This window comes from Streptomyces spirodelae (genome assembly GCF_017676385.1).
Lineage (GTDB): Bacteria > Actinomycetota > Actinomycetes > Streptomycetales > Streptomycetaceae > Streptomyces > Streptomyces spirodelae.
The window spans coordinates 115,343-170,095 of the sequence record NZ_JAFFZN010000017.1; the positions used below are offsets into that span (position 1 = coordinate 115,343).

Sequence of the window (54,753 nt, forward strand, 5' to 3'; positions counted from 1 at the left end):
CGCAGGCCAGCACGGTGCCCCAGAGCTGCTGCTTGGGCAGCTCCGAGTTGCCTATGACGGAGCCGAGGTTGAGCTTGAGGTCCTTCGCGTAGTCCGGAAGGGCCGACTTGAGGTCAGTGAGGGCCATGTCGCTCACTCACCAGCCAGCAGCGCGACCGGGTCGAGGGTCTCCTCGCCCTGGCTCCAGTTGCAGGGGCACAGCTCGTCGGTCTGGAGCGCGTCGAGGACCCGCAGGACCTCCTTGGGGTTACGGCCGACGGAGCCGGCGGTCACCATCGTGAACTGGATCTCGTTGTTCTGGTCCACGATGAAGACGGCGCGCTGCGCGAAGCCGTCCTCGCCCTCGATGCCGAGCGCGCGCATCAGCTCGTGCTTGGAGTCGGCCATCATCGGGAAGGGCAGGTCGGTCAGGTCCGGGTGGTCCTTGCGCCAGGCGTGGTGCACGAACTCCGAGTCACCGGAGAAGCCGAGGATCTGCGCGTCGCGGTCGGCGAACTCCTCGTTCAGCTTGCCGAACGCGGAGATTTCCGTCGGACAGACGAAGGTGAAGTCCTTGGGCCAAGCAAAAACGACCTTCCACTTGCCTTCGTAGGTCTTGTGGTTGATCGTCTCGAACTCCTTGCCCTTCTCCAGAGAGACACAGGCGGTCAGCTCGAACTCAGGGAACTTGTCACCGACAGTGAGCACGTACACACTCCTTGCACTTGCGGCCAGGATGCCCGTATTGCATGCATTCCTGGAGGTTGGTCACCACCACCTAACCACATACGCTATTGATCGCGGAAATAGCCCGCGTTGAGTCATTTGATCGACTGAAGTTATCAGCTGGTGAGGGGTCGTCCGATCCGGACGACGCCGCCGCGGGCCTCGTCATCCGTCCGCCGTCTTCATCGGATCACCCGTCAAGGACGCGGGCCGACCGTCCGTCCGGGAAGCGGGGAGTCTCGTGCGGGAGCCAGGGCTTCTCGAGTGGAGACAGGCGCGGGCGGCCCGGGCCGGCGTACGGTCCGAGCCGCCCGCGGGCTGCTCAGGCAGGGGCTGGGATCAGGACTCGTCGCCCTGGTCCTGCTCGGCACCCTCGACCTCGTTGGTGACGTTGGCCTGGCCGACCTTGCCGAAGATCTTGGTGACGATGTCGCCCGCCTTCACGGACTTGTCCAGCTGCGACAGGTCCACGCCGTAGGAGTCCTCGACGCTGGCGTAGCCGAGGTCGCCGGGGCCGCTTTCACTGAGCTCCTGCTGGTTGACCGAAGCAGCGAAGTTCAGGTTCATGTCGGCCATGGCGGCCGGAGCGGAGAGACCACCGAGTGCGACAGTGAGGCCGACCACGGCCGCGGCACGCGCGCATGTCTTCATTGCTGACTCCTCCTTGTGGATGCCCGTTTCGCAGGGTTTGTACGACATTAGTCTTATCGACTTTGTGCGTGCTTTACACACCCTATGACAGTTATTCACCTGTCAGGCGGCACGATCAGCCGCGGCGTCACCCGCACCCACGGGGCTTGATCGCGGAAATGGTTAGAGTGAGGAGGGTTGATTGGAGTGAGTTATCAGTGACCCCCGCCTCCGCCACCGATGTACCGGCACAGCCGACGCGTGGCCCCGCGCAGCCGGCGCGTGGAGCACGTGCGCGGCAGCCGAGCCTCTCGCAGCTGCGCGCCTTCGCCGCCGTGGCCGAGCACCTGCACTTCCGGGAAGCCGCGGCGGCGCTCGGTATGAGCCAGCCCGCGCTCTCCGGCGCCGTCGCGGCCCTGGAGGAGACGCTGGGGGTGCAACTGCTGGAGAGAACCACCCGTAAGGTGCTGCTCTCCCCGGCGGGTGAGCGCATGGCCGCCCGCACCAGGACAGTGCTGCACGCCGTGGGCGAGCTGATGGAGGAGGCGGAGGCCGCCCAGGCGCCGTTCACGGGGGTGCTGCGGCTGGGGGTCATCCCGACAGCCGCGCCGTATCTGCTGCCCACCGTGCTCGGTCTCGTCCACCAGCGCTATCCCGATCTGGACCTGCAGGTGCACGAGGAGCAGACCGCCTCGCTGCTGGAAGGGCTGGGGCAGGGGCGGCTGGATCTGCTGCTGTGCGCGGTGCCCACCCCGAAGACCGCGCCCATGGGATACACGCAGGCGCCCCGGATACTCGAGGTGCCGCTGTTCGACGAGGACTTCGTGCTGGTCACCCCGGACGACCACCCGGCTGCCGGGCGCTCGGACCTGCCCCGCTCCATGCTGCGGGAACTGGATCTGCTGCTGCTGGACGAGGGCCACTGCCTGCGCGACCAGGCGCTCGACATCTGCCGTGAGGCGGGGCGTGCCGAGGGGGCCAGTGTGACGACCACGGCCGCCGGACTCTCGACGCTGGTCCAACTGGTGGCCGGGGGCATGGGGGTCACCCTGCTGCCGCGTACGGCGGTCCGGGTGGAGGCGGGGCGCAACGAGTCGCTGCGCACGGCGTGCTTCGCCGACCCCGCGCCCTCCCGCCGGATCGCGCTGGCGATGCGGGAGGGCGCGGCACGCGAGGAGGAGTTCCGCGCGTTCGGCGACGCCCTGCGGGCCGCCATGCGCTCCCTGCCTGTCCGCCCTGTGCTGCCGCCGTAGACGGGCGTGCGCTGCCGTAGGCGTGTGCTGCCATGGACAAGCCCGGTACCGCCATACGGTGGACGGCATCCCGTCCGTACCGCGGCAGGGCGGCCGGTGACGTCGGCTCAGCCCTCGCGCGGTGGGCGGCCCCGGCGCGGGTGGGCGCGTGCCTCCTTGGGCAGCCGGCCCGCCTCCTTGAGCGCCTGGCGCAGCAGATAGTCGATCTGCGCGTTGGTGGAGCGCAGTTCGTCGGCGGCCCAGCGGGCGAGTGCGTCGTGCATCGCGGGGTCGAGCCGCAGCAGCACCTGTTTGCGCTGCTGCGACCTGCCCTTGCCCGCCGCACTTCCCTGGCCGCCCGCCGCGGACTGCCCGGAGGACGGCCGCTCGGGGTCCGGGGCGCCGCCCTCGCCCTCGCCGACGGCGCTCACTGGTAGAGCGACCCCGTGTTCAGCACGGGCTGCGGGGAACGGTCGCCGCACAGCACCACCAGCAGATTGCTGACCATGCTGGCCCTGCGCTCCTCGTCCAGCTCCACGAAGTCCTGGGCCGTGATCCTGGCCAGCGCGTCCTCGACCATCCCGCAGGCGCCCTCCACGATCTGCTTGCGGGCAGCGACCACCGCGCCCGCCTGCTGCCGCTGGAGCATCGCGGAGGCGATCTCGGGCGCGTAGGCCAGATGCGTGAAGCGGGACTCGATGACCGACACCCCGGCGGCGCGCACCCGGGCGGTGAGCTCGGAGGCCAGCTTCTCGGTGATCTCCTCGGCGTTGCCCCGCAGCGAGAGGCCCGCCTCGTCGTGCGCGTCGTACGGGTACTCGATGGCGATGTGCCGGACCGCCGCCTCCGTCTGGGTGGAGACGAACTCCACATAGTCGTCGACGGAGAAGGTGGCCTGCGCGGTGTCCCGGACCTGCCAGACGACGACGGCCGCGAGCTCGATCGGATTGCCGTAGGCGTCGTTGACCTTGAGGACAGCCGTCTCGTGGTTGCGGACCCTGGTGGAGATCTTGGTACGACTCGTCAGCGGGTTGACCCAGCGCAGCCCGTCGGCGCGGATGGTGCCGGTGTAGCGGCCGAAGAGCTGGACGACGCGGGCCTCGCCCGGCGCCACCATGTTCAGCCCCGCCATACCGAAGACGGAGGCGATCACCAGCACCACGCCGAGCACGATCAGCGCCCCGCCGACCGCGCCGCTGCCGTCCGAGGCGAGGCCGCCCCCCGCGATGACGGCGCCGACGCCGAGCAGGAAGCCGATCAGCCCCAGCAGCAGGGCGAGTCCACCCGGAATGCTGTGCGCTGTCGTCTCCCGCACTTCCGGCGTGGGCATTTCAGGCGCGTCGGTCGGCTGGTCAAGGCTCATCGCGATCCCCCCGTTCGGTCCGTGGTCCGGCGCGTACCCGTTCCGGGCAGCACCCCTATCAAAGTGATATCACATTAACACCTCCGCCAGCCGCCCGCCATCCCCGGCCCGCACCGACTGTGCGGCCCGCACGGAAGCAACCCGCCCGCCCGTCTCTGCGTCAGCCAACGGGACGGTCACAGCCGGACGGTCCTCGGGAGCGGGCGCGGACACCGAGCGGGAAAGTGGGCGATGGGACAGGCAGCGGACGACCGGCTCGCACCGCCACCCCCCGCGGAGCCGCTCGACACACCCGAGCCACCCGGCGAAGCGCGCTCACCCCGCCCCGGCAAGCCGCCGCGGCCCCGCGCCGCACCGCACCACCGCGCCCGGCCGCGCCGCGCCACCCGGCAGCGCCGCCGCTCCGGAAGCACCCGCCCGGCCGGTACGGGCGACGGCACCGGCGACGGCACCGGTGACGGCACCGGCGAGGACAGCCCGCCGAGCGGCACCCCGGCGCTGCGCCGGATACGCCGTCGGGCGCTCGGCCCGGCCCGGCGCCTGCTCCGCCACCCGTACTGGCAGGCGCCCAGCTCCGCGTACGTCATACGGCGCTGGCCAGGGCTGACGGCCATGTGCTGCGCCACCCTGTTCTTCTGGCTGTCGCTGACGCCGTCCCTGGTGCCCCGGCCCTGGCTGCTGCAGGGGGTGATCGGCGGGATAACCGCCGCCATCGGGTACGCGATAGGCGGGCTGGCCCAGTGGCTGCTCCGGCTCACACTCGGCCCGCTGTACCGCCGGTACCGGCAACCCCTCCTGCGCCGGCTGCCGGGCCGGCCGGGCCCGCACTGGCGGGCGCGCGCCTGGCTGGCGTACTACGTGCTCAGCACCGGGCTGACCATCGCCGCGCTCTCCTGGAGCGCCGACGCGCAACGGGAGCTGCGCCGGCTCCAGGAGATGCCGGAGACCCTCACCTGGCACTCCATGATGATCGCCCTGCTCGCCATGGGGATCTGCTTCGCGCTGGTGGCGATCGGCCGCGCCGTACGGCTCGGTACCCGTGTCCTCATCCGGCTGCTGGGCCGTTTCGTGCCGCGTCCGCTGGCGATCGGGGTGGGGCTGCTGGTCAGCGCTACCGTCGTGGTCTTCGGCACCCGCGACGTGGTCTTCGACCGCGGTGTGATCGACGTCGCCGCACGGCTGGCCGAGAAGACCGACCAGAGCACCAAGGACGGCATCTTCCAGCCCACCTCGCGGCTGGTCTCCGGCAGCCGGGCCTCACTCGTGCGCTGGGACGAACTCGGCTACGAGGGCCGGAACTTCACCGGGTCGTCCCTGACGCCGCACCAGATCAGCACCGTCACCGGCAAGCACGCCGTGCAGCCGATCCGCGTCTACATCGGCCAGGAGTCCGCACCCACCTTCGCCTCCCGCGCGAAGCTGGCGGTGCGGGAGCTGGAGCGTACCGGCGCCTTCGGCCGGGAGGTGCTGGCCATCGCCGGGACCACCGGGCGGGGCTGGGTCAACTCCACGGACGCCGAGCCGCTGGAGTACATCCACGGCGGCGACACCGCGATCGTCGCCGTGCAGTACTCCTACCTGCCCAGCTGGGCCTCGTTCCTGGTGGACAAGGAACAGGCGGGCCGCGCCACCCGGGCCCTGGTCGAGGCCGTACGCGCCCGCTGGCTGCGCGTCCCCGCCGCCGAACGGCCGAAGCTGGTCGTCTTCGGTGAGTCCCTGGGCGCCTACGGGATCGAGGCATCCTTCGACGGGCCCGACGACATGCTGGCCAAGGTGGACGGTGCGGTGCTGGCCGGGACGCCCAACTTCTCCCCCATCCGCCGTCGGCTGACCGCGCACCGCGACCGGGGCAGCCCCGTCTGGCGCCCCGAGTACGAGAAGGGGCGCCACTTCCGCTTCGCGCAGTGGCCGAAGAGGGATCTCGCACGACCGGGCCCGGCCTCCGGTTGGAAGGGGCCGCGCGTGGTCTATCTGCAGAACGCCTCGGACGCCATCGTGTGGTGGTCGCCCGAGCTGGCCTTCCAGCCGCCCCGCTGGCTGCGCGAGCCCCTCGGCCCCGACATCACGGACGAGGTCAACTGGTTTCCGCTGGTCACCTTCTGGCAGACGACGGTGGACATGGCCGTCTCCTACGGCGTCGGCGCCCCGCACGGCCACCGCTACGGCAACGGCTCCGTGGAGGCATGGGCGGCCGTCGCGCCCGACGAGGGCTGGACGAAGAAGGACACCGAGCAGCTACGGCGCTTCATGGACCAGCGCGAAGCGCCGTACTGAGGCGGACGTCGGAGGCTCCGGGCCCCGGCCCCCGGCCTCATTCCCCGGACGCGGACCCCGGCTGGTCGGCGGGGCCCTCCCCGGCGCCCGCACCGGCCTGCTGCGGCGCTGCCTCCCGCAGTCTGCGCAGGGTCTGTTCCTGCGCGTAGCCGCGCAGATAGCCGACGACGGTGTTGACGACGGCGACCAGCGGAACCGCCACCACCGCGCCGGGGATACCGGCGATCAGACTGCCGCCGGTCACCGCGAGCACCACGGCCAGCGGATGGACCCGCACCAGGCGGCCGAGGATGAACGGCTGCAGGATGTGGCTCTCGATCTGCTGGACGGCCAGGACGACGGCCAGCGCGAGCAGCGCCGTGACGATGCCGTCGGTCACCAGTGCCACGACGACGGCCAGCGCCCCGGAGACCACGGCACCGATGATCGGGATGAAGGCGAAGAGGAAGATGAAGACCGCGAGCGGCACCGCCATCGGGACATTGAGGAAATACAGCCCGATACCGATGAAAACGGCATCGATCAGCGCGACTATCACTGTTCCGCGCACATAGCCGGTCAGCGTCGCCCAGGCACGCGGGCCGGCGCCCGCCACACCGTCCCGTGCCGCCGCGGGCACGAACTTGAGCGTCCACTCCCAGATGCGGCGGCCGTCGTAGAGCAGGAAGAGCGTCACGAACATCGCCAGCAGCGCGCCGGAGAGGAATTCCAGGATGACGGTGACACCCTCGATGCCCGCCGAGGTCAGCTCCTTGCTGTTGTCGCCGATCCAGTCGCTGAGGTTCTGGGCGATCTCGTTGATCTGGTCCTCGGAGACATGGAAGGGGCCGTTGAGTGCCCAGTTCTTCAGCTCCTGGATACCGTCCTGGACCTTGTCGGTGAGCGTGTCCAGGTTCTCCATGACCTGCCACACCACGAACCAGCCGACCAGCCCCATGATGACGAAGCCACTGATGAAGGTGATGGCGGTGGCCAGGCCGCGCCCCAGGCCGAGCCTTCTGAGCCGGGCCACGGTGGGCTGGAGCAGCGCGGTGATCAGCAGGCCGGCGGAGAAGGCGATGATCACCAGGCTGATGGTGCTGACGACCTTCATCAGCACCCAGATGACTCCGGCGAGCACCAGCAGCCGCCAGCCCGCCTCGGCGGCGACCCGCACGCCCCACGGCACGGCGGCGGCCGGTTCCGGTTTGGCGGCTATGGCGGGCGCGTACTGCGGGGGCGGGGGTACGTAGCCGCTGCCCTGGGTTTCGCCGCCCGCCTCGGCCTCGGCCTGGGCGCGGCCCGCCTCGGTGTTGGAGAGCTCGGGGTCGATGCCGTCGGCCCTGCGGGCGGCCTCCCCGTTGCGTGCCGCCTCGGCACGCCGCTCGGCGGCCTTCGCGGCCCAGCGGCCCGCGGCCGCTCTGAGCCTGTCAATGCTGCTCGTCATTCCGCTTCCTCCGCCCCCGGGCGAGTGCCTTCGCCGTGTGAGGGACGACGTTACCCGTGCCGGGGGTTGCTTCCGAACCGGAAGCCGTGCGGAGGGCCGGGCGGGAAGGACTCGCTGTGGGTGGACCGGTGCGGAGGGTGTGTGCGGACATGAGGAAGCCCCCTGGGCTGATCGTCACGATCGCCGCAGGGGGCATCCCGTCCGGACGTTCAGGGTCCGGCAAGTCGCGGTGGGCCCGTCCGGCTCAGTACCAGTGGTTGGCCTGCCAGAAGTCCCATGCGCCACATGGGCTTCCGTACCGGTCGTTCATGTAGTTCAGGCCCCACTTTATCTGGGTGGCCGGGTTCGTCCGCCAGTCGGCGCCCGCCGAGGCCATCTTGGAGCCGGGCAGCGCCTGGACGAGGCCGTAGGCACCCGAGGAGGCGTTCGTCGCCTTGTAGTTCCAGCCCGACTCCCGCGAGACGATATTGGAGAAGCACTGGTACTGACCGGCGCCGACGATCTGCTTGGCCATCGACTGGACCTCAGCGGTCGAGTACGACGACTTCTGGGCGAAGTCCGTACGCTCGCTGGACCGGCTCGCGGCCGTCTTGAGCTTGTCGCGCTTCTCGGCCTTCTCGGCAGCAGCCTTGGCGGCGGCTTCCTTCTCGGCCTTCGCCTTCTTGGCCGCAGCGTCCTCGGCGGCCTGCTTACGGGCTGCCTCCTCGGCGGACTTCCTCGCCTCGGCGTCGGCTGCGGACGACGCGGCGTCCGCCTGCTGCGTGAGGGCTGCCGTCTGCGCCTGGGTCTGTGAACCGGCTGGTATGTCCTCTAGGAGCGTCGCCTCGGCGGCGGTGGCCTCGGCGTCACCGGACGCCTGGCCCTGGTCGGCGCCTGCGGCAACACCGACGACGGCGCCGACGGTGGTGACCGCGGTGGCGGACGCCACGGCGAATCCCCGGACCGAAATCCGAGCAGTCACACGGTTTCCTTCCAACATGCCCGCTGGGGTGACCTCGCGGACGCAATCGTGCCCCTGACACTGGCCTCCCTCGTTCTGGCCACGGGAGGCACGGGCCCGGTGGGTCTCCCGCGTGGGAGAGCCCGCGTGGTGCTTTCGGGCGGCATACGGCGCAACTGCTGTTCAGTTCTGTACTGCTCTGCGGTGTCGCACCGTTGGTGGTGCGGGTGTGCCGTATGCGGGGCCTGACAGGACCCACACCCTGCCGGAACCGGACGCGCCGAAGCAATTCTGCGCTGAGTGGGAAAGCTCACACGGCGTTTGGGGCACGGGAATCCCGGAAATAGGCGCGCGACCGGGCCCCGTGCGGCTAAGGTGCTGTGCCCTTTTCGCACGGGGCCCGGTCGAGAAAGCAGTTATGGCGCTCAGTTGAGCATTACGCCCGGGCGTTGCCGGTCAAACGCGGCCCTCCTCGAGCATTTCGGTCACCAGTGCGGCAATCGGAGAACGCTCGGAACGCGTCAGGGTGATGTGCGAGAAGAGCGGATGACCCTTCAACCGCTCGACCACGGCGACGACTCCGTCGTACCGCCCCACGCGCAGATTGTCCCGCTGCGCCACATCGTGGGTGAGCACCACCCGCGAGTCCGTACCGATCCGCGAGAGCACGGTCAGCAGCACGTTCCGCTCCAACGACTGCGCCTCGTCGACGATGACGAACGCGTCGTGCAGTGAACGGCCCCGGATGTGGGTGAGCGGCAGCACCTCCAGCATGCCCCGGGCCACCACCTCCTCGATCACCTCGCGGCTGGTGACCGCCGAGAGGGTGTCGAAGACGGCCTGCGCCCAGGGGCTCATCTTCTCCGCCTCGGTACCCGGCAGATACCCCAGGTCCTGGCCCCCGACGGCGTACAGCGGCCGGAAGACCATCACCTTGCTGTGCTGCCTGCGCTCCAGCACCGCCTCCAGCCCGGCACACAGCGCCAGCGCGCTCTTGCCCGTGCCCGCGCGGCCGCCCATCGACATGATGCCGACCTCCGGGTCGAGCAGCAGGTCGAGCGCGATCCGCTGTTCGGCGCTGCGGCCCTTGATGCCGAACGCCTCACGGTCGCCGCGCACCAGCTTGATCTTGCCGTCCGGTGTCACCCGGCCGAGCGCCTTGCCCTTCTCCGACTGGAGCACCAGCCCGGTGTGCACAGGCAGTTCGGGAGCGTCGTACGGCATGGCCACGCGCTCCGTGGCGAACAGCTCGTCGATGTCCTCGCCCGGCAGCGTGAGTTCCGCCATCCCCGTCCAGCCGGAGTCGGTGATGGCCAGCTCCGCGCGGTACTCCTCGGCCAGCAGCCCGACGGACGACGCCTTGATGCGCAGCGGCAGGTCCTTGGAGACCACCGTGACGTCGTACCCCTCGGCCTGGAGGTTCCGGGCGACGGCGAGAATCCGCGAGTCGTTGTCACCCGGCCGGCCGTGCTGGTTCAGGAAGGCGGCCGGGAGCACCGCCGGATCCGAGTGGTTCAGCTCGACGCGGAGCGTGCCGCCCGTCTCGCCGATCGGGATCGGCGCGTCGAGGCGGCCGTGCCGCACGCGGTACTCGTCGAGCCGACGGAGGGCCTGCCGGGCGAAGTAGCCCAGCTCTGGGTGGTTGCGCTTGGCCTCCAACTCGGTGACGACGACCACGGGAAGCACGATCTCGTGCTCGTCGAACCGGTCCATGGCGGCCGGATCCGCCAGCAGCACGCTCGTGTCGATGACGTACGTGCGTCGGTCGGACTCACTGCGCTTCTTGCTGATCACCACGGTGGGACGAACCCCCTCGGATGAGGTCGGGGAGCGACGGCGTCGCGGGGGAAGAGACCGGAGAAGACCCGCACCACACGGGCCGGACTCCGGCCCTCCGCGTCCTGCGTCCGGCCCGTGCGGGGTACTGCGCCGCGCGGTCCGGAGGCATCCGTGGTGTCCAAAGGGCCTCCCGGCGACCGCGACCCGTGGAAGGGGCACGGTCGTGAGGGATATTCCCTCTGGAGTGCTCCCCCATGCAATACCGCTGCGCTCCGCCCCGCCGCCCTGCATCTCGCGGGGCCCCTTTTCTGGCGACCCCGCGCTGTGCGGCTGCGCCCCGCTGTGCCGAGCTACGCTGCGCTCCGCCGAGTGCGCCGTGCTTGGGCAGCCCCCGCTGTGCTTGGGCAGCATTCCGCTGTGCTTGGGAGGTCTGCGCGTGGGGGTACCTCCCGGACGGAGTCCGGGGGAGCAGGGCCGGCAAGCGCAGCGCACCGGCCCACGCCCGGCGACGATGCGTCAGCCCACGACGGGCAGCCGCCGCTCGGGAGGGCGCACCGTTTCGTTGCCTTCTGCGGCCCGGTGGGCTGCGCTTGCCCACCCTGCGCCCCTGGCGCAGACTGCCCAAGCACTGCGCTGCGCAGCGCAAAGGTGCTGCGCCAAGTGCAGGGTGGCGTGGCGGCGTCAGCCGCCGTAGCGGCGGTGGCGGGCGGCGTAGTCGCGGAGGGCTCGCAAGAAGTCGACCTTGCGGAAGCCGGGCCACAGCACTTCGCAGAAGTAGTACTCGGAGTGCGCGCTCTGCCAGAGCATGAAGCCGGACAGCCGGGTCTCCCCGCTGGTACGGATGATCAGGTCGGGGTCGGGCTGCCCCCGGGTGTAGAGGTGCTCCGAGATGTCCTCGACGGTGAGCCGCTCCGCACACTCGTCGAGGCTTATCCCGCGCGAGGCGCGGTCCATCAGCAGCGAGCGGACGGCGTCGGTGATCTCCTGCCGGCCCCCGTAGCCGACGGCGACGTTCACCAGTATCCCGTCGACCTCGCCCGCCTGCTGCTCGGCTTCCTTGAGCACCTTCTGGGTGCCGGCGGGCAGCAGGTCGAGCTGGCCCACGTGGTGCACCCGCCAGCGGCCGTCGGCCGCCAGGTCCCGCACGGTGTCCTCGATGATCCCGACCAGCGGGAGCAGCTCGCTCTCGGGGCGGTTGAGGTTGTCCGTCGAGAGCAGCCACAGGGTGACGACCTCGACATCCGTCTCGGCGCACCACCCGAGCAGTTCCTGGATCTTGGAAGCGCCGGCCTTGTGCCCCTGTTCGGTCGTCCCCCCGGCCGCACGGGCCCACCGCCTGTTGCCGTCCAGGATGACGCCGATGTGCTTGGGCACCTGGTCGTGGTCGAGACGGTCCTCCACCCGGCGCGCATAGAGCTTGTACACCAGGTCGCGCAACTTCATGGGAACGGCCAGCCTCTCCGTGCCGAGTCGGGATTCCCAGCACCTTACTGCCGTTCGCCCGAGCGTACGAACCTGGCCGGTCACGGGTGCGAGGGGGCCGATGGCGGGGCGGTGATAGGAAAAGGTGTATGTCACACGGCACACATCGCACCACGACCCACGCGCCCGTCCCCACGGCCGTCCCGTCCGACACGCTCTACCGCGCGGAACCGACGCGGTACGACGGCATGGAGTACCGCCGCACCGGGCGCTCCGGCCTGAAGCTGCCCGCCATCTCGCTCGGCCTGTGGCACAACTTCGGCGACGACCGCCCGCCGGCCACCCAGCGGGCGATCCTGCGCCGCGCCTTCGACCTGGGTGTGACCCACTTCGACCTGGCCAACAACTACGGACCGCCGGCTGGCTCGGCCGAGCTGAACTTCGGCCGTATCTTCGCTCAGGATTTCCGGCCCTACCGTGATGAACTGGTCATTTCCACCAAGGCGGGCTACCTCATGCACCCGGGCCCGTACGGGGAGTGGGGCTCGCGCAAGTACCTGCTCTCCTCGCTCGACGCCTCACTGAGCCGGATGGGCCTGGAGTACGTCGACATCTTCTACTCGCACCGCTACGACCCCGATACCCCGCTCGAAGAGACCATGGGAGCGCTCGCCACCGCCGTCCACCAGGGCAAGGCGCTGTACGCCGGAATCTCCTCCTACAGTGCGGCACGCACCCGCCAGGCCGCCGCGCTGCTGCGCGAGATGGGGGTCCCCGCGCTCATCCACCAGCCCTCCTACTCGATGATCAACCGCTGGACCGAGGAGGACGGGCTGCTCGACACGCTGGAGAGCGAGGGCATGGGCTGCATCTCCTTCGCGCCGCTCGCCCAGGGGCTGCTCACCGACAAGTACCTCGACGGCATCCCCGAGGGCTCCCGTGCGAGCCAGGGCAAGTCCCTGGACCCGGCGCTGCTGACCGAGGAGGTCGTACGGCGGCTGCGCGGGCTGAACAGCCTCGCCGAGCGGCGCGGGCAGTCGCTGGCCCAGCTGGCGCTCCGCTGGGTGCTGCGCGACCCCCGGATGACCTCGGCGCTCATCGGGGCCAGCTCCGTGGCGCAGCTGGAGGCCAATGTGGCAGCCCTGCGCGGGGGGCAGCTCACCGAGGAGGAGCTGCGCGAGATCGACGAACTCGCCGTCTCGGAGCCCGGCACCAACATCTGGGCCGCCAGCAGCGACTCCTGAACCGGGGCCGAGGCAGGACGGAGGCAGGACGGAGACGGGGACCGGGGCGGGCGCGCGGCCCTCACCGGGAACGTAAAGCGGGCCGGTCCGTGGGGGGATACGGACCGGCCCGAGGGGGGGTCTCCACCATAGCCCCTCGGGCGCGATGTTCCGCACACCAACAACCGTGTCGCACAAGCGGATCCGGTGCCCCCGGCCACGCCGTCAGACGGCCGACCCGCCCAGGACGACACCCGCCAGCGCTCCGAGCACCATGAAGGGTCCGAAGGCCATGGCGCTGTTGCGGCGGGCGCGCCCGGTCGCCATCAGCGCGAAGCCATAGCCGGCTGCCGACAGAAAGCCCAGAAAGGCTCCGGCGAACAGCACCCCCCACCCGTACCACCCAAGGGCTACCCCGACCGACAGCGCCAGCTTGACGTCGCCGAAGGCCACTGCTCGCGGGCTGATCAGGAACAGCACGAAGAACGCCCCGGCCAGCGCCAGACCGCCCAGCAGCCCCCGGCCCCAGCTGCCGCCCGCTCCCGGCAGCAGCGCGGCGAGCCCCAGCAGCGCGGCGGTACCGGCCGCCAGCGGCAGGGTCAGCATGTCCGGCAGCCGCATCACCGCGAGGTCGACCGTCGCGAGCAGCAGCGCGACGGGGACGACGAGCAGCCAGACCGCCAGTTCGGGACGGAGGCCGACGGTGACCGTCAGGCCCGCGCAGATCAGTGCACCCAGCACCGCGGGGACGCGCCGCCCGCGCCCGTACGCCCCTGGCGGCTCCTGGCTTCCGGCGCACGGGCCGCACACGGCGGGCCCCAGAACGCCGCGCACTCCCCCGCCGAGCGGATGTCCCTGCGGACAGCCGCTGCGCCACGGCTGTCCGGGCTCCACCGAGAGGCGGTAGACGGCACGCGGCAGGAGGGAACCCGCCACGGCGCCGTAAGCGGCGGCGGCCACGATCGCTATCCACTCCAGCGGCACACCGCGAGCTTACGTCCGCCTTGCCCCGCCCTTGCCCCGGACTTACGGGACGGCTCCCTACTCACCCGTAGGGACGGGTTCGGGAGCGATTCATCTCACACCCGGTCGGAGCATCTCGGAGCGGGACAGCGCCGACACCTGCGACGCAGCACCAACCGGCCCTCTTCGGCGTCTCGTTAACCAGCTGTCGTTGTCAGAGGGGGGCCGTACTGTAGTGCGTATGACATCGACTTCCACCGGGCCCGGAGAGCCCGGACGGTCCCAGGCGGCCGGCGCGGGCCGGGCGCCCTCGCCCGAGGTATCCGCCACCGCGGCCAACGACGCCATCCGGCAGTTCGTCGCGGGCCGCACCCTCTGGTCGAAGGAAGCACTCGCCGAGCTGGACCGGCTGCGCGGGCAGTGGCAGCGCGCCGTTCGTGCCGAGGTGGTCAAGGCAGCGTGAGGGCCGCTGTCTTGACCACCTCCCCCCTCTCGCCTTTCTCCTCCCACTGTTGAACCGACTCCTGAACAGGGTCTCGCCACCCGCCTGTTGATCCGCAAGCATGTACGCGTGACACCAGACGACGACGGTTCGAAAGCGCGCGCCCGGCGCGGACGGCGGCGGCTGCTGATCGCAGGAGCGCTGTTCGCGACGCTGGTCCTGCCCAAGGTCACCGGCACCCCCGGATACGTGGACGCTTCGGACCGCACCGAGGCCGCCCGACCCTCCCGGTCCGGCAACCTCTCCCCCGGCCCGTCACCCGGCCATCCGGGCGACGGCTCCCTCCCCTCCCCCGCACCTTCCCGCCCCGGCTCCGGGCCCGGCAGCCCACTGCCGAGCCCGCCCGGTGGCGCACCCACGTCCGGCGCCCCGGGGCCGGTGACTGGGCCCGGTACCGACTCCCTCGCGGGCGCCTTCCGTTCAGTGCGTGCGGGACAGTGCCTGACCGTGCACGGGAACGGCTCCGGGTGGAGCCGGCCGGCGCCCGTCAAGGCCACTCACGTGGCGTGCGGTGCCGACCGCGCCTACACCCGGGTCACCGCTGTAGGCCGTACGGGCGCGGACGGCGGGCAGGGACGCGCCTGTCCTACGGGCAACGGGCGCGCCACGTGGACGCACGGCGACACCACACTGTGCGTCACCCGCCAGTTCCGCACCGGCCAGTGCCTGCTGGCCGAGTGGGGCGGCGGTGATATGCGCGCCGCGCTGATGTCGGCGCCCGCCTGCTCGAAGCAGGCGCCCTCGGGCCAGGGGCGGTACGACCGGCTGCTGACCATCACCGGCGTCCACGACGAGCCCACTCCCTGCCGGAAGGGCGACGACGGCGGGCACTCCCGCTACTGGTCGTGGAAGGTGGACGGCGGCAGCCGCACCCTGTGCACGGCCGACGCGACCGAATAGCGCGCCCTGACCCGGCGCCACGCCTCCGGGGCCGTGGTCGCCGACACGACGGCCAGTACGCCGACGAGCAGCGCGCCCGGCAGGGCAGCGCCCGCCAGGGCCAGGAACGGGATCGCGGACAGCGCGGCCACAAGGCAGTAGAAGGCGCCCGCCAGGGAGAGGAAGCACTGGGTGCGCGGCGGCCCGTCCCCGTTGAGTCTGACGACCAGCGCGGCGCAGACGGCCGCCCACAGCGCGGCGCGTGGCTCACCGAAGCTGACGGCGTCCCGTACCGCTTCGACCGCTCTGAACCACCACTGGCCGTCCAGCGTGTCGACCAAATGCGGGAAGCCGTCGGCGTAGCCGGGCAGCCGGGTGCCCTTCGGCACCTCGCCGTCCAGCGCTGCCACGTCCTGCCGTACGAACTCGGTGATCAGCAGCACCGCTACACCGAGTGCCTGCGCGAGACCCGTCACCCAGCCGACGCTCCAGGCCCGCAACCGGGAACCTCCGGGGCGCGTGGCGCCGTCGGGGTCGACGCCGTATGCGTCACCGTGCGCGTCGCCGCTCGGGGCGCCGCCGTCCGCCGCGGCCGGCTCGCCGGGCACCGGCTCCGCTTCCGCCGCCGCGCTCCCCACCCCTGCACCGCCCCCTCGGTCATCGCCCGGCCCGGCCCGGCTCGGCCCGCCTCACCCGGCTCCGCTCGGCTCGGCTCAACTCCCGTTCATGATCCGGGCCGGAAGACCGGCCCGCAAGAAGTCAGTCCTTCTTCGGGAACGAGACCTCGACACGGCGGTTCTTCGCCCGGCCCTCCTCGGTGCTGTTGTCGGCGACCGGGTAGTCCTCGCTGTAGCCCCGTACATGGAAGCTGACGTCGGACCCCAGCTGCTGGGCCAGTGCCGTCTGGACGGCCGTGGCCCGCTTCTTGGACAGCGTCCTGCCGTGCTCGTAGGAGCCGAGGTCGTCAGTGAAGCCGAAGACGTTGACCTCGGTGCTCCCCTGCTTCTCGATCTCGTCCGCGATCGTCTTGATGCGGGCCTTGGCCCCGCTGTTGAGCTTGGCGCTGTTCTTGGAGAAGAGCACCTCGGCCTGGAGGGTGAACTTCGTCTTGGCCGTGCTGTCCTCGCGGCGCTGCCCGCCGCCCAGGTCCTCGGTCACGAACTTGATGTCCAGCACCTTGGGCTCCGCCAGCTTCGCCCCGCTCGCGAGCCGCAGCCCGTCCGCCTCGGCGTCCACCTTCACCGGCGTCTCCGAGTCCCCGATGTTGTCCGGCGGCTCGCTGAACCCCGGGTCCCCAGGCCCCTTCTCCCCCGGCAGCGAGGGCGCCAGCCCGGTGGGAATCCCGGTGGGGTCGTCGGTGGGCAGAGGGGTCGGCGCACCCGGCGCCGAGAGCGTCGGCTGGGGGGTGGGGTCGTCAGCGGCGGCCGGAGCCCCACCGGCTGCCACGAGCAGGACGGCGCACACCGAGGTGGTCAGGGCGATACGGGAGGTGGGGGACCCAGGGGCGGCCATCTCGTCACTCTCCCGACAGCTCGACCGTGGCGCTGGGCAGGTCCGCCACCTGGAAGTCCACCTTGTCGGTGGACGGCGGCGGCGCGGGGAACTGGGCGTACCACTGGGTGGACTTGCCCTCGGGGAATCCGGACCGGAAACGGGTGCACAGGCAGCGGCCAGTGGTGTCGCGAAGCACCAGGTAGCGCTTCTTCTCCTTCTTGTCGACCATGGTGGCCCCCGCCATGGACAGCCCGTTCTTCTTCAGTTCCGTCTCGTCGCTCTGCCAGTCGGGGAGCGTCACCACGGACGGCCCGCTGTTGGTCACCGTGCCCTTGAGCGTGGCGAAACCGCCGTCGTCCCGTACGGCCGAGGTGATGGTGAGCGTAAGGGCGCCGTCCTTCCCTCCCTTCACCTGTGCGAGCGGCTCGCCCTCGGTCTCGTCCTTACCGCTGCCGCTGCCGGTGTCACCCTGCTCCTTCCCGGAAGAGGGTGCGGGCTTCTTGTCGTCCTCACCTCCGCCGTCGCCGCCCCCGCAGCCGGCCGCCGTGAGCGCGAGGCCGGTCACCAGCGCCGCAGCGGCCACGCCCCTACGCGCATTTCTGGTGCGCCGCATCGTCATGACTCGTTCTTCCCTCGTCGTCGGTGTCTTCTCAGTCGGCCAGGACGACCGAGAAGAGATCTGCGGGTTTCAGGTCCGGCTCTTCCCCGTCCGGGTCGACCTCGTCCGGATCGACGGTGATCTCGTCCCCGTCGCAGTTGAGCTCTATCTCCTCGGTGTCCGCTTCCGGGTCGAAGTCGCAGCGGGGCTTGATCACCGCGGTCGCCGTGGCCGTCGCCTTCTTGTCGCTCGCGCCGGGGATGATGCTCTTGCCCGTGTCGAACCGCGTTCTGATCCGCACGGTGTAGGCGCTGTCGCCGTTCCGCGCCGTCTGCTCGCAGCTCAGTACGTCGGACCGGTTGCGCCCTGCGAAGCGCTCCGCCTGACCACAGCCGTCCCCGGTGAGGGTCCCCGCCCCGTCCAGCCAGTCCTGCCACGCATCGTCGTCGTCGACGGCTTCGAGGAAGCCGTCGAACAATTCGTCCCTGTCGTCCATCGCGGCCGCCAGGGCTGCGGCGTCGGCCGCGGTCTGGCCCGAGTTCCGTACGGTTCCGGCCTGGGCCACCGCGAAGAAGGCGAAGGCGCAGAAGAGCAGTCCGGCGATCACCGCTCCGAAGAGGATGACGGTCGCGCCCCGGTCACCCGCGCGCGGGTGCGCCCTCAGCCGCCCAGGATGCTGTTCACGGCCCTCGAGATGGCGCCGGAGATCGCCTGGTCCAGTCCCAGGCCGCGAATGGCCAGGATGATGCCCGCGACGAGGATGACGATGCCGGCGTATTCGATGGAGTTGGCGCCCCGGTCCGAGAGGCGCCCTCGCATGAGAGCGAGGCGGGTGCGGATGCGCCCGCGCGCTGCGTTCGACATCGGGTTCTCCTCCGTTGCTGGCTGACTCGGAGCCGCCCCCTCGGGGGCCGCGGGGTTGTGACGTCACGTTCGCGTGCCCCCCTCCCGTTGCCACTCCGCGGTGTAGCTAACAGTCGTTACCCGAATGCAGACTGTGCCATATCTCTCAGCGGAGAGCGATGGGAAGGGGGAGAACCAGTTCGGCTGAACCGCTGTGCGCGGGCGGCGCGTTGGGCGGCCGCGCCGCAAGCGATCAGCCACCCAGCACCGCGCCGAAGTCCGTGTCGGAACCCAGGACGAAGGTGGCGACGATGAGGATGAGGGTGCCGGGGAGCAGGAAGGCGATGGTGGTCATGGTGGCTTTGGGCACCGTCTTGGCCGCCTTGCGCCGCGCGTTCTGGGCGTCGGTTCGGCGCATGTCGGTGGCGATCTGGATGAGTGTCTCGGCGATGGGCGCGCCGAGCTCCTCGCCCTGCTGGAGGGCCGTGACGAACTGGTCGACCTGGTCGCTGGCGTTGCGCCGGCGCAGCTCGTCGAATGCCTGCCTGCGGCTGACGCCCATGTCCATCTGCCGCAGGGTGATGCGCAACTCGTCGGCCCAGGGGCCCTGGTAGCGGTCGGCGACGCGTTCCAGGGCCTGCCGGAAGCCGAGTCCTGCGGAGACGACGACGGCCAGGACGTCGAGGAAGTCCGGCAGGGTGCGTTCGATGACGCGCCGCCGGTCCTTGATCGCCTGCCGGATGGCGAGGTCGGCCGCGAACCAGCCGAAGGCCAGCGCGAGCGCGGTGAAGAACAGGCTGCCGGCCGAGAGCCCCACCAGCGCCATGGCGCTGCCGAAGATGCCGTAGACGGCGCGCCGAGCCGCGTACCGCTGGAGCGTGAGGCCGCCCGGGTTGCCCGCCTGGTCGATCCTGCGGCGTTTGGCGGCGACCTGTCTCGGGCCCATCAGCCGCAGCACCAGCGGTGCGAGGCGCATGCCGAGCCGGTCGACGGCGGCCTCGCCCTTGGTGGTGCGGGTGGCGCCGACTTCCAGGGCCACGGCGAGGTCGGGGGGCAGCTTGGTCTCGGCGCGGTACATCCGCAGTCCTGCGAAGGCTCCGTAGACGGCGAGTGCGCTCAGCGCGGCGAGGGCGAGGGCGATCACGGCTTCACACCTCGATCCGGCCGAGGCGGCGGATGACGAGGAACCCGGCGGCGAACAGTGCGACGGCGACGACCATGGCGACCTGCCCTACCGGGCTGCCGGTGACCCGGACGAGGGCGCCCGGCATCATCGAGTTCATCATCAGCATCGCGCCGAGACCGAGCAGCGGAATGGTGAAGGCCGTCGCGTTGACCTCGGCGAGCATGGTGCGTACCTCGCGCCGGGTCTCCTTGCGCTCCTCCAGCGTGGTGGTGAGATTGCGCAGGGAGGCGACGATGGTGCCGCCCGCACGGTTGGCGAGGACCAGGGTGGTGACCAGGACGACGAGTTCGCGGGAGGGCAGCCGCTGGGCGAGTTCGCCGAGCGCGTCGTCGATGGAGCGGCCGACGGCGAGCTGGTTGGTGACGATCCGCAGCTCGTCACCGGCCGGGGCCTCCAGCTCCTCGGCTGCCATGCCCAGCGCCGTACGCAGCGCGAGCCCGGCGGAGGTGGCGTTGGCGAGGATACGGGCTAGTTCGGGCAGCTGGTTGATGAACTGCTCGGTACGGCGCTGCCGCTGGTGGTTCAGCAGCGCGTTGGCGGCCAATACGCCGACGAGCCCGGCTATCGGCCCGAAGAACGGGGCGAGGACCGACGAGGCCAGCATCCACAGGACGGCCACCAGGCCCGCCAGGTAGACGACGTACTCGCCGGGTGTGAGGTCGAGCCCTGTGGTGGCCAGTTTGGCCTGGAGGCGGCGGCCGGGTCCGGTGGCGCGGACCCGCCGGTCGACGCCGGTGAAGCGGCGCCGTCTGCCGCCGCTGCCGGACGGCAGTGCGGGCGGCGCGCCTTCGTGCCGCCCGAGCCGCTCGAGGAGCGCCTGGCGGCGGGCGCGGCCCGAGGCGAACAGGAGCACCCCGGCGGTGGCCAGCGCGCAGGCGGCCAGGGTGGCGCCGAGTGCGAACTGCGCCGCGGCGGTGGCCTCCAGCGCGACGGTCACGAGCGGTGTGTGCGGCAGGGGGTTCACACCGCCTCCCTGGTGGCGAGCTGGTCGTCGGAGCGGGCCACGCCGAAGGCTGCGGGTACCGGTTCGCCCGCCAGATAGAGCCGGTCGGCGGCGCGGCGGGGCAGCGGCAGGTGTTCGAACGTGCCGTGCACCCGGCCGTCGGGGCCCATGGGCCGGGGCGCGAACCGGGAGGCGGTCGTGAGCTGGAAGGTCTCGCGGCCGTGCGAGGCCAGCAGGGCGATCTCCACGATCTTGCGGGAGCCGTCGGCCAGCCGCGCGAGCTGGATGAGCACGTCGACCGCCGAGTTGATCTGGTCCTGGAGGGCCGCGAAGGGTACGTCGACCTCGGACATGGAGGCGAGGGTCTGCAGCCGCATCAGGGCGTCCTCGGCGCTGTTGGCGTGCACGGTGGCCAGCGAGCCGTCGTGCCCGGTGGACATGGCCTGGAGCATGTCGAGGGTCTCGCCGCCGCGCACCTCGCCGACGATGATCCGGTCGGGGCGCATCCGCAGCGAGTTGCGGACCAGGTCGCGCACGGTCACCTGGCCCTTGCCCTCGACGTTGGGCGGCCGGGTCTCCAGCCGGATGACGTGCTGCTGCTGGAGCTGGAGTTCGGCGGCGTCCTCGACGGTGATGATGCGCTCGTGCTCGGGGATGAGCGCGGACTGGGCGTTGAGGAGGGTCGTCTTGCCGCTGCCCGTACCGCCCGAGACGATCAGGTTGAAGCGGGCCCGCACGAACCCGGACAGCAGCGAGAGCATGTGCTCGTCCAGGGTTCCGAGTCCGATCAGCTCGCCGAGGGTGTAGGCGCGGGGAAAGCGGCGGATGGTGAGCGTCGCGCCGGTCAGCGAGAGCGGCGGGATGATGACGTTGACCCGCTCGCCGGACGGCAGCCGGGCGTCCACCATCGGATTGGACTCGTCCACGCGGCGGTTGACGGTGGAGACGATGCGCTCGATGGTCTGCATCAGCTGCTCTTCGGAGGCGAACCGTACCGGGACCTGTTCGACGCGGCCGCCGCGCTCGACGAAGATGTTGTCGGGCCCGTTGACCATGATCTCGGTGATGGAGCCGTCCTCCAGCAGCGGTTCGAGGACCCCGAGGCCGAGCGCCTCGTCCACCACCCGGCGGATCAGCAGCGTCCGGTCCCCGGTGGCCAGTACCGGGCCCTCGCGGCTGATGATGTGGCCCAGGACGCGTTCGAGGCGGGCGCGGCGCTCTGCGGGGCTGAGCGCCGACATCTCGGCGAGGTCGATCTCCTCCAGCAGCTTGGTGCGGTAGGCCGCCACCAGGTGGCCGGTGCTGTCCACGGAGGGCCCGGACGCGCGCGGGCCGCCGGCTGCCGCCGCGTTGCTCTCGTGCGTGGTGATACGGGAGCGCAGACTCATGGACCGACCTCGCTCATTCGTCTCCCCCTGGTTGGCGGCTGTCGCTCGGCATGGTCGCGGAGCGGGAGGCGGTGCCCATGCTGTCGATGCCGGGGAGGAGGGAGGGGATGGTCACGGTGGTGGTGACCTTCACCTCGTCCCCGCTGTCCGCGAGCGCGAAACTGCTGCGGCGCGCCGTCCAGTCGGACATCGCGGCGCGTCCGCTCGCCTCGTACCGGTCGGCGATCTCCTCCTGGGAGGCCACCCGGGCAGCGGCCCGGGCACCGGTGCCCGCCTGCTGCACCGCGTAGCCGACGATGCCGAGCTGGATGGCCGCCATCGCGACGAGCAGCAGCAGCGGCAGCATTCCGGCGAACTCCAGCGCGCTGGAGCCGCGGTCGCGCTCGCTCGCACGGGTACGCGCGGCAGCCATGTCCCCTCACCCCTCCTCCGCGGCGCCCGCCTTGCCGCCGACCGTGAACGGCAGGTCGGCGCCGCCCGGGAAGAGCAGTGGCGTCCGCAGGTCGACGTGTGCCTTCCAGACGGTGCCTCCGCGCGAGCAGTCGACTTCGGCGCCCGCGCGCCACTTGGCGGGCAGGTGCGCGCGCGCCGCCGCCTCGCACGCGCCCTGCGGGTCCCCGTAGGCGGCGGCCGCGGTGGCGGCGCGGGCGGCCTCGTCGGCGGAGTTGCCGGCGAGGGAGAAGGTGTAGCCGATCAGCACGCACTGCCACAGCAGCACCAGGGTCACCAGCACGATGGGGGCCATCCCGGCGAACTCCACGCTCAGCGCCCCCCGGTCACCGCCCTCCCGCAGGTGGGGCGGCACCCGGCGGCGCAGAAACCCGACGGCCCCCCGGTCCGCGCCGAGGGTGGAGGTGCCCTGACCCTGGCCCTGCCCGTGGCCTTGCCCCTGCCCCTGCCCCTGCCCCGGACCCGGACCCGTGGTCGTGCCGGGTGGCAGGGCGTGCTGCGGCTGCGGTGCGAGCACGGGTCTGTGCCCGGCTGCCCCGCCCGCACCGGGCCCACCGGAGCCCGCAACGCTGCCGGAGCCACCGGCACTGCCCGAGCCGCCGGCACCGGCGGCGCCGGCGCGCCCCTGGTGCCGTCCGCCGCCCTGCCGTCCGCTCCCGCGCCGCCGGGCGGGGAAGCGCTGCTGCTCCCCGTCCACACCCGCGGCCAGGCCGAGTTCGCCCGCCAGCCCCCACAGTGCCTGCCGTACGCTGCCCTTGGGGTCCAGGTCCTGCATCCGCCCGGCGTCCAGCGCCGACTGGAGCTCTTTGAAGCCCGCGGGCACGGCAGTGCGGGCCACCGGGCTGCCGGTGATTCGGGCGATGAGCTCCGGCTGGATCTCGCTGTGCCGGGAAGCCCGGTTGACGACGGTGACCGTCTCCTCCGCCTTGCGGATCTGGAGCCGCTCCCACAGCCGCACCATCCGCTTCGCACCGCGCACGGCGATCACATCCGGGGTGGCCAGCAGCAGCGCGAGGTCGGCCGCCTCGACGGCCGCGGCGTTGGCCGCGTGCATCTGGGTGCCGCAGTCCAGCACGACGAGCTCGTAGTGGGAGCGCAGCGCGGCCACCAGCTGGCGCGCTGCCCGCTCGTCCACGTCCTCGCCGCGCTCCCCCTCCTCCGGGGCAAGCAGCAGCGCCAGGCCGGTCTCGTGCACGTAGACGGCGTCCTGGAGGACCCGTGGAGTCAGGTCCTTGATCCCGGCCAGGTCGGCGACGGACCTGCGGAAGCGCACGTCCAAACAGGAGGCGACGTCCCCGGCCTGGAGGTCGAGGTCCACCAGCACCGTGGCCCGGCCGGAGGCCCGCGCGGCGAGGGCGAGCTGGACGGCGGCCAGGGTGGTGCCGACACCGCCCTTGGCACCCGCGACGGTGACGACGGTGCCGCCGCCCTGCGCGCCGGTGCCGTACGGTTCGCTCCCGTACCCGGTGCCCTCGTATCCGCCCAGGTGGCGGCGGACACCGGTGGCCCAGGCCGCGGCGGCGCCGACCCGCGCCGCCAGCTCGTCGTAGCCGAGCGGCAGCCCGGCGACTCCGCGTGCTCCGGCGTCCATGGCGGCCGCGTACAGCGCCGGGCTGGTGTCCTGGGTGACCAGGACGACGCCCACGGCGGGGAACTGGAGGGCCACCTGGCTGATCAGCTCCAGCGCGGGCACCGGACCGATCAGCTCGTGCACGAGGACCACCTCGGGCAGCTCGGCGGGTGCCTCGCCGGCCTGCTGGGCCAGGGAGTCCAGCAGCTGGGTCGAGTCGACGGCGGGCGGCACGGGCTCGGCGTCGGGGAGCTGGCTGAGCAGGGTGACCAGCGGGCGCGCCGCGTCCGGGTCGCTGACAGCCGGCTGGATGCGGATCACCATCGTGGCCTCACTTGTCTCCGGGGAGCGTGTAGATGCGGTCCTCCTCGGGGACCTCGGTGTCGTCACCCGGTGCGACCAGGGCGAGCCTGACGTGCTCGGCGAACGACTCCGCGTAGGCCACCCGCTGGGCGTCCTTGGCGGTGAGCGCGAAGGTGATGGGCACGCCGTCACGTTCCCGCTGCCGGGTGCGCTCGTCGCGGTCGCCGTCGTCGTCCAGCGGGGTCAGCTTGCCGACGTCGATGACCTTGGCGCGGCTGACGATGACGCGGGACTCGGACGGCGCCTTGGTCGCACCGTCGCCCTTGGCGCCGGGGCGCTGCTCGCCCTCGAAGGTGGCGTAGATGTTGACGCGGTTGCCGGGGTTGATCTTCCCGGCGACGCCGGTCTCCGCGTCGATCATGATGGCGAGCTCCTGCTCGCCCGCCTTCAGTTCGGGCCGCTCGGCCATCATGTCGGACTGGAGGAGCGAGCCCTTTTCGAGCGGGTTCACGGCGATCTTGCTGCGGATGTCGCTCAGATCGGTGACGGCGGTGCTGGGCAGCCACCGCCGGGGCATGGAGACCTCGGTGAACTGGGAGCTGTCCAGCGACCGGTAGGCGGGCACGTCCTCCTTCAGCTTGTAGGCCGTCGTCTCGTCGCCCACCTTGGACTCCACGTTCCTGACGACGGCGAGCACCCCGGCGAACGCGGCGAGGGCGCACAGGACCGAGAGGACCAGCAGGAGGACGCCGCGGCGCTGGCGTGAGTTCATGGACGGATACCTCTGGGGTCGGCGACGACGGGCTCGGACGTGGCGGGGGCCGAGGGGGCTGCGGGGGCCGCGGGGGCCACGGAGGGTGCGGGCGGCGGAGTGGAAGGCGCGCGAGGGGCAGGCGCGCGAGGGGCCGGTGGTACGGAGGACGCGGTCGGCGCGGGCGGCAGCGGGGTGGCACAGAAGGCGCACCGGTCGCCGATGAGTTCGAGACCGCAGCCGGGGCACTCGTCACGCCGTACCGAGGCGACGAGCTGGTAGAGGACCGAGACATCGGGGATGGCCGCCACGAACTCCGTCAGCTTGGCCGTCCCCCACCAGGCCGCCGAGTCGCGGGGCAGCGGGGCCTCGTGCACCCGCGCCACCCGCCAGCGGGCCGGCAGGGAGCGCAGGGCCCAGTCGGCGGAGAGCTGCCCTGGCGCGACGGTCAGCTCCGTGGCGAACCTCGGCCCGGTCAGCCCTTCTTCGGAGCCTGGCGTCCCCAGCCTGATCAGTTCGGGTGTGGGCGCGGCGAGGACGGCGAACTGGGTGCCGGGCAGCCAGGAGCGGGCGTGCGAGCCGACCGCGACCGGCACCCGGTCCAGCTTGGCGACCGAGCCGAGCACGGCGCCGGCGTACAGATAGTGCGTCAGCAGCCGCGCCGCCGCGCCCAGCACTCCGGGCGTGAAGTCGCACAGGGACAGCTGCCGCAGCTGCCGTACGAGCATCCCGCAGGCCAGCGGCGGCAGCTCCACCGGCAACAGCGCGATGCGCCGGCTCTCCAGCAGCGAGCGGACGGTGTGCAGCCGGTGCCGGAACGGGGTGGGCAGGGTCGCAGGGAAGACGGTGAGGAGATAACCGTGCTGCTCCAGCAGGGCCTGCGTCTGCGCGAGGGCTTCCGCCAGCGGCTGCTCGTCCGGCGGGGAGAACACATGGGCGTGCGGGGTGTGCCGGTCGGTGGCGGCGAGCAGGTGGTCGGGGCTGGTGACCGCTAACGCCGTAGACACATCCGCCTCCCCCGGGCCCGCCACCGGCCTACCACAGTAGCCATGGCCCCCTGCACCGTGAACCGTTCGCCGAAACGTGCGCCGTCCCCCGAAACCGGACCAGCGACACCACTACCCGCCCGACCCCGCACATCAATCCCCCAACACCGGCTCCGTACACCGACCCACGCCCCGAAAGGCGCCAGGGGACACCAGGGGTCACCAAAAAGGGGGCACCAGGAGGGATCACCAGGGGAGGTCGCGGACCTGTTCGACGCACAGGATGAGGAACAGCACGCAGGAGGCGGCCAGCAGGAGGTTGCTGAGCGGGCCGTTGCGCCACTCACGGGGAGTGCGGTCGCTGTTGAGGAGCCAGAGGAGAGTGGCGGCGAGGAAGGGCATGAAGAAGGCGCCCAGCACGCCGTAGGCGACGACGAGACCGAAGGGCTGGTCCAGCCAGAGCAGGGTCATCGGGGGAAAGGTCAGCCACAGCAGGTAGCCGCGGAAGGGTATCGAGCGCTCCCGCTCGCCACGGGTGAGCGGTGCGACACCGGCGTCGGCTGCCAGTCCGCGTGCGGCCTTCAACCGCTCCACGAAGTCCGCGAACATCAGGCTCACACCGTGCCAGACGCCCACCAGCGAGGAGAAGGAGGCGGCGAAGAAGCCGACCAGGAAGAGGGTGGCCGTGGAGCTGCCGAAGCGCTTCTCCAGGACGTCGTCCAGGTCCAGGAGGCCCTTGTCGCCGGAGGCGAGGGCCAGATTCGTGGAGTGCAGCAGCTCGGCGCCGATGATCAGCATGGCCACGACGAAGATGCCGGTGGTGAGGTAGGCGACGCGGTTGTCGAGCCGCATCATCTTCATCCAGCTGCTGTCGGCCCAGCCCTTGGCGTTGATCCAGTAGCCGTACGCGGCCATGGTGATGGTGCCGCCGACGCCGCCGATCAGGCCGAGGGTGTAGATCATGGAGCCGGACGGCAGGACGGGCAGCAGCCCGGCGAAGGCGTCGCCCAGGTCGGGGCCGACCCGGATCGCGACGTAGACCACGACCAGGAACATCACGCCGACGAAGAGCATCATGATCTTCTCGACGACGGCGTAGCGGTTGGTCCATACGAACAGCAGCCCTGTCAGCCCCGTGATGACGGCCCATGCCTTGAGCGGCAGCACATCGCCGAAGAGCGCCTGGAGCGGCAGCGCACTGGAGGACATGGCGGTTGCGCCGTAGACGAAGCCCCAGATGACGATGTAGACCGCGAAGTAGACCGTGGTCCAGGGACCGAGGCTGCGCCAGCCGTCGAAGATGGTGCGGCCGGTGGCCAGGTGCCAGCGGCCGGTCGCCTCGGCGAGGGCGATCTTGACGATGCAGCCGATGACGGCAGCCCACAGCAGGGTGTAGCCGAACTTGCTGCCCGCGATGAGCGTGGCGACCAGGTCCCCGGCGCCGACGCCGGTGGCCGCGACCACGATGCCGGGGCCGATCATCTTCCAACTGGGCTTGCGAACCGGGGGCGTGGCGCCGTCGGCCGTACCGGGTGTGATGTCCTCCGCTGCCATGCCGACCTCCGCCGTACGCGCGCTTCGAGGGTGGGCGACCGTACCGGCACCCGGGGGGTGACCGTGCAGGTCGCGTGCGATGTAACCGCCTGCGGACGATCAGCACAAGGGGGTGCGGGCCACGGAACGGGCCCGGTTCCCCGGTGCGCGACACCGGGCGATCACCGCCCGACACCTTGACATCCCTATTGGTCTGGACCAGGTTGTACGGCGCACGCGCACCACACCTCCCTTTCCCCCACACCGGAGGCAGTTGTGACACGTTCCCACTCCAGACGTATCCCGTTCCCCCGCGCACTCGTCGCTCTCGCCGCCTCGGCTCTGGCGGCGGGCGGCCTGTTCGCCTTCGGACCGGCCGCCGCGCACGCCGAGGACCCCACAGGCCCCGGACCCCGGGTGGGCGCCTCACAGGTGCCCGCGCACGCCGTCACCGGCTACTGGCAGAACTTCGACAACGGCGCCACCGTGCAGACCATCGCCGATGTGCAGGACGAGTACGACATCATCGCCGTCGCCTTCGCGGACGCGACCGGCACACCGGGCCAGGTCGACTTCCACCTCGACCCGGCGCTCGACTACTCCGAGCAGCAGTTCAAGGCGGACATCGCTGCCAAACGGGCCGCCGGCAAGTCCGTCATCATCTCGGTGGGCGGCGAGAAGGGCGCGGTCTCGGTCAACGACGGCGCCTCCGCTGACGCCTTCGCCAAGAGCATCGTCTCGCTGATGGACGAGTACGGCTTCGACGGCGTCGACATCGACTTGGAGAACGGCCTCAACGCGACCTATATGACCAAGGCCCTCGACGCGATCCACGCCGCCAAGAGCGAGGTGGTGGTGACGATGGCGCCGCAGACGGTCGATATGCAGTCGCCGGGCAACGAGTACTTCAAGACGGCGCTCAGCATCAAGAGCTATCTGACCGTCGTCAATATGCAGTACTACAACAGCGGCTCGATGAACGGCTGCGACGGCAAGGTCTACTCGGCCGGCACCGTCGACTTCCTCACCGCACTCGCCTGCGTACAGATCAAGGGCGGCCTCGACCCGTCGCAGGTCGGCATCGGCACCCCCGCCTCACCGCGGGCCGCGGGCTCGGGCTACGTCGACCCGGGCGTGGTCAACGACGCGCTCGACTGCCTCGCCAAGGGCACCGGCTGCGGCAGCTTCACGCCCGACGAGAAGTGGCCGGGCATCCGCGGCGCGATGACCTGGTCGACGGCGTGGGACGCGAGCAACGGCGACAAGTGGTCGGACACGGTGGGCCCGCACGTCCACGCCCTGCCGTAATCCACCCGCCGTTCCCCGCGCCCCCGCCAGGGGCGCGGGGAACGGCGCGAGCAAGCCCCCACAAGCCGCAGCCCGCAGACGGCCTCAAGGGGCAGCCCGTGCCCGGCGCGATTACTTCTTCGGCTCCGGCAGCGCGCAGCGCCGCGCGTCGAGGTTGAGCTGGTTGCCGCGGCCGAAGCAGGAGTTGATCAGATAGGTCTGCTGGCCATAGGCGTTGAGGTAGCGGACGGTGACGTTGCCGCTCTTGTCCACCTCACACGGGTTGTTGAGCGTGCACCGCTCCCCGTCCTCGTTGTGGGTGTTGTTGACCCCGACGACCTTGCCGGTGCGGTTGTCGATCACCGGGGAACCTGAGGTGCCGCCCTTCGTCTGGCAGGCCATGGTGTAGCGGATGGAGTCCTTCCAGGTCCAGTCGGCCTCCTTGAGCCGGTAGGCGAACCCGTCGACGGCGCAGCCGAACTTCTCCTTCCAGTAGCCCGAGACGACGGTGATGTCCCGGCCCTGGCGCGGGTGGCGGGCATCCAGCGTCAGCGCGTCGATGCCGTACTTCTTCTTGATCTCCTTGTACGTGGAGGTCGTCTCGTACAGGGAGATGTCTGTGTCCGTCATGGTCGCGTAGGCGATCTTGTCGGAGTGGATCTTCCCGGCGTCGCTGCCGTCCGCGTTGAGCAGCGTGAAGTCGCGGCTGGTCTTCTTGTCGACCACGACCTCGCCCGCGCCGGGCATGCCCTCCTGGAGGCAGTGGCCGTTGGACAGGACGAGCGCCGGGTCACTGGCCCTGGAGTGCTTGAGCTTGACGACGGAGCCGGAGCAGTTGCTGAGCGCCACGGTGCCCTCGAAGGAGGGGGTGCCACGGTGGGCCGCCGTCTGGCCGCTGTCGGCGGCCACCGCCGGTGCCGCGGCTATGCCCGTGAGCGCGGCGGCGCCGAACAGCGCCGCCGCGAGCGTACTGACGAGGGGCTTTCTCATGTACTCCTCATTCTTCCGGTTTGACGACAGGGACAGGAGGGCCCCAACGTCCGTACAGCGGTGTCGCGTTACGGCTTGGGGAGCGTGCAGCCCGTACGGTCGAGGTCGATCTTGTTCCCCGCTCCCACGCACGGCGCGATGATGTAGGTCTGCTGGCCGTAGCCGATCCCGTAGCGGACGGTGACCTGGCCGTTCTCGTCCACCTCACAGGGGTTGTTGAGCGTGCACCGCTCGCCGTCCTCGTTGCGGGTGTTGTTGACCCCGACGACCTTGCCGGTGGCGTTGTCGATGACGGGGGAGCCGGAGGTGCCGCCCTTGGTACGGCAGTCGGCGGTGTAGCGCAGGGAGTCCTTCATCGTCCAGCCGGCCTCCTTGAGCCGGTAGGCGAAGCCGTCGAGCGAGCAGCCGAACTTCTCGCGCCAGTACCCGGAGACGACGGTGATGTCCCTGCCCTGGGTGGGGTGGGCCGCCTCGACGTCGAGTGCCTTGATGCCGAACCGGGACTCGATCTGCCGGTAGGTGGACCCGACCTGGTACAGCGAGACGTCGGTGTCGGTCATCGTCGCGTAGGCGACCTTGGTGGCGCGGATGGTACCGGCGTAGCCGCCGTTCGCCCTCAGCAGGGTGAAGGAGCGCCTGGATGCCTGGTCCTTGACGACCTGCCCCGGCTGGGGCATGCCCGTCTCCAGGCAGTGGCCGTTGGAGAGGACCAGCGCGGGATCGTCGGGCTGCGAGGTGGGCATCTTGACCACCGAGCCCGAGCAGTTGCTGAGCGCGACGGTGCCCTCGAAGGAGGGTGCGGCCTTGGGGGCCTTGGGGTTCGCCTTGCCGCTGTCGGCGGCAGCCGCGGGTGTCGCGGCGATGCCGGTGAGTGCCGCGGCGCCGAAGAGCGCGGCGGAGAGGGAGGTTGCGAGAGGTCTGTTCACGGGTGGGGGTTCCTCTCTTGATACCGAAGGTTCGTTCGGTCCGACGCCGTGCATTCTTGGACCAGTTGAGGCCCACCACAAGAGCACCCCCGGAATCGGGAGAGCCGATTCCGGGGGTGTTGTGTCGTATGTGGATTTTCCCGCCCGGTGCCGCCCGCCGGGCTGGAGCGTCAGACGAAGATGCTCAGCACCGCAGCCACCGCGAAGCCCGCGACCGACAGCACGGACTCCAGCACCGTCCACGAAGCCAGGGTGTCGCGCTCGGAGATGCCGAAGTACTTGGAGACCATCCAGAACCCGCCGTCGTTGACGTGCGAGGCGAAGATCGACCCGGCCGAGATCGCCATGATGACCAGCGCCAGGTGCGCCTGCGAGGGATCTCCCTGCGCCAGCAGCGGCGCCACGATGCCGGCCGTGGTGACGATGGCGACCGTCGCCGAGCCCTGCGCCACCCGCAGCACCAGCGAGATCAGATACGCCAGCACGACCACCGGCAGCCCGGCGTCCCCGAACACGTCGGCGAGTGCCTGCGCGACGCCCGAGCCCTGGAGCACGGCGCCGAAGACCCCGCCCGCTCCGACGACCAGCAGGATGTTGCCGACCGGCTTGAGCGAGGCCGTGGAGACCGTCTCCAGCGACTTACGGCTCCAGCCCCGCCGCAGCCCCAGCAGGTAGTACGCCAGCAGCAGGGCGACGGTCAGTGCCACGAACGGGTGACCGACGAACTCGATGACCGAGCGGACGGTGGAGGGGTCCAGCGCGAGGGAGGAGAAGGTGGCGGCGAGGATCAGCACCAGCGGCGTACCGATGATGGCCAGCACCGTACCGAGGGCGACCGGCCGCTCCTCGGCGTCGGCACCGGTGCCGCCGGTGCCGGCGCTCTCGATGCCGCCAGTGTCGCCGGTGCCGCCGGTGCCGCTCGCGCCGGCGCCGCCGGTGGCCGGCGCACGCTTCTCCGCCGCTACGGCACGCTTGGCCTCCTCGGCGGCCTCCAGCATGTCCTGCGGTACCTCGACGAAGATCCGGTTGCCGATCCACGCCGCGTACCCCCAGGCGGCGAGCACCGCGGGGACACCGCAGACGACGCCCATCAGGATGACCCAGCCCAGCTCCACATCCAGCAGGCCGGCGGCGGCCACCGGACCCGGGTGCGGGGGCAGGAACGCGTGCGTCATCGACAGCCCGGCGAGCATCGGCATGCAGTAGAGGAGGATCGACCTGCCGCTCCTCTTGGCCGCCGCGTAGATGATGGGCGCCAGCACGAAGATGCCGACGTCGAAGAAGACGGGGATGCCGAAGATCAGGCCGGTCAGCCCCATGGCGAGCGGTGCGCGCCGCTCGCCGAACAACCCCAGCAGCCGGGCCGAGAGCGCCTCGGCGCCCCCGCTGACCTCCAGGATCGCCCCCAGCATGGTGCCGAGGCCGATGATGATCGCGACATGGCCGAGGATGCCGCCCATCCCCGACTCGATCATCGAGACGGCGTCGGACTTCTGGACGGTTCCGAAGAGTTCGGTGACGGACAGGCCGGCCCCGAGACCCACCGCGATGGAGACGGCGAGCAGCGCGACGAACGGCTGGAGGCGGACCTTGATGATGAGCACGAGCAGCAGGGCGATACCGAGGGCCGCCACGGTGAGCAGGCCCCCGGTGCCGGGTATGAGCGCGAGGAGGCCGCCCGTGTGGGGCGGTGCCGTTTCGGCGGCGAGCAGCATGAGAACTCCGTTGTTCGGTGCTGGGCGGAACCCCGCCCCCTGAGCGGGGGTGGAGGCACCTCAGCCGAGGACGGCCAGCGCGTCGATCTCGACCAGGAGTCCGGCCGGAAGCCCCACGTACACCGTCGTCCGCGCCGCTGGGGCCTGCTGGAGAAAGGTGAAGTACTCGTTGTAGATCTCGTTGAACTCCGCGAAGTGCGCGGTGTCCGTCAGATAGACGCGGATCATCATCGCGTCCTCCCAACTGGCGCCGCCCTCCTTGAGGATGGCGTCCACGTTGGCGAGGGTCTGCAGGGTCTGTTCCCGCAGCCCGGGGCCGACAGGTGTCGGGGCCTGGCCTTCGACGGCGGGGCCGAAGCCGACCTGCCCCGCGACCTGGAGGATGTTGCCCTTGCGTACGCCGTGCGAGAACTTCGCGGGCGGCGTGGTGTGGGTGGCCGGGGTGAGGGCGGTCTTGGCCGGCTTTTCGCTCATGGTGCGGCTCTCTTACTCGTCGTTCCGGTCGGTGGAATGGGCGGCTGCCCCGTGTACTCGGCACTGATGGCCTCGGCGGTCCGCCTCAGACGGGGCAGCAGGGCGAGGAGTTCGTCGGCCGAGACGACGACGTTGGGCGCGGAGACCGACATGGCCGCCACCACCCGTCCGTCGGCGCCGCGGATGGGCGCCGCGACGCAGTTGATGGACTCCTCGTGGCCACCGAAGTCGGTGGCCCAGCCCTGTTCGCGCACCTTGGCGAGCTCCGCGAGGAACGCGGCGGCGTCGGGTGTGGAACGGGGCGTGTAGCGGGGGTAGTCGAGCCGTTCGGCGACAGCGCGCCGTTCCGGCTCCGGAAGGTCGGCCAGCAGCAACTTGGCCACGGCGGCGACGGTGATGGCGACGGGTTTGCCGATGCGCGAGTACATCCGTACCGGGTAGCGGCTCTCCACCTTGTCGATGTAGAGGACCTGGTCCTCGGCGTACTCCTCGTAGACGGCCAGATGCACGGTGTGGCCGCAGGCGGCGTTGAGCTCGGCCAGGTGCGGGTGGGCGATGTCGCGGATGTCGAGGCTCTCCATGGCCTGCTGCGCCAGCGCGAACAGCCGCGCGCCGAGCCGGTAGCGCTGGTCGGGCTGGCGGTAGACCATGCCGTGCTCGTGCAGGGTGCGCAGCAGCCGCAGCGCTGTCGACTTGTGGACCTGCAGCCGGGAGGCGACCTGCTCCAGGTTGGCGGGCCCCTCGGCGAGCAGCGGCAGGATGCTCAGTGCGCGGTCGACGGTCTGGCTCATACGGAACGCACCTCCAGCTCCCGACGGCCGGGCTGGTCGGGCCGGGCAGGCTGGTCCGGCTCGGCGGGCTGGTCGGGCACAGCGGACTGGTCCGGCTCGGCGGGCTCGTCGGGCCGCCCGGCGGTTGCGGTTCGGGGCCCGTGCGTCGTCCAGCCGGGGCCCAGGCGCAGTCCCGCCCAGCTCTCCGCGTCGAGGGCCGCCAGCCGGTCGGCGAGGTCGCGGCCCGGCGGCGCGGCGAGGTCGCCGGCGTCCGTGAGCGCGGCGGCGGCCGTCAGATGCCCGTGCCGCAGCCGTTGGTCGACCGGCAGCCCGCGCAGCGTGCCGGCCAGAAAGCCGGCGGCGAAGGCGTCTCCGGCACCCACGGGGGAGACGACGTCCACCCGCAGCGCGGGCGCGAAGACGGCGGTCCCCTCCCTGGTGAACGCGGTGGCCCCGGTCGCCCCCTGTTTGACGACGAGCACCGCCGGCTCGGCCAGCGCCTCCCGTACGGCCTCGGGCCCGCCCGTGACTCCCCAGGCGGCGGCCGCCTCGTCCTCGCCGACGAAGACGAGGTCGCTGTGCCGGGCGAGTTCTCGCAGCACCTCGGCGCCGCGTTCCGCGACGGTGGGCGTACGCCACAGGCCGACGCGGTAGTTGACGTCGAAGGAGACCAGCGGCCCGGTGCCGCCGCCTCGGTCCGCAGGAGTGCGCGCCGAGGTGAGCTCGCGCAGCAGGGCCAGGCAGTCGGTGGAGAGGGCGGCGGTGATCCCGGTCAGGTGCAGCACCTTGCCTGCGCGGAGCACCCTGCGCGGGACGTTGGCCGGTGACATGGCCGAGGCGGCCGACCCGGCGCGGTAGTAGAGCACTTCGGAGAGCGGGCCGGGGTGGGCCGCGGGGCCGGTCCCATCGACGAGGCCGGTGGCACCGGTCCCTTCTCCGGCACCGACGGCACCGGTGGCGCGCTCGCCGTTCGTACGGAAGTAGATGCCGGTGGGCCGCTCGGGGTCGCGCTCGACCGCGCTGGTGTCCACGCCGTGCTCGGCGATCGTACGGACCAGGTGGTCGCCGAAGCCGTCGGTGCCGACCCGGCCGACCCAGGCGGCGCGGTGACCGGCGCGGGCCAGGGTGCAGGCGACGTTGGACTCGGCGCCGCCGATCGCCCGGTCGAACGAGGGCACGTCGGCCAGCGGGCCGGCGCTGCCGGGCAGGAACGTGACCATGGATTCGCCGAGGCAGACGACGTCGACTTGGGGCGTGGTGGTCACGGGGATGCTGCTCCTCGCTGCGGTGTCCCGGTCGGTGTCGGGAAGCCCGGCGGCCGGCTCCCGGCACCATTGACCGGCTGTTCCGCGGGATGCTAGACAGCTTCCAGCGTCATACGCAATGGTCGTTGCACAACTTGCAACAGCAGCATGCAACGCCGCTACAGCTACCACGGAGACCGCATGGCAGCCCCGCCCCCTTCCCCCGGACCCGCCTCCACCGGTGACGTCGCCCACGCAACGGCCGTGGCCCGCATCGCCGACGAGCCGGCCGACCACCGCTTCAAGGGGCTGCCCCCGGACGCCGCCGCCGCGGGTACCACCCTGGGCGAGCTGGCCGCCGAACGCCGCTCCCTGTTCACCGGCGGCTTCACCACCCCCGTCCTCGCCCTCTCCGCCGAGCGCCTGGAGCACAACCTGACCGCGCTCGCCGACTACTCGGCGCGCCACGGCCTCGCCTTCGCCCCGCACGGCAAGACGACCATGGCGCCGCAGCTGTTCAACCGTCAGCTGGAGCACGGCGCCTGGGGCATCACGCTCGCCGTGCCGCACCAGGCGCGGGTGGCGCGCGCCTTCGGCGTCCCGCGGATCTTCCTCGCCAACGAACTGGTGGACGCCGCGGCACTGCGCTGGCTCGCCGCCGAACTGGACGCCGACCCGGACTTCCGCTTCATCTGCTACGTCGACTCGCCGCAGGGCGTCGCGCTCATGGACGAGGCGCTGCGCGCCGCCGGGGCCCGGCGTCCCGTGGAGGTCGTGGTGGAGCTGGGCGCGGGCGACGGCGCACGCACCGGGGCGCGGACAGAGACCGAGTGCGCCGCCATCGCGGACGCGGTGGCCGCGACCGGCACCCTGCGCCTGGTGGGGGTCGCCGGATACGAGGGCGAAGTGCCGGGAGCCGAGCTGGAGGCGGTACGCGGGTGGCTGCGGCGGCTGACCGGACTGGCCGTATCGCTGGACGCCGCGGGCCATTTCGCGGACCTGGACGAGATCGTGGTCAGCGCGGGCGGCAGCGCCTGGTTCGACGCGGTCGCCGAAGCCTTCGCCGAACTGCCCGCGCTCTCGGCGCCGACGCTGAAGCTGCTGCGCTCGGGTGCCTACGTCTCCCACGACGACGGCCACTACCGCCGCCTGACGCCGTTCAACCGGCACCCCGACGAAGGGGGACTGCAGGCCGCCTTCACGCTGTGGACCCAGGTCGTCTCCCGTCCTGAGCCGGGGCAGGCGTTCCTCAACGGGGGCAAGCGGGACGCCGCCTTCGACCTGGAACTCCCCGAACCACACGTGGTGCGGAGCGCCTCCAGGGCCGGGTCCGGAGAGGGCACCATGCGGGACGCCACAGGGCTCACCGTCACAGGGCTGAGCGACCAGCACGCCTGGCTGCGGGTGGCCGACGGCACAGAGCTGGAGATCGGCGAGTGGGTGGGCCTGGGGATGTCCCACCCGTGCACCATCTTCGACAAGTGGCAGGTGATCCCCGTGGTGGACGCCGAAGGCACGGTCACCGATCTGATCCGCACCTTCTTCTGAGGCGCGCTCCCCCATGGACACCGTCATCCGCGGCGCCCGCGTCATCGACGGCACGGGCGCCCCCTCCTACCGGGCCGACGTCGCCCTCCGCGAGGGCCGTATCGCGCACCTGGCTCCGGAAGGAGCCCCGCGCCCCGGCGGCGCCCGCACCATCGACGCCGACGGTCTCGCACTGGCCCCCGGCTTCATCGATATGCACGCCCACTCCGACCTGGCGATCCTCCGGGACCCGGCGCACACCGCCAAGGCGGCACAGGGCGTCACCCTGGAAGTGCTCGGCCAGGACGGGCTGTCGTACGCACCCACCGACGACGCCACCCTCTCCGCGATCCGCGAGGCCATCACCGGCTGGAACGGTGACGGCGGCGACATCGACTTCGACTGGCGCACGGTCGGCGGCTATCTGGACCGCATCGACCGCCAGGGCACCGCCGTCAACGCCGCGTATCTGATCCCGCAGGGCAGCGTCCGGATGCTGGCCATGGGCTGGGACGACCGCCCGGCGGCGCCCGACGAGCTGGCCACCATGAAACGCCTGGTCGCCGAGGGCATGGAGCAGGGCGCCATGGGCCTCTCCTCAGGGCTGACCTACACCCCGGGCATGTACGCCTCCGACGCCGAGCTGACCGAGCTGTGCCGGGTGGTGGCCGCGTGGGGCGGCTACTACTGCCCGCACCACCGCTCCTACGGCGCCGGCGCGCTGGAGGCGTACGCGGAGATGGTCGCGCTCACCCGCGAGGCGGGGTGCCCGCTCCACCTCGCGCACGCCACCATGAACTTCGGCGTCAACCAGGGCCGCGCGCCCGAACTGCTCGCCCTCCTGGACGCGGCGCTGGCGGATGGCGCCGACATCACGCTCGACACCTACCCCTACACACCGGGCTGCACCACGCTGGCCGCCATGCTGCCGAGCTGGGCCAACGAGGGCGGCCCCGAGGCGACGCTGGCGCGGCTGGCCGACCCGGCGACAGCGGCCCGTATCCGGCACGTGATGGAGGTCGAGGGCGCCGACGGCTGCCACGGGGTGCCGATCGAGTGGGACACCATCGAGATCTCCGGGGTCGGCAATCCGTCGCTGGCGGACCATGTGGGCCGTACGGTCGCCGAGTCCGCCGCGCGGCGCGGCGAGGAGCCGTGGGCCACAGCACTGAGGCTGCTGACAGAGGACCGGCTCGGCTCGACGATCCTGCAGCACGTCGGCCACGAGGAGAATGTCCGTGCGATCATGCGCCACCGGGTGCACACCGGGGGCAGCGACGGCATACTCCAGGGCGCGAAACCGCACCCGCGCGCATACGGCACGTTCCCGCACTACCTCGGCCACTACGTACGCGAGTTGGGCGTCCTCTCCCTGGAGGAGTGCGTCGCCCACCTCTCCGGCCGCCCGGCAGCCCGCCTCCGCCTGCCCGACCGCGGCCTGATCCGCGAGGGCCACGTGGCCGACCTGGTCCTCTTCGACCCGGAGACGGTCGCCGCCACGGCCACCTTCGCCGAGCCGCGTTCCCTCCCGGTGGGCATCCCCCACGTCTTCGTCGCGGGGCGGCCGGTGATCGAGGACGGCCACCGCACGGATGTCCTGGCCGGACGGGCAGTGCGGCGTACGCGGTGAGGGCTCAGTCGCGTACGGGGAAGTCGGAGGTGTCGATTTCGATCCGCTCGCCGGTGATGAGCCGGAGGGTGAGGGGCTCCCCGTAAGGGATCTCCTTGACCTTGGCGTACCCCGTCGCGTGCGGCTCGGTCATCAGCGTGCAGAGCTTCTTGAACGGGTCGGCGATCAGGTAGAGGTCGATCCCGAAGCGCGCGTACTTGGCGACGTTGCGGACGTAGTCTTTATCGTCGTCTGGCCGAGAAGTGACCTCGACGGCAGCAAGAACATCCATGCAGTCGTAGCTGTCGCCGTGCCGCTCGGCTCCCTCGGCGAGGATTGTGAGGTCGGGTGCCGCGTCGTTCTCGCCGGGGAATCTCACCAACACGTCACCAAACACGCGCTCCCTGGGGACGGCAGCTTTCCGGACGGCCGAACGCACCTCGTTCACCGTCCAGTCCTGCTCCGGGCTCTGCGGAGTCATGATCACTTCCCCGTCGAAAATCTCGACCCGGTATCCCTCAGGAACAGCGTCACGCGCGAGCAGGTCATCCATGACTGACACGGCCACTCACCTCCTTGCGCTCATTATGCGTGATCTCCACCGACCCCGTAGGGCTACGCGTGGGTGTAGGCCACCAAGGAAATGCCCACGTAGTGGACGGCGAAGGCGGCCAGGGTGAAGGAGTGGAAGACCTCGTGGAAGCCGAACCAGCGGGGTGAGGGGTTGGGGCGCTTGATGCCGTAGATGACGCCGCCCGCGCTGTAGAGGACACCGCCGACGACGACGCACACCAGGACGGCGATCCCGCCCGTGCGCAGGAAGTCGGGCAGGAAGAAGACGGCCGCCCAGCCCATGCCGATGTAGCAGGGGGTGTAGAGCCAGCGGGGGGCGCCGACCCAGAAGACGCGGAAGGCGATGCCGAGTCCTGCAGCTATCCAGATGCCCCACAGCAGCAGGTCGCGGCGGCCGTCGGGCAGCAGCAGGATCGTCAGCGGGGTGTAGGTGCCGGCGATGATCAGGAAGATGTTGGCGTGATCGAGGCGCCGCAGCAGGGCGTTGATCCGGGGGCTCCAGTCGCCGCGGTGGTAGAGCGCGCTGACGCCGAACAGCAGACACGCCGTCAAGGTGTAGATGGCGCAGGCGATCCGGCCGCGGCTGCTGTCGGCGAGCGCGGTCAGGAACATTCCGGACACCAGTACGGCGGGGAACATGCCCAGGTGCAGCCAGCCGCGCAGCTTGGGCTTGAGGGCCTGCGCCGCTGAGTGCGCCGAGGCGGACAGCCGTGAGGCGGCCGAGTGGGGGGCCGTGGGGGCGGCCGAGTGGGGCGAGGCGGCGCCCGCGGAGGGGGAGTCGGGCGCGGTCGAGGTACCGGTGCTGGACAGTGACGCGCTGGACGACGGGGAGATCACAGCGGCAGGCTCCGAAGACGGGGACGCGGAGTCGGTCATCGGCCCATCGTACCCACGCCACTTGTATGACCTACGGATGCGTAGGTTACGGGCCCCCAGCAGGCGGAATGACCCTGCGTGCCAGATGGGAAGACCCTACGTGTCGACGGCCACACATCCCCCGTCTGGACAGACAACCATTCACCGCGCATGATCAGATGAGCATAAGCGGCACCGGATGAGCGACAAGACAAACTGCCACGAAAGCATCCGGGTCGTGGCCCCCAAGGGGCGCGCTGACAGCAGGCACACACCCTCAAACGTCTGGAGCGATCGTGGCGCGCAGTTCTGCGGCTCCCCTCACCTCTGTCCCGTCTTCCTCGAACTCTTCGCCCACCGGGGACGCCCCCACCCGTCACCAGGAACTGCTCTCCTGGGTCGACGGGATCGCCGAGCTGACCCAGCCCGACCGCATCGTGTGGTGCGACGGCTCCGAGGCCGAATACGACCGCTTGTGCGAAGAGCTGGTCGCCAAGGGCACGTTCAAAAAGCTCGACCCCGTCAAACGGCCCAACTCCTACTACGCCGCCTCCGACCCGTCCGACGTCGCCCGGGTCGAGGACCGCACCTTCATCTGCTCGGAGAAGGAGGAGGACGCGGGTCCGACGAACCACTGGAAGGACCCCGCGGAGATGAAGCAGATCTTCGCCGGGGAGCAGGGCATCTTCCGCGGTTCGATGCGCGGCCGCACGATGTACGTCGTCCCGTTCTGCATGGGCCCGCTGGGCTCCCCGCTCTCCGCGCTCGGCGTGGAGATCACCGACTCCGCGTACGTGGCCGTCTCCATGCGGACCATGACCCGCATGGGCAGCGCCGTGCTGGAAGAACTCGGCGAGGACGGCAACTTCGTCAAGGCCGTGCACACCGTCGGCGCCCCGCTCACCGAGGGCGAACGCGACGTGCCGTGGCCGTGCAGCCCGACCAAGTACATCTCCCACTTCCCCGAGACCCGCGAGATCTGGTCCTACGGCTCCGGCTACGGCGGCAACGCACTGCTCGGCAAGAAGTGCTACGCCCTGCGCATCGCCTCCGTGATGGCACGCGACGAGGGCTGGCTGGCCGAGCACATGCTGGTGCTCAAACTGACGCCGCCGCGCGGCGAGTCCAAGTACGTGGCCGCGGCATTCCCCTCGGCCTGCGGCAAGACCAACCTCGCCATGCTCCAGCCCACCATCCCCGGCTGGACGGTCGAGACGATCGGTGACGACATCGCCTGGATGCGGTTCGGCGAGGACGGCCGCCTCTACGCGATCAACCCCGAGGCCGGCTTCTTCGGCGTCGCCCCCGGCACCGGCGAGGACACCAACGCCAACGCGATGAAGACCCTGTGGGGCAACGCGGTCTTCACCAACGTCGCCCTCACCGACGACAGCGACGTGTGGTGGGAGGGCATGACGGAAGAGCCCCCCGCGCACCTCACCGACTGGAAGGGCAACGACTGGACGCCGGAGTCGGAGACCCCGGCGGCCCACCCCAACGCGCGCTTCACCGTCCCCGCCGGACAGTGCCCCATCATCGCCCCCGAGTGGGAGGACCCGCGCGGAGTGCCGATCTCCGCCATCCTCTTCGGCGGCCGCCGCGCCACCGCCGTCCCGCTGGTGACCGAGTCCTTCGACTGGCAGCACGGCGTCTTCCTCGGCGCCAACGTCGCCAGCGAGAAGACCGCGGCCGCCGAGGGCAAGGTCGGCGAACTGCGCCGCGACCCGTTCGCGATGCTGCCGTTCTGCGGCTACAACATGGGCGACTACTTCGGCCACTGGCTGGAGGTCGGCGAAGGCGCCGACCCCGCCAAGCTGCCGAAGATCTACTACGTCAACTGGTTCAAGAAGGACGAGAACGGCAAGTTCGTCTGGCCCGGCTTCGGCGAGAACAGCCGCGTTCTGAAATGGATCGTCCAGCGGCTGAACGGGGAGGTCGAGGGCGTCGAGACCCCCATCGGCCTCCTGCCGCGGAAGGAGGACCTCGACACCGAGGGGCTCGGCCTGTCCGAGGCCGAGCTGGACTTCATCCTCGCCGTCGACCGCGACGTCTGGCGCGACGAAGCGGCGCTCGTCCCTGCACACCTTGAAACCTTCGGCGACCACACGCCGCGTGCCCTGTGGGACGAGTACCACGCCTTGGTGCGCCGCCTGGGCTGACGCCGCCACGCTGCGCTTGGGCAGCGGCGTCTGCCCGCTTGTGGGCAGGGGTTCCGCAGGGCGCGGGGGCCCCTCCCGGCCGGAGTCCGGGGGAGCAGACTGCCCAAGCGCAGCGCAATCGCGGGTCTAAACCAGCACGCCCTCCACATCGGCGTGCGCCGCCAGCCGCGCTGTCATCAGTGCGGTGACCGCCTCGTCGCCGCGCGAGGTGGCGACAGCGAGCGCGTTACCCGCAAGGGTGCGCGCCCGCGCATGGAGGGAGGCGACATGCGCGGCGTCGTCCCGCACAGCGGAAGGCTCGGCCCGCAACGGCGCCCTCCCGCCGGACAGGCGCCCCGCATGGGCGGCGAGCTCCTGTGCGGCGGCATCCAGCGAAGCGCTCGGCGTGAGCACCCGCAGCTCGTCGGTCACCGTCAGCAGCGCGGTCAGGTGCCCGGCGAGGCGGATGTCCAGCTCTTCCTCGCGGGTGCGGCGCGGCAGCCCTGGCTGGGCGCTCTCGGCCACGGTGTGGACCGATTTGGTGCGGATCGGTTCGTACATGGATGGCCTCCTGATGCTTTCAGGAGGCCATCCTAACTTGGACAACGTCTAAAGTTGTCCCATGTTCATCGATCGATCACAGATGATCACGAACAGTCACGGCTGGCTGTAGCCGTCCAGGAAGCGGCCGATCCTGGTCACCGCGTCCCGCAGTTCGGTGACGCCGGGCAGATTGACGATCCGGAAGTGGTCGGGCTCGGGCCAGTTGAACCCGGTGCCGTGCACGATCATGATCTTCTCGGCGCGCAGCAGGTCGATCACCATCTGCCGGTCGTCCTTGATCTTGTAGACCTTGGGGTCCAGCCGGGGGAACGCGTAGATCGCGCCCTTGGGCCGTACACAGGTGACGCCGGGGATCTGCGTCAGCAACTCGTACGCCGCGTCGCGCTGCTCGCACAGCCGACCGCCCGGCAGCACCAGGTCCTCGATCGACTGCCGGCCGCCCAGCGCGGTGGCGACCGCGTGCTGCGCCGGCATATTGGCGCACAGCCGCATATTGGCGAGGATGGTCAGGCCCTCGATATAGCTCTCCGCGTGCGTCTTGGGACCGCAGACGGCGAGCCAGCCGCTGCGGTAGCCGGCGACGCGGTAGGACTTCGACAGGCCGTTGAACGTCAGCGTCAGCAGATCGGGCGCGATGACCGTCGTCGGGGTGTGCGTGGCACCGTCGTAGAGGATCTTGTCGTAGATCTCGTCGGAGCACACGACCAGGTCGTGGCGGCGGGCGATCTCGGTGAGGCCGCGCAGGACCTCCTCGTCGTAGACCGCGCCCGTGGGGTTGTTCGGGTTGATGATCACGAGCGCCTTGGTGCGATCGGTGATCTTGCGCTCGACGTCCGCGAGGTCGGGCATCCAGTCGGACTGCTCGTCGCAGCGGTAGTGCACCGCCGTACCGCCGGCGAGGGAGACCGAGGCGGTCCACAGCGGGTAGTCGGGCGCCGGCACCAGCACCTCGTCGCCGTCGTCCAGCAGCGCCTGCATCGACATCTGGATCAGCTCGGAGACGCCGTTGCCCAGATAGATGTCGTCGACCGACAGCTCGATGCCCTGCTTCTGGTAGTGCTGCATCACCGCGCGGCGCGCCGAGAGCAGCCCCTTCGCGTCGCCGTAGCCGTGCGCGGTGCCGACGTTGCGCAGCATGTCCTCGAGGATCTCCGGCGGGCAGTCGAAGCCGAACGCCGCGGGGTTGCCGGTGTTGAGCTTGAGGATCTGGTGGCCTGCCGCTTCCAGCCGCGTCGCCTCCTCCAGGACCGGGCCCCGGATCTCGTAACAGACGTTGGCGAGCTTCGTCGACTGGATGACCTGCATAACGCAACCCTACGGGCGCCGTTGACAGCCCGCCTCGTGTTTTCCCTCACCTCGGCGATCGCCCGAACGCCCCACACAGCTGACAGCTTCTCTCATTTGAAAGCCACCCTCACCAGAAGCGCGAGGAAGGCGGCGGCCCCAGAGCACGGAATCCGGGGAGAGCGGCAGTGTCCCGAAGATGGCCCTGCCCGGGGACGATGCCCGACAATAGATGCATGGCCCCCGCACGTACAGATGCCGCCGACGACGCCGCAGCGGACACAGATCTGCCCCCGAAGCCGAGCCTGCGCGAGCGCAAGAAGCTCCAGACCCGCCAGGCCGTCCGGCGGACCGCCTACCGCCTCTTCGAGGAACAGGGGTACGACGCGACACCCGTCGACCAGATCGCCGCGGAGGCGGAGGTCTCCCCCAGCACCGTCTTCCGCTACTTCCCCACCAAGGAAGACATCGTGCTGACCGACGAGTACGACCCGCTGCTCGAGAAGGCGCTGCGGGAGCGGCCGGCGGGTGAGCCGCCGGTCGCCGCGCTGCGCGAGGCGCTGTACACCTCGATCACCCGCATCTACCGGGCCGACGCCGCCGAGACCCTCCAGCGCATCCGCCTCATCCGGGACGTGCCCGCGCTGCGCGGCCGGATGAGCGAGAACTCCGCCGAGACGGCCTGGCTGCTGCGGCGCGCCCTCGCCGAGCGCACCGGCCGCTCCCCGGACGACCTGGAACTGCGGATCGTGACCGGCGCCATGCTGGGGGCCCTGACCGAGGCCATGTACGCCTGGGTGGACACCGGCATGCCGGGCACGCTGGAGGACCTGCGCGCACTGGTGACGCGCGCGCTGGGCGTACTGGAACGCGGCCTGACGCTGTAGCGGGCCGGCCCGGCACAGCGCCGGGGGCACCCCCTCATCGTCATCCCCGCAGGGTGGCCTCCAACGCCTCCGGCTCCGTGACCGGCGCCGTACACACGAACCCGCGGCACACGTAGGCGGCGGGCCGCCCGTCCACCAGCCCCCGGTCCCGCAGCAGCGGAACATCGGACGTGCCCGGCGCGCCCACGGCCACCACAGCCCCCGGCGCACCGGCCAGCAGGGCAGCCCGATGCAGCGGGCCGAACCGCTCCTCACCCACCACGGCGACCTCCCGCGGTCCGTCCAGCAGCGCCTCGCCCACCGCGAGCCCCCACCCGATGAACCGCGGTGCACGCGAGGCCAGTTCGCGGACGACGCCGAGCGCCTGCTCGGCAGCCTCCCGGTACCGGTGCTCCCCGGTGTAGGCGCCGTAGGAGAGGAGCGCACCGGCGGCGGCGTTCCAGCCGGAGGGCACCGCGTTGTCGGTGGGGTCCTGGGGGCGGCGGATGAGCTGCTCGGCGTCGTCGGCCGTGTCGTACAGCGTGCCGTCCTCGCCGGTGAACCGCTCCAGCACGGTGTCCAGGAGGGTCCCTGCGCGCTGGAGCCATTCCGTCTCGCCGGTCACCGCGTACAGCGTCAGATAGCCCTCAGCGGTGTCGCCGTAGTCCTCCAGCACACCGGAGCTGCCGCCGGGCACCCCGTCGCGGGAGGTGCGCACCAGTCTGCGGCCCTGGTCGAAGGTGTGCACGTCGGCGAGCAGCCGGGCGGCACCGACGGCGGCTTCGACCAGGTCGGGCCGCTCGAAGCAGGCGCCGGTCTCGGCGAGCGCGGCGACGGCCAGACCGTTCCAGGCCGTGACGACCTTGTCGTCGCGCTCGGGCCGGGGCCGCGCTGCGCGCGCCTCGAACAGCCTGCGCCGCAGGGACTCGAAGCGGGCGGCGTCCATCAGCGGGGAGGCCCGGTCGGGGAGTTGCAGCACGGAGGCGCCGCCTTCGAAGGTGCCCTCCTCGGTGACGTGGAAGCACTCGGCGGCCAGCTCCGCGTCGGCCTCCCCCAGCACTTCGGCGAGCTGCGCCGGGGTCCAGACGTAGTAGGCGCCCTCGGCGTGGCCGCCGTGCCCGTCGTCGCTGTCGGCGTCCAGCGCGGAGGCGAAGCCGCCCTCGGCGGTGCCCAGTTCGCGGACCAGGAAGTCCGCCGTCTCCAGGGCGACCCGGCGGGCCCGCTCCGCACCGGTGGAGCGCCAAAGGTGCGCGTACACGCGGCACAGCAGCGCATTGTCGTACAGCATCTTCTCAAAGTGCGGAACGACCCACTCCGAGTCGACGGAGTAGCGGGCGAACCCCCCTCCCAGCTGGTCGTAGATCCCGCCCCTGGCCATCGCCTCACAGGTCGCCTCGACCATCTGCAGCGCGCCCTGGGAACCGGTGCGGGCGTGGTGGCGCAGCAGGAACTCCAGCACCATCGACGGCGGGAACTTCGGCGCCCCGCCGAAGCCTCCCCGCCGCGCGTCGAAGTCCTTGGTCAGCCCGAGCAGCGCGGCGCCCATCTCCTCAGCGCCGGGCGTCTGCGGCGCGGCCAGCTGGATACTGCGCTGCGCCAGATCCGCACTGATGCGCGAAGCAACGTCGGCGACCTCGTCCCGCCGGTCCTGCCACGCGGTCCGCACCCCCTCCAGAATCTGCCGGAAGGAGGGCATACCGTGCCGGGGTTCCGGCGGGAAGTAGGTCCCGAAGTAGAACGGTTCTGCGTCCGGGGTCAGGAACACCGTCATGGGCCAGCCGCCCTGCCCGGTCGCCGCCTGCACGGCCTCCATATAGACGGCGTCCACGTCCGGACGCTCCTCGCGGTCCACCTTGACGCTGATGAAGTTCTCGTTCATCAGCCGCGCCGTCGCCTCGTCCTCGAAGCTCTCGTGCGCCATCACATGGCACCAGTGGCAGCTCGCGTACCCCACACTCAGCAGCACCGGCACCCCCCGCCGCCGCGCCTCCTCGAACGCCCCCTCCTTCCAGGGCCACCAGTCGACGGGGTTCTCCGCGTGCTGGAGCAGATACGGAGAGGTCTCTTCCGCGAGTCGATTCGCCATACGGCCATGGTGACGCACACCTCTGGGCCCTGCCGCTACAGGTCATCCACCGCCGTGAGGTCGATGTCGATGTCGAACGGCTCGTCGAGCGTGAGACGGCCGTGGAAGTTGCCGCGCAGCGTGTAGCCCTTTGCGACGGGGTCCAGCTCGTAGACCCGGACCACGGGGTGCATGCCTTCCCCGGCGCGCTCCACGAGCCAGAAGTGCGGGATGCCCGCGGCGGCGTACTTGCGGGGCTTGGTGTCGCGGTCCCGCTCCTCGGAGTCCGGCGAGACGACCTCGACGGCGAGGACGACATCGGCGGCCTGGTAGCGGGACTGGTCCGGCCCCACCACCGCGTCGGCCTTGACGATGGAGATGTCAGGTTCGGGCCCGTTGCGACGATTGAGGACAACCGTCATCTCCCGCTTCACACGGAGCCGGCCCCGGGGCGCGGTGGCCCGGAGCCCGCTCACCAGGAGGTCGATCACGTCCGCGTGGAAGTTGCGTTGCGGGCTCACGAAAACCAGGCTCCCGTCGATCAGCTCGGTGTGCGGCGGGAGGTCTGGCAGGGTCAGCAGGTCGTCCACGGTGAAGCCGTCCGGAGGCGGCACCGGCACGGTGATCCCATCGAGCTGGGGGGCCGGTTCAGCGGTCATGGTTCCTCCCATGGGTGGGATCCTGCACGCTCCTTCACGGTACCGGGGTACCTCCGTACAGCCGCCACTCGAAAGAGTGAGCGGCGTGCTTCAGTGCGGGGCGTGGGCGCCGCCCGTCGCCTCCCAGCCCGCCACCGCGAGGGCGCGGTAGGCGGTGTAGGAGGCGGCGGGGTCGCCCTCGTCGACCCAGGGGACGGCGCCGACGTGGCCGTCGACGGCGGCGAGGGCTTCCATGGCCTCGCCGTAGCGCTCGGCGCGGACGAGGAACCAGACCAGCAGGTGCAGGACGTGGGGGCGTACCGGGTGGTCGTCCTCGACCTGGTCGACGGCGTACTCGGCGGCCTCGATGGCCTTGACGACCTCCTCGCTCTGATAGAGACCGCGGACCATGTTCACCTCGGGCAGGTGGTCGTAGGTCGCGAAGAGCGGCAGCGCGGGCAGCAGGGTGCCCTCGCGGGTGCGGGCCGCGGCGGTGCGGGCGAAGGTGTCGGCCTGCTCCTTGGAGCCCGCCCCCTTGGCCGACCAGTAGGGCAGCGCCGCCAGGTGGGCGCCCATGTGGTCGGGGGCCAGGCGGCGGACGGTGGCCCACAGGGCCTCGAAGTCGGGCGCGCGGTAGCCGAGGTGGCGGGCGATGACCAGTTCGGTGAGGTGCGGCGTCGGATCGGCCGGGGCGAGCTCGGCGGCGTCGTGCGCGACCTTGCGGGCCTCTTCCAGGATGATCTGCCGGGCGCCGGAGCCGGCGTCGGACCCGGACTCGGACCCGGACCCGGACTCGGCCAGCGCCTGGAAGACCAGGAACTGCGCGTAGACCTGGGCGCCCCCGTGGTCGCGCGGCTGCTGGGCGCGCCACTCCCGCAGCCACCGCGCGTCCCGGACCTGCGCGGCGGGCTGTTCCTTGCTGAACGAGACCGCTTCCTGCGGTGCCTCGACGGCCGAGCCGTGCGCCCGGGAGCGCGCCAGTTCCATGGCCGCCGCCCCGGCGACGGACTGCACCCGCTGCCAGCGCAGCTCGTACTCGTCGCCGGTGAAGGCCAGCAGCCGTGCGACCGGCTGCCAGTCCTGGGTCCGCTGGGTCTCCTCCAGCGCCTCGACGAGCTCCCGGTCCGGGCCGGGCAGCCGTACGTCGAGCTCCTCGGAGGGGACGAAACCGTACCCTGCCGTCCGGTCGAGCCCCTGGGGCAGCCCCGGGCTCCCGTCCTGCCGCAGCCGCCTGCGGCGCATCGCGGGGTAGACGGCCACACCGAAGATGGCGACGAGTGCGATCAGGACGAGCAGGGCTTCCATGGCGTCGGGTCTCCACGCTGTGACGGGCTGGGGCACCTCCCTGCCGGTGGCCGGGGGAGGCTGGGTCGGGCCGTACGGGGGCGGAGCTCGCCGCACATGTCCCACTCCACCGTACGGCCCATTAGTCTCGCCCCCATGAGTGAGCAGCGCGACAACAGCAACGGCAGCGGGGCGTACAGCACCCCGGAATCCCCGCAGCAGGAACAGCGCGGCTTCGAGACCCTCGCCATCCATGCGGGGCAGGCCGCCGACAAGAGCACGGGGGCGGTCGTACCGCCCATCCACCAGGTGTCCACCTACAAACAGGACGGCGTCGGCGGGCTGCGCGGCGGCTACGAGTACAGCCGCTCCGCCAATCCGACCCGCACCGCGCTGGAGGAGAACCTGGCGGCGCTGGAGGGCGGCAGGCGCGGGCTGGCCTTCGCCTCCGGGCTGGCGGCCGAGGACTGCCTGCTGCGTACGCTGCTCACGCCCGGCGACCATGTGGTGATCCCCGACGACGCGTACGGCGGCACCTTCCGGCTGTTCGCCCGGGTCGCCGAGCGGTGGGGCGTGCAGTGGTCGGTCGCCGACTCCTCCGACCCCGCCGCCGTACGCGCGAAGCTGCGTGAGCGCACCAAGGCGGTCTGGGTCGAGACCCCTTCCAATCCGCTGCTGGGCGTCACCGACATCGCTGCGGTCGCCGAGGTGGCGCACGGCGCGGGCGCACGGCTGGTGGTCGACAACACCTTCGCCAGTCCCTACCTCCAGCAGCCGCTCGCGCTCGGTGCCGATGTCGTCGTCCACTCGACGACGAAGTACATGGGCGGCCACTCCGACGTGGTCGGCGGTGCGCTGGTCGTCACCGATCCGGCGCTCGGCGACGAACTGGCCTTCCACCAGAACGCGATGGGCGGCATCGCCGGGCCCTTCGACTCCTGGCTGGTGATGCGCGGCATCAAGACGCTGGGCGTGCGCATGGACCGGCACGGCGAGAACGCGGCCCGCGTGGTGCAGCTGCTGACCGCACACCCGAAGGTCACAGAGGTCTTCTACCCGGGCCTGCCCACCCATCCCGGGCACGAGATCGCCGCCAAGCAGATGCGGGGCTTCGGCGGGATGGTCTCCTTCCGGGTCGAGGGCGGCGAGGAGGCCGCTGTGCGGGTGTGCGACAGGGCGCGGCTGTTCACGCTGGGTGAGTCGCTGGGCGGCGTCGAGTCGCTGATCGAGCACCCGGGCCGAATGACGCACGCCTCGGCGGCGGGCTCGGCGCTCGAGGTGCCCGCCGACCTGGTCCGGCTCTCGGTGGGCATCGAGTCCGCCGACGACCTGCTGGCCGATCTGACCCAGGCGCTGGACTGAGGGGGCCGACTCTTACAGGGCGCGGGGAACTGCTCCCCTGGCGGCACCTCGGGCACTGAGGGGCACCCTCACCAGTCCACCGCAGGAGGCGTCGTCGTCGGGGGCGGTTCCGACCAGGGGCGGGCGGCGAGGGACCACGCGGTGAGCGCCAGCAATCCCGCCAGCACCACGCCCCACAGCACCGTACGCAGTACCCGGCGCCGCCGCAGCAGCCGGGCTCCGTCCGCGAGGGCCCGTTCGGCGAGGTCGGCGGGCACAGGCTCGGCGGTGCGCTGCACCAACAGGCGCCGCACCTCGGCTTCCTTGCGGTCAGGCAGGCTCATGCGCCGCCCTCGCATCCTCGCGAGGGCGGCTGAGCACTGTCGCCATGGCCCGGGTGTGCAGCGCACGCACCCGTTCGACGGGCAGGCCCAGTCCGGCTGCGACCTGTTCCTCGCCCACGCCCTCGTGCAGCCGCAGCACCAGCACCAGCCGTTCCTGCGGTGCCAGCACTCCCAGCAGGCCGCCACGTGAGCGGCGGTACCGGCGGCCGGTGTGGGCGAAGCGCGTGGCCAGCAGCTGCCGGGTGCGCTCGTAGGGGTCCTCGCCGTGCAGCCGCCCCCAGTCGGCGCGGGTACGCGCGAGCGCCCACACCAACAGCCGTTCGGCCTCGGGCGCGGCGCCCGGGGGCTCGGCCGTCAGCAGTGTGGCGGCATGCAGCAGCCGGCCACCCGCGCCCGCGACGAACACCTCGAACTCCCGGGCGCGGAGGCGCTCCTGCCGTGCCTGATGCTCTCGCACGCCGCCTCCCGTGCCGCCTATAGGACGGCAGGCGGGCAGATCAAATCAAGAGGCGCGGCAAGGAACGGTTTCCGGACAGCCGGATGTGTCAGGAGCCGGACCCGGGGGGCTGCGCGAGGCTGCTCGGGTTCAGTTCGAGCATCGCGTTGTTGAACCGGGTCAGCAGCTTGCAGAAGGCCCCGCGTTCCTCTTCCGACCAGTCCTTGGTGATCAGCTGCATCAGGTTGCGGCGCGAGGAGCGGACCTCCTCCAGCCTGGCCTCACCGCGCGGCGAGAGCTGGAGGACGACAGCGCGCCCGTCCTCGGGGTGCGAGGTCCGCTTGACCAGGCCGGACTCGACGAGCGGTGCGACCTGCCGGGTCACCGTCGAGGAGTCGATGCCCATACCGGCTGCGAGCGCCTTGACTCCCATCGGCCCCTCCTGGTCGAGGCGGTTGAGCAGGAGGTAGGCCGCCCGGTCCATGGAGTTGCGTGCCTGGCCGAGCCCGCCGAGCCGGGTCTGCTCCGCACGGCGCGCGTATACGGCGAGCTGGTGCTGCATGGCGTCCAGTACGGCGGTTCCGGAAGCGGCTTCGGGGGCGGTTCCGGAGGCACCGTCGGCAGGCACCGCGGGGTTCTCGTCCGGCGCGTCGGGGGTGTCTGTCGTCATGTCCGGGTGCGTGGGCATGGCAGGTGCGCTCACTTCGTCGGTCTGCGGGATTTTTTGTGTAGTTTTGACAGTTCTGGGGTGGTCTATTGAATGCGTCGACGTGAGGTGGTGGGCACAGAGTACGCGGAGCGGGGCGTAGACGTACCTCCAGTGCCCAAACCAGTGACGCGTACCACCCCGCGCCCGCGCGGGGGCGCGCGGCGACGCTGCCCGCCCGTGGGCCTGCCCGCCCGCTCGCCGACTGCCAGACTGACGGCATGGTCACCAGTGCAACACCCCCCTCCTCCCCCCACCACCACGGACTTCCCGTCTCGCTGGACGACGTGCGCCTCGCCCGCAAGACCCTCGCGGGCGTGGCCCGTACGACGGCCGTGGAGGGCAGCCGGCACCTCTCCTCGCTGGTCGGCTCCCCCGTCCACCTCAAGTGCGAGAACCTCCAGCGCACCGGGTCGTTCAAGCTGCGCGGCGCCTACGTACGGATCGCCGGGCTCTCCGCCGAGGAGCGGCAGCGCGGGGTGGTCGCGGCCAGCGCGGGCAACCACGCGCAGGGCGTCGCACTGGCGGCCTCCCTGCTCGGGGTCCCCTCCACGGTGTTCATGCCGGTGGGGGCGCCGCTGCCGAAGGTGGCGGCGACCCGCGAGTACGGGGCGCGGGTGCGGATGCACGGCCAGGTCGTCGACGAGACGCTGGAGGCCGCCAAGGAGTACGCGCACGCCACCGGCGCCGTCCTCATCCACCCCTTCGACCACCCGGACGTCGTGGCGGGCCAGGGCACGCTGGGCCTGGAGTTGCTGGAGCAGTGCCCCGAGGTGCGGACCGTCGTGGTGGGCGTCGGTGGCGGCGGGCTGCTCGCCGGCATGGCGGTGGCCATCAAGGAACTGCGGCCCGATGTGCGGCTGATCGGTGTGCAGGCCGAGGGCTCGGCCGCGTATCCTCCGTCGCTGCGGGCCGGACGCCCTGTGGCGCTGGAGTCGGTCTCGACGATGGCGGACGGCATCAAGGTCGGCAAGCCGGGCGAGGTGCCGTTCGAGATCATCCGCACGCTGGTCGACGACATCCGCACCGTCTCCGAAGACGCCCTCTCCAGCGCCCTGTTGCTGTGTCTGGAGCGGGCCAAGCTGGTGGTCGAGCCGGCCGGGGCGAGCTCGGTCGCGGCCCTGCTGTCGGCTCCGCACAGCTTCGAGGGGCCGGTCGCGGCGGTGCTCTCGGGCGGGAACGTCGACCCGCTGGTCCTGCAGCGGACGCTGCGGCACGGGATGGCGGCGGCGGGGCGCTATCTGTCGCTGCGGCTGCGCCTCTCGGACCGGCCCGGGGCGCTCGCGGCACTGCTGGGGGAGCTGTCGGTGATGGACGCCAACGTGCTGGACGTGGGCCATGTGCGCACCGATCCGCGGCTGGGCCTGGACGAAGCGGAGGTGGAGCTGCATCTGGAGACGAAGGGCCCGGAACACTGCGTGGACGTCGCCTCAGGACTGCGTGCGGCGGGGTACACGGTCATGAGCTGACGGAGTCGCTCCCGGCGACCGGCGGTGAGCGTCGGCCGCTCGCGCAGAAACGCGCACTATCGCGAGTGGGTCGCCCGCGACACTCTAAAAACAGTTGACGCGATACATCGCGTCACTCCATACTGCCGCATGACGCAATCCATGACGCAATCCATGACGCAATCCGTGACGCGATCCGTGACGCGATCGCCGTGCGGCGTCCCGCGCGGCGCGGCGGACACGTTGCGAACACGTCGCGGTACCCGCCGGACTGCCGGACCTGTCCGGCGGATCTAGCATCTTCGTAGAGCTCACGCTCCACACTCTGGGAGTCCATCCATGCCAGGTGCCATTTACGCCGAGGGACTGGTGAAGACCTTCGGCGAGGTCAGGGCGCTGGACGGCGTCGATCTCGACGTCCCCGAATCCACCGTGCTCGGCCTGCTGGGGCCCAACGGCGCGGGCAAGACCACCACGGTCCGCGTGTTGACCACCCTCTTGCGGCCGGACGCGGGCCGCGCCGTCGTCGCGGGTGTCGACGTACTCAAGGACCCCACCAAGGTGCGCCGCTCCATCGGCCTCTCGGGCCAGTTCGCCGCCGTGGACGAGTATCTGACAGGCCGCGAGAACCTGCAGATGGTCGGGCGGCTCTACCAGATGTCCGCGCGGGACGCGAAGAACCGCGCGGACGAACTGCTGGAACGCTTCAACCTGGCCGACGCCGCCGCCCGTACGACCAAGACCTACTCGGGCGGTATGCGCCGACGCCTCGACCTCGCCGCCGCTCTGGTCGTCAGCCCACCCGTGATGTTCATGGACGAGCCGACCACGGGCCTGGACCCGCGCAACAGGCAGCAGCTGTGGGAGGTCATCGAGGAGCTGGTCGCGGGCGGTACGACGCTGCTGCTGACGACGCAGTACCTGGAGGAGGCCGACCGGCTCGCCCACGACATCGCCGTCGTCGACCACGGCAAGGTCATCGCACGCGGCACCTCCGACCAGCTCAAGGCGCAGACCGGCGGCGAGCGCATCGAGGTCGTCGTCCACGAGCGCGGGCACATCCCCGCAGCCGAGGAGGTCCTCAACAGCTACGGGATACGCGGTACGGCGCACGAGGGATGCACCGTCGAGCAGCACACCCGCAAGCTGACCGTCCCGGTCACCGGCGGCGCCAAGCTGCTCGCCGAGGTCATCAGGGAGCTGGACACCCGCGGCATCGAGATCGACGACATCGGCCTGCGCCGCCCCACCCTCGACGACGTCTTCATCTCCCTGACCGGCCATGCGGCCGAGGGCGAGCGGGAGCCGGGAGCGGCCGGCCGGAACACGACCGAGGAGACCCCCGAGGAGACCCCCGAGACCCCCGAGACCCCCGAGACCCAGGAGGCCACCAAGTGACGGCCACAGCACAGGCTGCCTCGCCCACGGCGCCCCGCGGCCGGGGCGGCATCGCGCAGTCGGTCACCGACTCGCTCGTGATGGCCAAGCGCAACCTGATCCGCATGGTGCGCATCCCCGAGGTCGTCATCTTCGGGCTGATCCAGCCGATCATGTTCGTGGTGCTGTTCAGCTACGTCTTCGGCGGCTCCATCAAGGTCCCCGGGGCCGGGACCAGCGCCAGTTCCTACCGTGAGTTCCTGATGGCGGGCATCTTCGCGCAGACCGTGACCTTCGCGACGGCGGGGGCCAGTGCGGGCATCGCCGAGGACATGCACAAGGGCCTCGTCGACCGCTTCCGCTCGCTGCCGATGACCCGCGGCGCCGTACTGACCGGGCGCACCCTCGCGGACCTCGTGCAGACGGCGCTGACCCTGGTCGTCCTCGCCGTCGTCGCGGCGATCGTCGGCTGGGCCCCGCACCAGGGCCTGCTCGACGCCCTCGCCGGCTTCGGTCTGCTGCTCCTCCTCGGCTACGCCTTCACCTGGATCGGCGCCTTGATCGGACTCTCCGTACGCACCCCGGAGGCGGCCACCTCCGGAGGGCTGATCTGGCTGTTCCCGCTGACCTTCATCTCCGTCGCGTTCGTGCCCTCGCAGAACATGCCCACGTTCCTGCAGCACGTCGCGGAGTGGAACCCGTTCAGCGCGACGGTGGTCGCCTGCCGCGAGCTGTTCGGCAACCTGCCGCCCCGCTACCCGGTCCCGGACGCCTGGCCGATGCAGCATCCGGCGTGGGCCTCGCTGCTCTGGTCGGTCGCCATCATCGTGGTCTTCCGCACCCTGGCGGTACGCAAGTACCGCTCGGCGACGGGATAGGCAGCCCCGGGACAGCCTCCGGGACATCCCC

The 54,753-nt window shown here is 71.1% G+C and carries 53 protein-coding genes (1 of these 53 running past the window's edge); 14 read left to right on the forward strand and 39 right to left on the reverse strand.

Features of this window, described 5'->3' with window-relative positions; all coding sequences use genetic code 11:
• The 3 genes from JW592_RS19155 to JW592_RS19165 all read right to left on the reverse strand — a co-directional run.
• On the reverse strand, positions 1 to 127 hold the 5' portion of the coding sequence (locus tag JW592_RS19155) for an alkyl hydroperoxide reductase (RefSeq protein WP_209266367.1). It extends 404 nt beyond the left edge of the window; the window shows 127 of its 531 coding nt (coding positions 1–127); its start codon is at positions 125 to 127; its stop codon lies off the left edge, out of view.
• Between the two features lie 5 nt (positions 128 to 132).
• Positions 133 to 687: a peroxiredoxin gene (locus tag JW592_RS19160; protein WP_209266368.1), complete on the reverse strand. Its 555-nt coding sequence runs from the start codon at positions 685 to 687 to the stop codon at positions 133 to 135.
• Positions 688 to 1,044: 357 nt separating this feature from the next.
• Positions 1,045 to 1,356, reverse strand: coding sequence for a hypothetical protein (locus JW592_RS19165; protein ID WP_209266369.1), 312 nt, complete (start codon positions 1,354 to 1,356; stop codon positions 1,045 to 1,047).
• Positions 1,357 to 1,553: 197 nt separating this feature from the next.
• Here JW592_RS19165 and JW592_RS19170 point away from each other — a divergent pair, with 197 nt between their 5' ends.
• Positions 1,554 to 2,588, forward strand: coding sequence for a LysR substrate-binding domain-containing protein (locus JW592_RS19170; RefSeq protein ID WP_372446542.1), 1,035 nt, complete (start codon positions 1,554 to 1,556; stop codon positions 2,586 to 2,588).
• 107 nt (positions 2,589 to 2,695) lie between these two features.
• On the opposite strand, the gene JW592_RS19175 is transcribed toward JW592_RS19170, so the two are convergent.
• A complete protein-coding gene (locus tag JW592_RS19175) occupies positions 2,696 to 2,998 on the reverse strand; it encodes a type II toxin-antitoxin system antitoxin (RefSeq protein WP_209266370.1) in 303 nt (100 codons plus the stop codon).
• Positions 2,995 to 3,930: an SPFH domain-containing protein gene (locus JW592_RS19180; RefSeq protein WP_209266371.1), complete on the reverse strand. Its 936-nt coding sequence runs from the start codon at positions 3,928 to 3,930 to the stop codon at positions 2,995 to 2,997. Before JW592_RS19180 ends, JW592_RS19175 begins: the two co-directional genes overlap by 4 nt.
• A 231-nt stretch (positions 3,931 to 4,161) precedes the next feature.
• Here JW592_RS19180 and JW592_RS19185 point away from each other — a divergent pair, with 231 nt between their 5' ends.
• A complete protein-coding gene (locus tag JW592_RS19185; protein WP_209266372.1) occupies positions 4,162 to 6,204 on the forward strand; it encodes an alpha/beta hydrolase in 2,043 nt (680 codons plus the stop codon).
• A 37-nt stretch (positions 6,205 to 6,241) separates the two neighbouring features.
• Here the strand turns inward: JW592_RS19185 and JW592_RS19190 are convergent, their stop codons facing one another.
• The 4 genes from JW592_RS19190 to JW592_RS19205 form a co-directional block, all read right to left on the reverse strand.
• Complete coding sequence (locus JW592_RS19190; protein WP_209266373.1) at positions 6,242 to 7,630, reverse strand: AI-2E family transporter; 1,389 nt, start codon at positions 7,628 to 7,630, stop codon at positions 6,242 to 6,244.
• A 244-nt stretch (positions 7,631 to 7,874) separates the two neighbouring features.
• Positions 7,875 to 8,609, reverse strand: coding sequence for an aggregation-promoting factor C-terminal-like domain-containing protein (locus tag JW592_RS19195; RefSeq protein ID WP_209266374.1), 735 nt, complete (start codon positions 8,607 to 8,609; stop codon positions 7,875 to 7,877).
• Positions 8,610 to 9,026: 417 nt separating this feature from the next.
• Positions 9,027 to 10,367 (reverse strand): RNA 5'-3' helicase PhoH2, encoded by a 1,341-nt coding sequence (gene phoH2 / locus JW592_RS19200; RefSeq protein WP_209266375.1) that lies wholly within the window; start codon positions 10,365 to 10,367, stop codon positions 9,027 to 9,029.
• A gap of 663 nt (positions 10,368 to 11,030) precedes the next feature.
• The gene (locus tag JW592_RS19205; RefSeq protein WP_209266376.1) at positions 11,031 to 11,792 is read right to left on the reverse strand and encodes an isoprenyl transferase; all 762 of its coding nucleotides are present in this window, start codon (positions 11,790 to 11,792) and stop codon (positions 11,031 to 11,033) included.
• Positions 11,793 to 11,920: 128 nt separating this feature from the next.
• Here JW592_RS19205 and mgrA point away from each other — a divergent pair, with 128 nt between their 5' ends.
• Positions 11,921 to 13,015 carry an L-glyceraldehyde 3-phosphate reductase gene (gene mgrA, locus JW592_RS19210; RefSeq protein ID WP_209266377.1) on the forward strand — a complete coding sequence of 365 codons (1,095 nt, stop codon included), beginning with the start codon at positions 11,921 to 11,923 and terminating at the stop codon, positions 13,013 to 13,015.
• A gap of 204 nt (positions 13,016 to 13,219) precedes the next feature.
• Here the strand turns inward: mgrA and JW592_RS19215 are convergent, their stop codons facing one another.
• Positions 13,220 to 13,978 (reverse strand): prepilin peptidase, encoded by a 759-nt coding sequence (locus JW592_RS19215; RefSeq protein WP_307805465.1) that lies wholly within the window; start codon positions 13,976 to 13,978, stop codon positions 13,220 to 13,222.
• A 220-nt stretch (positions 13,979 to 14,198) separates the two neighbouring features.
• Between JW592_RS19215 and JW592_RS19220 the strand changes: the two genes are divergently transcribed.
• Positions 14,199 to 14,420, forward strand: coding sequence for a hypothetical protein (locus JW592_RS19220; RefSeq protein WP_209266378.1), 222 nt, complete (start codon positions 14,199 to 14,201; stop codon positions 14,418 to 14,420).
• Between the two features lie 108 nt (positions 14,421 to 14,528).
• The gene (locus tag JW592_RS19225) at positions 14,529 to 15,359 is read left to right on the forward strand and encodes a hypothetical protein (protein WP_209266379.1); all 831 of its coding nucleotides are present in this window, start codon (positions 14,529 to 14,531) and stop codon (positions 15,357 to 15,359) included.
• On the opposite strand, the gene JW592_RS19230 is transcribed toward JW592_RS19225, so the two are convergent.
• The 13 genes from JW592_RS19230 to JW592_RS19290 form a co-directional block, all read right to left on the reverse strand.
• A complete protein-coding gene (locus tag JW592_RS19230) occupies positions 15,296 to 15,976 on the reverse strand; it encodes a hypothetical protein (protein ID WP_209266380.1) in 681 nt (226 codons plus the stop codon). The genes JW592_RS19225 and JW592_RS19230 overlap by 64 nt on opposite strands.
• A gap of 121 nt (positions 15,977 to 16,097) precedes the next feature.
• A complete protein-coding gene (locus JW592_RS19235) occupies positions 16,098 to 16,850 on the reverse strand; it encodes an OmpA family protein (RefSeq protein WP_209266381.1) in 753 nt (250 codons plus the stop codon).
• 4 nt (positions 16,851 to 16,854) lie between these two features.
• Positions 16,855 to 17,451, reverse strand: a complete 597-nt coding sequence (locus JW592_RS19240; RefSeq protein ID WP_209266382.1) for a hypothetical protein — start codon at positions 17,449 to 17,451, stop codon at positions 16,855 to 16,857.
• Positions 17,452 to 17,482: 31 nt separating this feature from the next.
• Positions 17,483 to 18,037, reverse strand: a complete 555-nt coding sequence (locus JW592_RS19245) for a hypothetical protein (RefSeq protein WP_307805466.1) — start codon at positions 18,035 to 18,037, stop codon at positions 17,483 to 17,485.
• 53 nt (positions 18,038 to 18,090) lie between these two features.
• Positions 18,091 to 18,294 carry a hypothetical protein gene (locus JW592_RS19250; protein ID WP_209266383.1) on the reverse strand — a complete coding sequence of 68 codons (204 nt, stop codon included), beginning with the start codon at positions 18,292 to 18,294 and terminating at the stop codon, positions 18,091 to 18,093.
• A gap of 232 nt (positions 18,295 to 18,526) precedes the next feature.
• Positions 18,527 to 19,417 (reverse strand): DUF5936 domain-containing protein, encoded by an 891-nt coding sequence (locus JW592_RS19255; protein WP_209266384.1) that lies wholly within the window; start codon positions 19,415 to 19,417, stop codon positions 18,527 to 18,529.
• Positions 19,418 to 19,421: 4 nt separating this feature from the next.
• Positions 19,422 to 20,414, reverse strand: a complete 993-nt coding sequence (locus JW592_RS19260) for a type II secretion system F family protein (RefSeq protein ID WP_229376416.1) — start codon at positions 20,412 to 20,414, stop codon at positions 19,422 to 19,424.
• 5 nt (positions 20,415 to 20,419) lie between these two features.
• Positions 20,420 to 21,790 carry a TadA family conjugal transfer-associated ATPase gene (locus JW592_RS19265; protein ID WP_209266385.1) on the reverse strand — a complete coding sequence of 457 codons (1,371 nt, stop codon included), beginning with the start codon at positions 21,788 to 21,790 and terminating at the stop codon, positions 20,420 to 20,422.
• Between the two features lie 13 nt (positions 21,791 to 21,803).
• Positions 21,804 to 22,202 (reverse strand): TadE family protein, encoded by a 399-nt coding sequence (locus JW592_RS19270; protein WP_209266386.1) that lies wholly within the window; start codon positions 22,200 to 22,202, stop codon positions 21,804 to 21,806.
• 6 nt (positions 22,203 to 22,208) lie between these two features.
• Complete coding sequence (locus JW592_RS19275; RefSeq protein WP_209266387.1) at positions 22,209 to 24,134, reverse strand: CpaE/TadZ family protein; 1,926 nt, start codon at positions 24,132 to 24,134, stop codon at positions 22,209 to 22,211.
• Positions 24,135 to 24,141: 7 nt separating this feature from the next.
• Positions 24,142 to 24,885 (reverse strand): Flp pilus assembly protein CpaB, encoded by a 744-nt coding sequence (cpaB, locus tag JW592_RS19280; protein WP_209266388.1) that lies wholly within the window; start codon positions 24,883 to 24,885, stop codon positions 24,142 to 24,144.
• Positions 24,882 to 25,871 carry a hypothetical protein gene (locus tag JW592_RS19285; RefSeq protein WP_209266389.1) on the reverse strand — a complete coding sequence of 330 codons (990 nt, stop codon included), beginning with the start codon at positions 25,869 to 25,871 and terminating at the stop codon, positions 24,882 to 24,884. The genes cpaB and JW592_RS19285 overlap by 4 nt, the downstream gene beginning before the upstream one ends.
• A 225-nt stretch (positions 25,872 to 26,096) precedes the next feature.
• Positions 26,097 to 27,404, reverse strand: a complete 1,308-nt coding sequence (locus JW592_RS19290) for an Nramp family divalent metal transporter (RefSeq protein WP_209266390.1) — start codon at positions 27,402 to 27,404, stop codon at positions 26,097 to 26,099.
• Between the two features lie 255 nt (positions 27,405 to 27,659).
• Here JW592_RS19290 and JW592_RS19295 point away from each other — a divergent pair, with 255 nt between their 5' ends.
• Positions 27,660 to 28,691, forward strand: a complete 1,032-nt coding sequence (locus JW592_RS19295) for a chitinase (RefSeq protein ID WP_209266391.1) — start codon at positions 27,660 to 27,662, stop codon at positions 28,689 to 28,691.
• A 111-nt stretch (positions 28,692 to 28,802) separates the two neighbouring features.
• Here the strand turns inward: JW592_RS19295 and JW592_RS19300 are convergent, their stop codons facing one another.
• From JW592_RS19300 to JW592_RS19325, 6 genes are all read right to left on the reverse strand, one after another.
• The gene (locus JW592_RS19300) at positions 28,803 to 29,660 is read right to left on the reverse strand and encodes a S1 family peptidase (RefSeq protein WP_209266392.1); all 858 of its coding nucleotides are present in this window, start codon (positions 29,658 to 29,660) and stop codon (positions 28,803 to 28,805) included.
• Positions 29,661 to 29,728: 68 nt separating this feature from the next.
• The gene (locus tag JW592_RS19305; protein ID WP_209266393.1) at positions 29,729 to 30,586 is read right to left on the reverse strand and encodes a S1 family peptidase; all 858 of its coding nucleotides are present in this window, start codon (positions 30,584 to 30,586) and stop codon (positions 29,729 to 29,731) included.
• Between the two features lie 170 nt (positions 30,587 to 30,756).
• The gene (locus tag JW592_RS19310) at positions 30,757 to 32,301 is read right to left on the reverse strand and encodes a GntP family permease (RefSeq protein ID WP_209266394.1); all 1,545 of its coding nucleotides are present in this window, start codon (positions 32,299 to 32,301) and stop codon (positions 30,757 to 30,759) included.
• Positions 32,302 to 32,361: 60 nt separating this feature from the next.
• A complete protein-coding gene (locus JW592_RS19315; RefSeq protein ID WP_209266395.1) occupies positions 32,362 to 32,775 on the reverse strand; it encodes a RidA family protein in 414 nt (137 codons plus the stop codon).
• Positions 32,772 to 33,566: an IclR family transcriptional regulator gene (locus tag JW592_RS19320; RefSeq protein WP_209266396.1), complete on the reverse strand. Its 795-nt coding sequence runs from the start codon at positions 33,564 to 33,566 to the stop codon at positions 32,772 to 32,774. The genes JW592_RS19315 and JW592_RS19320 overlap by 4 nt, the downstream gene beginning before the upstream one ends.
• A complete protein-coding gene (locus JW592_RS19325; RefSeq protein ID WP_209266397.1) occupies positions 33,563 to 34,810 on the reverse strand; it encodes a sugar kinase in 1,248 nt (415 codons plus the stop codon). The genes JW592_RS19320 and JW592_RS19325 overlap by 4 nt, the downstream gene beginning before the upstream one ends.
• Before the next feature lie 180 nt (positions 34,811 to 34,990).
• Between JW592_RS19325 and JW592_RS19330 the strand changes: the two genes are divergently transcribed.
• Together JW592_RS19330 and JW592_RS19335 are read left to right on the forward strand one after the other, a co-directional pair.
• Positions 34,991 to 36,337 (forward strand): alanine racemase, encoded by a 1,347-nt coding sequence (locus JW592_RS19330; RefSeq protein ID WP_209266398.1) that lies wholly within the window; start codon positions 34,991 to 34,993, stop codon positions 36,335 to 36,337.
• A 13-nt stretch (positions 36,338 to 36,350) separates the two neighbouring features.
• Complete coding sequence (locus JW592_RS19335; RefSeq protein ID WP_209266399.1) at positions 36,351 to 37,946, forward strand: N-acyl-D-amino-acid deacylase family protein; 1,596 nt, start codon at positions 36,351 to 36,353, stop codon at positions 37,944 to 37,946.
• Positions 37,947 to 37,950: 4 nt separating this feature from the next.
• Here the strand turns inward: JW592_RS19335 and JW592_RS19340 are convergent, their stop codons facing one another.
• Entirely contained in the window at positions 37,951 to 38,478 is a 528-nt protein-coding gene (locus JW592_RS19340; RefSeq protein WP_209266427.1) for a Uma2 family endonuclease, read from the reverse strand.
• 62 nt (positions 38,479 to 38,540) lie between these two features.
• Complete coding sequence (gene trhA / locus JW592_RS19345; RefSeq protein WP_209266400.1) at positions 38,541 to 39,374, reverse strand: PAQR family membrane homeostasis protein TrhA; 834 nt, start codon at positions 39,372 to 39,374, stop codon at positions 38,541 to 38,543.
• Positions 39,375 to 39,649: 275 nt separating this feature from the next.
• On the opposite strand from trhA, the gene JW592_RS19350 reads away from it, so the two are divergent.
• Positions 39,650 to 41,512, forward strand: a complete 1,863-nt coding sequence (locus JW592_RS19350; RefSeq protein WP_209266401.1) for a phosphoenolpyruvate carboxykinase (GTP) — start codon at positions 39,650 to 39,652, stop codon at positions 41,510 to 41,512.
• 126 nt (positions 41,513 to 41,638) lie between these two features.
• On the opposite strand, the gene JW592_RS19355 is transcribed toward JW592_RS19350, so the two are convergent.
• Both JW592_RS19355 and JW592_RS19360 read right to left on the reverse strand, forming a co-directional pair.
• Positions 41,639 to 42,052: an SCO4983 family protein gene (locus JW592_RS19355; RefSeq protein ID WP_209266402.1), complete on the reverse strand. Its 414-nt coding sequence runs from the start codon at positions 42,050 to 42,052 to the stop codon at positions 41,639 to 41,641.
• A 96-nt stretch (positions 42,053 to 42,148) separates the two neighbouring features.
• Entirely contained in the window at positions 42,149 to 43,360 is a 1,212-nt protein-coding gene (locus JW592_RS19360; RefSeq protein ID WP_209266403.1) for a pyridoxal phosphate-dependent aminotransferase, read from the reverse strand.
• A 215-nt stretch (positions 43,361 to 43,575) separates the two neighbouring features.
• Here JW592_RS19360 and JW592_RS19365 point away from each other — a divergent pair, with 215 nt between their 5' ends.
• Entirely contained in the window at positions 43,576 to 44,226 is a 651-nt protein-coding gene (locus tag JW592_RS19365; RefSeq protein ID WP_209266404.1) for a TetR/AcrR family transcriptional regulator, read from the forward strand.
• Positions 44,227 to 44,266: 40 nt separating this feature from the next.
• On the opposite strand, the gene JW592_RS19370 is transcribed toward JW592_RS19365, so the two are convergent.
• The 3 genes from JW592_RS19370 to JW592_RS19380 form a co-directional block, all read right to left on the reverse strand.
• A complete protein-coding gene (locus JW592_RS19370) occupies positions 44,267 to 46,291 on the reverse strand; it encodes a thioredoxin domain-containing protein (protein WP_209266405.1) in 2,025 nt (674 codons plus the stop codon).
• Positions 46,292 to 46,326: 35 nt separating this feature from the next.
• A complete protein-coding gene (locus JW592_RS19375; protein WP_229376384.1) occupies positions 46,327 to 46,929 on the reverse strand; it encodes a Uma2 family endonuclease in 603 nt (200 codons plus the stop codon).
• Positions 46,930 to 47,019: 90 nt separating this feature from the next.
• On the reverse strand, positions 47,020 to 48,213 hold the full coding sequence (locus JW592_RS19380) for a hypothetical protein (RefSeq protein ID WP_209266407.1): 1,194 nt from the start codon (positions 48,211 to 48,213) through the stop codon (positions 47,020 to 47,022).
• Positions 48,214 to 48,348: 135 nt separating this feature from the next.
• On the opposite strand from JW592_RS19380, the gene JW592_RS19385 reads away from it, so the two are divergent.
• Positions 48,349 to 49,554 carry a cystathionine gamma-synthase gene (locus JW592_RS19385; RefSeq protein ID WP_209266408.1) on the forward strand — a complete coding sequence of 402 codons (1,206 nt, stop codon included), beginning with the start codon at positions 48,349 to 48,351 and terminating at the stop codon, positions 49,552 to 49,554.
• A gap of 68 nt (positions 49,555 to 49,622) precedes the next feature.
• On the opposite strand, the gene JW592_RS19390 is transcribed toward JW592_RS19385, so the two are convergent.
• From JW592_RS19390 to JW592_RS19400, 3 genes are all read right to left on the reverse strand, one after another.
• A complete protein-coding gene (locus JW592_RS19390; RefSeq protein WP_209266409.1) occupies positions 49,623 to 49,877 on the reverse strand; it encodes a hypothetical protein in 255 nt (84 codons plus the stop codon).
• Entirely contained in the window at positions 49,864 to 50,334 is a 471-nt protein-coding gene (locus JW592_RS19395) for a sigma factor-like helix-turn-helix DNA-binding protein (RefSeq protein WP_209266410.1), read from the reverse strand. Before JW592_RS19395 ends, JW592_RS19390 begins: the two co-directional genes overlap by 14 nt.
• An 88-nt stretch (positions 50,335 to 50,422) precedes the next feature.
• Positions 50,423 to 51,001 carry a MarR family winged helix-turn-helix transcriptional regulator gene (locus JW592_RS19400; RefSeq protein WP_209266411.1) on the reverse strand — a complete coding sequence of 193 codons (579 nt, stop codon included), beginning with the start codon at positions 50,999 to 51,001 and terminating at the stop codon, positions 50,423 to 50,425.
• A gap of 239 nt (positions 51,002 to 51,240) precedes the next feature.
• Here JW592_RS19400 and ilvA point away from each other — a divergent pair, with 239 nt between their 5' ends.
• The 3 genes from ilvA (at position 51,241) to JW592_RS19415 (ending at position 54,722) form a co-directional block, all read left to right on the forward strand.
• Complete coding sequence (gene ilvA / locus JW592_RS19405; RefSeq protein ID WP_209266412.1) at positions 51,241 to 52,488, forward strand: threonine ammonia-lyase; 1,248 nt, start codon at positions 51,241 to 51,243, stop codon at positions 52,486 to 52,488.
• A 318-nt stretch (positions 52,489 to 52,806) separates the two neighbouring features.
• Positions 52,807 to 53,865, forward strand: coding sequence for an ATP-binding cassette domain-containing protein (locus tag JW592_RS19410; RefSeq protein WP_209266413.1), 1,059 nt, complete (start codon positions 52,807 to 52,809; stop codon positions 53,863 to 53,865).
• Positions 53,862 to 54,722: an ABC transporter permease gene (locus JW592_RS19415; protein WP_209266414.1), complete on the forward strand. Its 861-nt coding sequence runs from the start codon at positions 53,862 to 53,864 to the stop codon at positions 54,720 to 54,722. Before JW592_RS19410 ends, JW592_RS19415 begins: the two co-directional genes overlap by 4 nt.
• Positions 54,723 to 54,753: the final 31 nt, after the last annotated feature.

Bases quoted from the DNA above. Each gene is read 5' to 3' on its own strand.
- JW592_RS19165 (WP_209266369.1), bottom strand. From the start codon at position 1,356: ATGAAGACATGCGCGCGTGCCGCGGCCGTGGTCGGCCTCACTGTCGCA.
- JW592_RS19180 (WP_209266371.1), bottom strand. From the start codon at position 3,930: ATGAGCCTTGACCAGCCGACCGACGCGCCTGAAATGCCCACGCCGGAA.
- JW592_RS19185 (WP_209266372.1), top strand. From the start codon at position 4,162: ATGGGACAGGCAGCGGACGACCGGCTCGCACCGCCACCCCCCGCGGAG.
- JW592_RS19190 (WP_209266373.1), bottom strand. From the start codon at position 7,630: ATGACGAGCAGCATTGACAGGCTCAGAGCGGCCGCGGGCCGCTGGGCC.
- JW592_RS19195 (WP_209266374.1), bottom strand. From the start codon at position 8,609: ATGTTGGAAGGAAACCGTGTGACTGCTCGGATTTCGGTCCGGGGATTC.
- JW592_RS19205 (WP_209266376.1), bottom strand. From the start codon at position 11,792: ATGAAGTTGCGCGACCTGGTGTACAAGCTCTATGCGCGCCGGGTGGAG.
- mgrA (WP_209266377.1), top strand. From the start codon at position 11,921: ATGTCACACGGCACACATCGCACCACGACCCACGCGCCCGTCCCCACG.
- JW592_RS19220 (WP_209266378.1), top strand. From the start codon at position 14,199: ATGACATCGACTTCCACCGGGCCCGGAGAGCCCGGACGGTCCCAGGCG.
- JW592_RS19235 (WP_209266381.1), bottom strand. From the start codon at position 16,850: ATGGCCGCCCCTGGGTCCCCCACCTCCCGTATCGCCCTGACCACCTCG.
- JW592_RS19240 (WP_209266382.1), bottom strand. From the start codon at position 17,451: ATGACGATGCGGCGCACCAGAAATGCGCGTAGGGGCGTGGCCGCTGCG.
- JW592_RS19250 (WP_209266383.1), bottom strand. From the start codon at position 18,294: ATGTCGAACGCAGCGCGCGGGCGCATCCGCACCCGCCTCGCTCTCATG.
- JW592_RS19265 (WP_209266385.1), bottom strand. From the start codon at position 21,790: ATGAGTCTGCGCTCCCGTATCACCACGCACGAGAGCAACGCGGCGGCA.
- JW592_RS19270 (WP_209266386.1), bottom strand. From the start codon at position 22,202: ATGGCTGCCGCGCGTACCCGTGCGAGCGAGCGCGACCGCGGCTCCAGC.
- JW592_RS19275 (WP_209266387.1), bottom strand. From the start codon at position 24,134: ATGGTGATCCGCATCCAGCCGGCTGTCAGCGACCCGGACGCGGCGCGC.
- cpaB (WP_209266388.1), bottom strand. From the start codon at position 24,885: ATGAACTCACGCCAGCGCCGCGGCGTCCTCCTGCTGGTCCTCTCGGTC.
- JW592_RS19290 (WP_209266390.1), bottom strand. From the start codon at position 27,404: ATGGCAGCGGAGGACATCACACCCGGTACGGCCGACGGCGCCACGCCC.
- JW592_RS19300 (WP_209266392.1), bottom strand. From the start codon at position 29,660: ATGAGAAAGCCCCTCGTCAGTACGCTCGCGGCGGCGCTGTTCGGCGCC.
- JW592_RS19310 (WP_209266394.1), bottom strand. From the start codon at position 32,301: ATGCTGCTCGCCGCCGAAACGGCACCGCCCCACACGGGCGGCCTCCTC.
- JW592_RS19315 (WP_209266395.1), bottom strand. From the start codon at position 32,775: ATGAGCGAAAAGCCGGCCAAGACCGCCCTCACCCCGGCCACCCACACC.
- JW592_RS19320 (WP_209266396.1), bottom strand. From the start codon at position 33,566: ATGAGCCAGACCGTCGACCGCGCACTGAGCATCCTGCCGCTGCTCGCC.
- JW592_RS19330 (WP_209266398.1), top strand. From the start codon at position 34,991: ATGGCAGCCCCGCCCCCTTCCCCCGGACCCGCCTCCACCGGTGACGTC.
- JW592_RS19335 (WP_209266399.1), top strand. From the start codon at position 36,351: ATGGACACCGTCATCCGCGGCGCCCGCGTCATCGACGGCACGGGCGCC.
- JW592_RS19340 (WP_209266427.1), bottom strand. From the start codon at position 38,478: ATGGATGACCTGCTCGCGCGTGACGCTGTTCCTGAGGGATACCGGGTC.
- trhA (WP_209266400.1), bottom strand. From the start codon at position 39,374: ATGACCGACTCCGCGTCCCCGTCTTCGGAGCCTGCCGCTGTGATCTCC.
- JW592_RS19355 (WP_209266402.1), bottom strand. From the start codon at position 42,052: ATGTACGAACCGATCCGCACCAAATCGGTCCACACCGTGGCCGAGAGC.
- JW592_RS19360 (WP_209266403.1), bottom strand. From the start codon at position 43,360: ATGCAGGTCATCCAGTCGACGAAGCTCGCCAACGTCTGTTACGAGATC.
- JW592_RS19365 (WP_209266404.1), top strand. From the start codon at position 43,576: ATGGCCCCCGCACGTACAGATGCCGCCGACGACGCCGCAGCGGACACA.
- JW592_RS19370 (WP_209266405.1), bottom strand. From the start codon at position 46,291: ATGGCGAATCGACTCGCGGAAGAGACCTCTCCGTATCTGCTCCAGCAC.
- JW592_RS19375 (WP_229376384.1), bottom strand. From the start codon at position 46,929: ATGACCGCTGAACCGGCCCCCCAGCTCGATGGGATCACCGTGCCGGTG.
- JW592_RS19380 (WP_209266407.1), bottom strand. From the start codon at position 48,213: ATGGAAGCCCTGCTCGTCCTGATCGCACTCGTCGCCATCTTCGGTGTG.
- JW592_RS19385 (WP_209266408.1), top strand. From the start codon at position 48,349: ATGAGTGAGCAGCGCGACAACAGCAACGGCAGCGGGGCGTACAGCACC.
- JW592_RS19390 (WP_209266409.1), bottom strand. From the start codon at position 49,877: ATGAGCCTGCCTGACCGCAAGGAAGCCGAGGTGCGGCGCCTGTTGGTG.
- JW592_RS19400 (WP_209266411.1), bottom strand. From the start codon at position 51,001: ATGCCCACGCACCCGGACATGACGACAGACACCCCCGACGCGCCGGAC.
- ilvA (WP_209266412.1), top strand. From the start codon at position 51,241: ATGGTCACCAGTGCAACACCCCCCTCCTCCCCCCACCACCACGGACTT.
- JW592_RS19410 (WP_209266413.1), top strand. From the start codon at position 52,807: ATGCCAGGTGCCATTTACGCCGAGGGACTGGTGAAGACCTTCGGCGAG.